Source organism: Alteromonas pelagimontana (assembly GCF_002499975.2).
Taxonomy (GTDB): Bacteria; Pseudomonadota; Gammaproteobacteria; order Enterobacterales; family Alteromonadaceae; genus Alteromonas; species Alteromonas pelagimontana.
This window is the reverse complement of sequence record NZ_CP052766.1, coordinates 3,114,259-3,171,929: the sequence shown is the minus strand read 5'-3', so window position 1 is coordinate 3,171,929 and position 57,671 is coordinate 3,114,259. Positions and strand designations below refer to the sequence as shown.

Genomic DNA, 57,671 nt, shown 5'->3' with positions numbered 1-57,671 from the left:
ATCATGGTGGCTGAATCTACTGTGATTTTTCGTCCCATGCTCCAGTTAGGATGCGCACAGGCTTCATCAACGGTAATATCAGGAAATGATACTAGCTCACGCGTTCGAAAAGGGCCACCAGAGCCTGTGAGCAGGATTTGCTGAATCCCAGAGCGTTCCAGTTCGCCATAGCAAAAATCTCTGGGCAGACACTGAAATATCGCATTATGTTCGCTATCGATAGGAAGAATTGTTGCCTTAGATTGTTTAACAGCGTCCATAAATAACGCACCGGACATTACCAGCGCCTCTTTATTAGCAAGCAATACCCTTTTACCAGCGCGCACTGCAGCAAGAGTGGGAAGCAAGCCCGCTGCGCCTACGATCGCCGCCATTACAATATCGACCTCAGGCGCGTTGGCAACGTCTTCTAAAGCTCTGGAACCACAAAGCAATTCTGCTTCTACAGCATATTCTTTGGCAAGCTTTTTTGCTTCGTTATACTGGGTGTCATCGGCTATAACTACGTAACGGGGCGCACAAGCTTTGGCTTGTTGCATTAACACTGCAATCTGAGTGTGACCGGTGATGGCAAACACTCGATAACGATCAGGATGACGATTAATTACATCCAGCGTATTGCAACCAATGGAGCCTGTGGCTCCTAGAATTGTGACAGTTTGCATCATGCCATCCACGTAACATAGCAAAAAGCGAATACGGGGAAGGCAGCCGTTAGGCTATCAATACGATCGAGTACGCCACCGTGCCCAGGCAATAATTTACCGCTATCTTTAATTCCTGCGCAGCGCTTAAGCATACTTTCGTTTAAGTCGCCTAATGCAGAAACGCCTACAGTAATTCCACCGATTACCAGATGTAACCAAATGCGTGATGGTGCAACCTGATAGTGAAGCGCAGCAAAGGCGATAATAGCTAAAGATGCAGCAACGCCGCCTAGTAACCCTTCTAAGGTTTTACCGGGAGAAACATTGGGGCGCAACTTATGGCGGCCAAATTTCACGCCCACGAAGAAAGCGCCGATGTCGGCGGCCCAGACTATTCCGAGTACATAGAAAATAAGGGACGAGCCGTAGAGAGGATCAATATCATGTAAGCTTGTGCGTAAGCTGATTACCGCTACCCATGTGGGAATTAGTGTTAGCACACCAAAGAGACCTCGGATGGATCTACTGTTTCGCCATTTGAGCGAGTACCGGGGATAAGCAATGATCATTGCAAGAGAGACTAACCACCATAACACGGCTATCCCAAGAATAGCATGGTACAACGGGTGAAGCTGGCCTTGATACCAGATCATCTCGACTTCAACAAGCATCGATAAGAGTATGCAGGCGACAAAAATTGCCACCATAAACGCAGCTTTGTTAGGTCTGCCGACAATACCCGACATATTCGCCCATTCGTAGGCACCTAATGCTACAACGCCAGCAATGGCAATTTCGAACCACCATATTGGCAAAAATAAAACTGCTATCAACGCCAGAGGCGCCAGCACTAATGCTGTTATTATCCGTTGTTTTAGCATAATCGGCTTCCGGCTCCTGTTTACAGGGTCCGCCCTGTGCCACGGCGCATGATCAGCTTCCTGAGATGCTGATTTGTTCGCCGGTTAAGCCAAACCGGCGTTGGCGCATATTGAAATCATCCACAGCCAGTTGAAAAACTTCTTCATCAAAATCTGGCCATAGTACTTCCGTGAAGTAGAGCTCAGCGTAAGCGCATTGCCATAACAGAAAATTACTGATTCTGCGTTCTCCACCGGTACGAATAAGTAAATCTAATTCAGGAAGTCCGGCTGTCGAAATCTGCGTATCAAGCTGCTCTTCGTTAATATCGCTCACAGCGATTTCGCCGTTTTGTACTTTCGCCGCTAAATGCCTAGCTGCATTTACAATATCCCAGCGGCCTCCATAGTTGGCAGCAATATTGAGTACAAGCTCAGAATTATCTTCAGTCATGGCTTCGGCTTTACGAATTTTTGCCTTCAGTTTATCGTCAAATGCTGACACATCACCAATTACCTTCAGCCGCACGCCGTTTTTATGAAGTCGCTTTGCTTCGCTATTTAGCACCAGGTTAAATAGCTCCATCAGTACACTGACTTCTTCCTCCGGCCGTTTCCAGTTTTCGCTGCTAAAGGCAAAAAGCGTAAGCGAACGTATACCTGTTTTTCGCGCAAATCTTACTACTGCCCGAACCGATTCGACTCCTGCCTTGTGCCCAAAGGTGCGAATTTTTCCCTTTTTCTGTGCCCAGCGTCCGTTGCCATCCATGATGATGGCAACATGCTGCGGGCCGGGTGATGAGACTTCGACCGCTGCCGTCGGGGTTTCTGCGCTAGACCGCTTTCCTAACATGACTGGTATTATACTTCCATTAACTCTTTTTCTTTATCCGCCAACATCACATCAATCTTTTTAATAAAATCATTGGTTAATGTCTGAATATTTTCTTCACCTGCGCGATTCTCATCTTCGCTGATTTCCTTCTCCTTCAGCAATTCTTTGAGATCGCTGTTTGCATCGCGACGAATATTGCGGATTGCCACTCGCCCTTGCTCTGCTTCATTGCGAACAACACGGATCAAATCTTTACGACGCTCTTCCGTAAGTGGTGGTAGAGGAATACGGATTGCCGCACCAGCACTCATCGGGTTTAAACCCAGATCGGACTGCATAATGGCTTTTTCTACCGCTTGGATAGCGCTTTTATCAAATACAGTCAAAGCAAGTGTACGGCTGTCTTCTGCCACCACATTAGCGACTTGTTTAAGCGGGGTATTAGTGCCGTAATACGAAACCATGATCCCATCAAGAAGACTGGGATGAGCACGACCTGTGCGAATTTTACTCAACTGACTTTTCAGTGCGCTGATGCTTTTTTCCATACGCTCACGCGCATCTATTTCAATCTCATCAATCACAATAATTATCCTTTTTTACTTTCTATAATTTTTCAGCGTGGTCAATCAGAGTGCCTTCAGGCTCCCCCAATACCACTCGCTTTAAACAACCCGGTTTGTTCATATTGAACACACGAATGGGTAAGCTATGATCACGAGCCAAAGTAAAAGCCGATAGATCCATAACTTTTAATTCTTTTTCAAGCACTTCATTATAAGTTAACTGCTTGTACAACGTCGCTTCCGGATTCTTCACCGGATCATCACTGTAAACACCATCAACTTTAGTGGCTTTTAAAACAGCGTCGGCTTCAATTTCAATGCCACGCAAACATGCTGCAGAATCGGTAGTGAAGAACGGATTTCCCGTCCCGGCTGAAAAGATGACTACGCGACCCGATTTTAGCAAACTGATAGCTTCTGCCCAGTTGTAAGCATCGCACACGCCGTTTAATGGAATGGCTGACATTAAGCGGGCGTTAACAAACGCCCGATGTAAGGCATCGCGCATTGCTAAGCCATTCATAACCGTGGCCAGCATGCCCATATGGTCGCCCACAACCCGATTCATGCCTGCCTTTGCCAGGCCCTCACCGCGAAAAAGGTTACCACCACCGATGACCAGGCCAACCTGCACACCTAATTCTACCAGCTCTTTAATTTCCTGGGCCATTCTGTCCAGAACTTTGGGGTCAATCCCAAACCCTTCGGCTCCCATTAGAGCCTCGCCACTGAGTTTTAACAAAATACGTCGGTAAGCTGATTTTGGTGTGATACTCATTATTCGATATGTCCTCATGAACTCGGCTTGCATCATCATTCGCGCCAGCAAGTGATGATGCAAACCGATTCAAAAACGCAACCCTGATTAGAATATGTGCTTCAGAATCCTGACTGCTTCTTAAACTTTATTGATAAACGCAAGAAGCATACCATACTTATAAAAAAGCACCTCCGAAGAGGTGCTCAGTAGTGTATCCGACATTCGCCTAATGCAAAAGTCAAACGGCCAATTATTTCTTGGCCGCTTCCATTTGCGCAGCAACTTCTGCCGCAAAGTCTTCTGTTTTTCTTTCGATTCCTTCACCTACTTCAAAACGGATGAAGTTAACCACATCTGCCCCTTTGCTCTTCAGCAAATCAGCCACAGAAATGGAAGGATCTTTAACAAACGGTTGACCTGTCAGGCTGACTTCGCCGGTGAATTTCTTCATACGGCCTGAAACCATTTTTTCTGCGATATCAGCAGGTTTGCCAGACTGCATAGCAATTTCTAGCTGAATTTCTTTTTCTTTCTCAACCACTTCAGCTGGAACATTTTCTGGCTTAACGAACTGAGGATTTGCTGCAGCTACGTGCATTGCGATATCTTTCGCCAGCTCTTCGTCACCACCGGTTAAAATGGCAATTACGCCAATACGGCCGCCGTGGACGTATGCACCTAAGTTATCACCTTCCACATTCACAACGCGACGGGGAGCGATATTTTCACCAATTTTGGTAACCAGGGTGTCACGAACATCACTGATTTTCTTGCCATCCAGTTCTGCGTCGTTAAGTGCGTCGATGTCATTGATGTTGTTATCATGCGCAACCGCAATAATGCTGTTACCAAAACTCAAAAACCCTTCATCACGAGCAACGAAGTCAGTTTCACAGTTAAGTTCAAGCATGGTAGCCCGATTTGCGGCTACTTGCGTCAGGATGACACCTTCAGCGGCAATACGACCTGCCTTTTTAGCTGCTTTAGCCTGCCCTGATTTACGCATATTCTCAATGGCCAGCTCGATATCACCGTCGGTTTCAACCAAAGCTTTTTTACAATCCATCATGCCTGCGCCAGTACGCTCGCGCAGTTCTTTAACTAGTGCTGCAGTCACTGCCATTTTTCAATTCCTCAGCATTTAACTATTAAGTAATGAGTAAAAGGGGCAGATGTGCCCCTATTAAAGATATTCGTTTGATTTTATGACAGCGCCATGTCAGAAGCAGTCACTGTCAGCTTCTAAAGTTATTATTCAGAAGCTTCTACGAAATCGTCCTGTTCGGCCTGAACTTCAAGGTTGCTGTCGCGACCTTTGTTCACGGCATCGGCTGCAGCGTCAAGATACAGTTGAATAGCACGAATCGCGTCATCGTTACCTGGGATGATATAATCAACGCCATCTGGATTGGAGTTAGTATCAACTACGCCAACTACTGGAATACCCAGATTACGGGCTTCAGTCACAGCGATGTGTTCGTGATCAGCATCAACAACAAAAATACAGTCAGGAAGACCGCCCATATTTTTGATACCACCCAAGCTGTTTTCCAGCTTGTCCATTTCGCGCTGAAGCATCAATGCTTCTTTTTTGGTCAACTTGTCAAACGTACCATCTTGGCTTTGTTGCTCTAGCTCTTTCAGACGCTTGATTGATTGACGCACAGTTTTCCAGTTAGTCAGCATGCCGCCTAACCAACGCTTATTTACATAAAACTGATCGCATTTTACTGCTGCATCTTTTATTGCATCACCAGCTGCGCGTTTAGTACCAACAAAAAGAATTTTTCCTTTTCTGTTAGCTACGCTGGAAAGATAGCTCAGCGCATCATTAAACAATGGCACTGTTTTTTCCAGGTTAATGATATGAACTTTATTACGCGCACCAAAGATAAAAGGCTTCATCTTTGGGTTCCAGTAACGGGTTTGGTGGCCGAAATGCACACCGGCTTTCAGCATGTCACGCATTGAAACATTAGCCATGTCTAGTCCTCTATTGGGGTTAGGCCTCCATACACCCCTTGTATCGATCCATATTCTGGACACCCCGATAACAAGTGACGGTATATGTGTGTTTTAAGTAATATTCGTACCTTTGTAGCGATACATTCCCAAAGAATAATCACCCTGTTATCAAAGGCGGGCGCTTTATACCATGACGATGCTAATTTCTCAAGTAATAGCGCTCGTTATTGACAACTATTCATAATCTCAATGTCCCGCTGGCTGTACAGCCACTCTCGCAAGCGTTACCATAAACACAAAGTGGCTGGGAGAATGCAGCTTTTACATAACGCATTTCCCTCCTAATGCATTCATTAACTTATTCGAGGATCCCAGTGGCAGCTAATATTAAAACCGCTGAAGAAATAGAAAAAATGCGCATTGCTGGCAAACTTGCAGCTGATGTTCTGACAATGATCACGCCCCATGTAAAGAAAGGGGTGACAACTGACGAGCTTAATACACTCTGTCACGACTATATTGTTAATGAACAGCAGGCAATACCCGCTCCGCTAAACTATGGGCACCCGCCATTTCCAAAGTCAATTTGTACTTCTGTCAATCATTGTATTTGTCATGGAATTCCTTCTGATAAAAAATTAAAAGACGGTGACATTCTTAATATTGATGTCACTGTTATTAAGGATGGTTACCATGGCGATTCGTCGAAAATGTTTATCGTCGGAAAGCCCAGTATTCTTGCTGAGCGGCTGGTAAGAGTAACGCAGGAATGCTTGTATAAGGCCATTCAACAAGTTAAGCCCGGAATGCGCTTAGGAGACATTGGGTATATTTGTCAATCCCACGCGGAATCGCATAATTATTCAATTGTCAGAGAGTTCTGCGGCCACGGCATCGGCGCTGATTTTCATGAGGAGCCGCAAGTGGTCCATTATGGGCGACCAGGTACCGGTGAAGAATTGGTTGCTGGCATGTGCTTTACTATCGAGCCTATGGTTAACGCCGGTAAACGTTATTCCAAAATTCTGCCCGATCAATGGACTGTGGTCACCAAAGATCGCAGTTTAAGTGCGCAGTGGGAACACACCCTGCTCGTAACTGAAACAGGCGTAGAAGTGCTTACTTTACGTGATGAAGAAGATTTGCCTCGCGTTATCAATCATTAGTAATTCCTCTTTACCATGGCTGCTATCGCCACTTAGCAGCCTTGCCTAAATAACCTTTTGATATAAATATGCACTTTTTGGCAGCCTTTATGCCTCTTTTTGCTACTGCGATTTTTCTCCTTTTCATGATAAGGTTCTTGAGGCTTACCCCGGTGTAACGAGAAGGCGTATTTTGAGCTTACAGAAACTGACTGAACAAATTGAATCCATTACCACAGTCGACGATATAGCAGCAATCAGGCAATGCGTAACAGACAGCTATTTGTGGTTGGATGAAGCCTTTGGAACCACCCCTGTCAATCGGCTGGTACTAGGTAGAGCCCATTTTGTTGATGCACTGCTTTTTCGTTTGTGGCACTTATTTCAGTTAGATCAGGACAAGGATATCGCTCTCTGCGCTGTCGGGGGGTATGGTCGTGGTCATTTACAACCGTACTCAGACATTGATTTGTTAATCGTAAGTCGCAAAACACTTGCATCGCGAACACAAGAAAAAGTCGGACAATTCATTACCCTGCTATGGGATATTCGCCTGGATGTCGGGCAATCTGTTCGCACTATTAAAGAAACGGTTAAACTGGCGAAAGATGATATCACTATTGCCACCAATCTCGTAGAAAGTCGGCTTCTAACCGGCTCAATAGAAATATTTGAAAAACTATGGGAAGAGGTTAACGGGCGGCACTCCTGGAGCAGTAAAGACTTTTTCGTGGCGAAGTACGAAGAGCAAAAAACGCGTCACGCTAAATTCAATGGCACCTCCTACAACCTGGAACCCAACGTTAAAGAAAACCCGGGCTGCCTGCGGGATATTCAATCAATTGGCTGGGTTGCAAAAAAACATTTCAAAGAATACGACGGCTTTTCCTTAGTCGGTCATGGCTATTTTACTGAGCAAGAGCACAGTGAACTCATCGATTGTCGTATAGATTTATGGAGGATGCGCTTCGCGCTGCACTTAACGGCGGGTCGGAGCGAAAACAGGCTACTTTTTGATTATCAACCCGATGTTGCTGCGCGTTTGGGATATGGTGAAGAAGGTAAAAATTCGGTAGAAGCGATGATGCGGGACTTTTTCCGCGTCGTTCGCAGAGTGACTGAACTTAACAAAATGTTACTGCAGCGCTTTCGTTACGACATGCTCAACCAAACGGTCAAGAACCACACGCCCATTAACCACAACTTTAGTTTGCTTGATGGCATGATTTCACCTCAGCACGATGATGTGTTTGCCACTCCCGAAGCCATATTAGATTTCCTTTACATTATCGCTGAAACCCGGGAGACTCAGGGCCTAGACACAGATTGCATACGCCAGTTACGCAATGCACGGCGGAAGTTTGAATCGCAATATTATGTGGAGCGTCCCGCCTGCCGTAAGCGGCTTATGCAGTTATTCCGGCATCCTCACTTTTTCGACTTTGCATGGGATGTTATGCACGAATACGGCATTTTGCAGTCATATCTGCCGGAGTGGGACAAAATTGTCGGCATGATGCAATTCGATTTATTTCACGCTTATACAGTCGATGAACACACCCACCGGCTGGTAAAACATGTAAACCATTACTTTTCTGCGCAAAATACCGAATTTCCTCGCTGCGGCCGCATTGTGCGGAATTTGGATAAACCTGAACTACTCTATATTGCTGCAATTTTTCACGACATTGCCAAAGGTCGAAACGGCGACCATTCCAAGCTGGGTGCCGCGGACGTTAAAACGTTTTGCGAGCAGCATGATCTAGAAAAAAGCGATGCGGAATTAATCAGCTGGCTGGTGGAAAATCATCTATTAATGTCGGTAGTGGCGCAGCGCCGGGACATTTACGATCCTGACGTCATTAGTGAATTCGCCACCGCTATGCGCAGTCATAATCACTTAAATTTGCTTTACGTGCTAACTTTAGCCGATATTCGGGCCACCAACGACAATCTCTGGAATGACTGGAAAGCCTCTTTGCTTCGAGAGCTTTATTTGATCTCTCAAAAAGCACTGGATAACGGACTTCAGTGTCAGGCCACCATTAACGAACGTGTGCAGTCGCATATGCAGCATGCGCGGCAACTTCTCATTCAAAGTGGCAGCGATCTGGAAAAAGTCGATGTATTGTGGAACCGATTAGATGATGATTATTTTGTACGTTTCAAACCTGCACAAATTGCGTGGCACAGCCGCGAGATTATAAAAGCTGAACGTGAACTCTTTCCCGCAAACGAACAAGCTCTGCTGGTTAAAGCCAATGATGAGTTTGCCAAAGGCGGCACCGAAATTTTAATTTATGGAAAAGACCGCAAAGCGTTATTTGCGCAAGTTGCGTCGGTGCTGGATAGCCGAAACTGCTCCATCCATGACGCCCATATCACCGTCACGCGGGATGGATACGTATTCGACAGTTTACTGGTGTTGGAAAATAACGGTTCCCGGCTATCTACCCCTGAAAGAATCCAAAGCCTGGAAAAGGCTATTATTGCACAACTGGAGAAACCCGGCCGCGCTCATGATAATAAGCGCAAGCTTCCTCGCCAGATGCGCCAGTTAGATGTACCTACCAAAGTACGTTTCTTTAACTTTGGTGAAGAAAATACATTGATAGAATTAGAAGCGTTGGATGCACCTGGCATTCTTGCCAAAATCGGCCACGCTTTTGTCGATACCAGTGTCACCTTAAAACTGGCAAAAATTGCGACAATCGGCGAGCGTGCAGAAGATATTTTTATTGTCAGCAATGACGCTGGTAAAGCTTTAACGCAGGAACAGCAGGTAGCGTTAAAAAAGCAAATCCTGTTCAAACTCGATCAACTTGAAGATATCAACATACCATGAATGAATTAAAAGCCATTATTGAAGACGCCTTTGACAACCGCGACACCATTTCTCCCACATCTGCCTCTGAACAGGTAAGACAGGCGGTGAATGACGTCATTGCTCTACTTAATTCGGGAAAAGCGAGAGTTGCCGAAAAAATAGCGGGTGAATGGGAGGTCCATCAGTGGTTAAAAAAGGCGGTACTTCTTTATTTTCGTTTACATAACAATACAGTTATAGCTGGTGCAGAAAGCCAGTATTATGACAAGGTTCCGCTTAAGTACGTGGGCTACACAGAAGAGCAGTTTGCCGCAGAAGGTGCCCGTATTGTTCCCCCCGCGGCGGTGAGAACAGGCTCTTTTATCGGAAAAAACGTTGTTGTTATGCCGTCTTATGTCAATATCGGTGCGTTTGTGGATGAAGGAACGATGGTGGATACCTGGGCGACCGTGGGTTCCTGCGCGCAGATTGGCAAGAATGTCCACTTGTCTGGTGGCGTAGGTATCGGAGGCGTGCTGGAACCGCTACAAGCTAATCCTACCATCATTGAGGATAACTGCTTTATCGGCGCGCGTTCAGAAATAGTGGAAGGCGTAATCGTTGAAGAAGGTTCAGTGATCTCGATGGGAGTGTACATTGGGCAAAGTACCCGCATCTATGATCGCGAAACCGGCGAGATTCACTACGGTCGTGTGCCTGCTGGATCTGTCGTCGTATCTGGCAACCTGCCAGGTAAAGACGGGAGCGGAGACTACAGCCTTTATGCGGCTGTCATTGTAAAAAAGGTAGATGCTAAAACGCGTGCCAAAGTAGGAATTAACGCATTGCTTCGCAACGTCGAATAAATTTATTGTTCTAGAGCGGTGACCGATGTCACCGCTCTTGTTCGGCTTTTACTCATTAAACAATTTGTCTTTGATGCCGTTGACCCATGCTATAACATCTTTTTCTGGTTCCAGCGTTTCAATAGCATCAACTTTAAGCAAATCTGCTATCGACCTAGCTTGCAGTTCCGTCAGTAACTCGTGGAATTGCCTTCCACCACCACAAAATGTCTCGCCATAACTGCTATCGCCTAACGCCACAACAGCAAAAGGTTTTTGATTTAGCAGTGGGAACTGCTCTTTGAGATCAGAATAGACAAACTCAATATTAGGAGGTACATCGCCTTGACCGGTCGTAGAAGTAATAACTAAAATGGCTTCAGCTTCAGTAAAATCGGAAACATCCGGGTCGCTAAACAACTCACAATCATGCCCCTGCTCTGCCAAATTCTCTTCTACTTGCTCTGCCACATGTTGCGCATTACCATAAACACTGCCAGAGAAAATACTTAACTTTGTCATTCAACGCCCTCTTCATTGCATTCATTTTTATTCATTAAACTCAAACTCCTTCCAGTTATGAAGAAGCTTCTCCAGCGCCGGGTTTATCCCACACGTTATCGACAACCACTTTTTAGTTACGGGATGCTGAATACCTAACTGAGTACAACTTAAGGCCAGATTTTCAAAACCAAACTGGTTGCGGGCAAATTTATTCTGTTTCCCGTCTCCGTGAGTGGTGTCACCAACAATAGGATGATGAATGTGCGCTAAATGTCTACGTAGCTGATGCTTTCTTCCACTGAATGGGTGCAAGCGTACATAGGAATAACGAGCGCTTTGATATCGGCCGACCGCATAAGGCAATTCATATCGGGCCAGCGCCTGATAATCCGTTGTTGCAGGTTGCGGCGCTATATTCTCACCGCGATGTTTGTCGGCAATTTTATCCCGTTTAAATGATAGTGCATAGTCAATGCATCCGCTGCCTACAATAAACCCTCTCACCACTGCATGATAGGTTTTAGCAACTTGCTTTTGCATCATCTGCTTTCCTATCATGCCTGCCAGATCTCCGCTGAAGGCGAAAAGCAGTATCCCTGAGGTGGGCCTGTCTAAGCGATGAACGGGATACACATGCTGCCCAACCTGATCCCGCAGAAGCTGTACAGCAAACCGGGTTTCACGTTTATCTATCGGACTTCGATGCACCAGCAAGCTGGCGGGTTTGTCTATCGCAACAAGATAGTCATCCTGATACAAGATGCTTAAGCTTTCAATATTTTCCATTTTGATCCTGCGTTAACTTCACCTGCGCATCTAAACACTTCAATTGTTCAATAACGTCTGGGTGATCAGGTAAAGACATTTCAGCCATTGGCGCCAGGGCCATGGCATTGGGAAGCGCTTCACCATTTGTAAGCAGCTGTTTGAACCGGGGAATGAATATAAATTGCAGCCATTGTTCGAAACGTAGCGTATCACAGGAAAAAGGTTGATTACTGGCAAGAGCTTGCGCTGTGGGTGCAGCATCCGACCATAGATCCCGGGACGTTAATAATTGTTCCAGAGCCTTAAGTTGACTCTGTAAAATAGGGTAATTCGCCACGACTACTTGCAACTTAGTTAGCAGTAAATGCGAATCAGTATACCATGACTTTACAGAAATAATGGTGGGTAGCAAGTACGGAGCAAGAGCATGAATGAATAAACATTCAGCAGTTACAGGAAATAAACGAAATTTCTCATCCGAAACGCTGTAAAAATCATTCGCTATCTCTCCCTGGTAGCAAATACGCAGAGGCATGGTTAGAATACCGTCTCTTTCCAAACGGGTCAGCAGAGACAATGAGCGCATCTTCTATTCATTCCATCAGCGAATTTCTTCTTCACGCTGGTACAAACTTCCGTATTTTCGATTTAGGCCGCGGAATTTTTCCTCTGGATTCCCAGACTTTTCTCGATATTGAAAATGCCCAGGTACCGGCTCCCCGGCCCCGCCAACAATACGGCTGGTTTGGTATCGTTTTCTGGAATGGGCAACAGGCTAACCAGCATTATATCTGGTTTATCAAGTTACCATTGGACGAGCAGGGCTTGATCATTGCAGCCTCCCGAAATCATTTTTTGCAAATCATTATCGAGGCAGTAGGGGAAAGCCTCACCAGTGACAATCAGCAAACTCTTCCGGATAATCCTTATTCCTTTGTGCCGGGACATTTAACCATGGCACAGTTTAATGCTCATACTCGCCTGCACCTTCGGTTACCCTCACACCCGGCGATAGAACAGGTTACACAGTACATTAGCGATCCGGCGGCGCACGACTGGAAGAATCTCCCTGTGCAGGGTATCGCTGACTTCGCAGTCAGGTTATCAGAGGATCACGAAGCACATCTCGTTGCTGGCAATCTCTCAGCCTGCGCCAGCGATTTTCAAATTGCGCTTATGCAAGCAGCTGAAAGCGTATTGATTAACGAGGCGGTAGAGGTGGAATTCTATGCTCACCTAGCAAAAGGATTAACTCCCGCCAATCCCAAACGACCAGATTTAGCTGCTTTGCGAGGGCTTTCATCTTTAACGCCGTCTCAAAAATTACGGGACGTCCTGTACAATTTGCTTTCAGAAACTACATTGAGCGATGTTGACACCTTAAGCGTTGTGGCAGCACGTCATTACAACCAGTTTGACGAGCAACTGCTCCAGTTATTCTTCGAGCGAGCTGCTGAGTTGGACGACAATCAAGGACATCAAGGATTGCTATTTAAAGGTTTTTTCTCAGATCTCGTACAGATTCCTCAATTGCGAGGCAAGGTACTGAGCCTGTTGCGTTCGCCCACGCGAAGCGACCTTCTTGCAAAAGCCATTGGTGGTCTATTCAGCCACACACAGCAAGAGCAAACATTATGACACTGGGCGAAGTTACGCTTTTGTTACTGATAGGATTAATCGGCATGCAGTTCTGGCGGATAAGAAGTATTTCGGAGCAGGCCTATCAACATGTTAACCGCTATTGCGAAACCCACGGTCTGCAAGTTTTATCCATTGCCAGAAAGAGTACCAAACCCACTTTCAAGTATGGCAAGATGGACTGGTTTTCCGTTTTTATATTTGAATTTTCAGGTAACGGCGAAGACAGATATGCTGGCGAAATGGAAATGATTGGAAAAAAAGTGATACGAACCCATCTTCCCCCCTATCGCGTGAATTAGCGATAGCATACAAGACTCCGGGGTATTACCGCTCCAGTCATAGAGAATCTTTTTTATGCATCAAAAAAAGCGGTAGCCTGAGGCTATCGCTTTTCTTGAATTTTGAGCGTCCTTCTCAGCGTTCCATTGCGACTAAAATCATCCCGATCCAAATCCTTATACGCCCCTTTCCTTCTTGACTCACGATATCCTCCGTGAGCTACTCATCCCTAAGCAGATCCCTTTCCTTTGTTCCCTGATTTAACGACACATCCTGCGTGGCGCATTCTTCATCCTGAAGTTGTCCTTTACAGTCATCCTGACTACCTTCCCTTTTCCATGAATCCTTTTATGACTACACATCCGCAATGTAGCATTCTCCATCAATGGACTTGTCCTGCCGATATCCCTGCTCGTATCCTTTTCGTCCTGACACTGCACATCCTGATACAGTATGCTTCATCCTGAAGTTGTCCTTCGCAGTCATCCTGACTGTTATCCGTTTCCTTGAGCTCCTTGACATCAACCGTCCTGCGTTGATATTCCCATTCCTTAGGTTGTCCTGGGTGTTTCCGTGTGTCTTCCTGACTCGTCGTGTTTCCCTGTGACAACGACTATATTACGCAGCTCTAGATTCTTTGCGATGTACATTTACAGGTGATTTAGGAAACTATTGTGGGGGAAGAAGTGAGGTTTAGGAAAAACCTTGTAAAATCAGCCATTTCATCTACGATTGCACATTCAGTTTCATGAAAAAGGCCAAAAACTCTTACAACAATGTAGGAAATGTCGTACAAACTTTTGGGTGAATGGGAAAAATGAGGGAAAAAACCTATACAAATGGGTTTTACCGGAAATCAGCCGGAACGCCTTTTAAACATAATTTCACCTGAAACCTGACCAACTTCCAACTTACAAATCAATTCATAATTCCCATGCTCAAAGAAGCTGCGGTACTTAGGAACAGTGACAAATACCCCCACCCCTTCACTGTCAACTTCATCTTCTAAAACGCTGTCGATTGCGCCCATTAACTGGTGCCCTAGACCGTGGTGCTGATGATCGGGATGAACAGCAATGAAGGACAGCATATGGTATTTAGTCGCAGGCATACAAGCGCGAACTTTTTCTTCCTTTTCTACCATTTGTCTGGTTCCAAAGAGTCCTGCCGTCAATAACATCTTCAACCGCCAGTGCCAAAACCGGCCAGAACTGAAGGCAACGCACGGCCGGGTTAAACAAGCGACAGAAAGTATTCGCGAATCATCAAACAGACCAATCATTGGCTGTTTAGCATCCCAAAACGCGGTGAGTTCCTCCCGAATTGCTGACCGCAGACGACTTTCATATCCTTCTCTTTCCGCCTGAAAAATATCCATGAAAAGAGGATCGTCAAAGTAAGCATTATATAAAATTGATGCAGCAACTTTTAAATCATCAGCGCTTAAATAAACCGCTTTAACATTTTCAATGTTTTCTTCAGTGGTTACAACGCCAGACATGGTGTCTCCCTATCCTAATCAATTTGTGTTTTAAGCATAGATTAAAATAAATTTTATGTTCAACTTCATCATGAGGATCTCATGGGAGAGATCGTGAACGTTTACGCGCAATAAGTGAAGGTTGCTTAGCCGAGTTGGGGTTAAGTATACGTTTAAACGCAAAGACTTCTGCAATATCAGTCATCAACAAAGCTGGCACGACAACAACAGTATATTAAGAACCCAATAGCGTTAACAAGAAGTAAAAGACGAGGGAGCTAGGAAAAGCATAGGCAGACGTAAGTACAGAACGTCTGCCGAACAGAGTAACTTAAATTCGAGCGTAGGCGCTGTCGCCCCAACCGACTAAGCTACCGTTTTTGAAAACAAGTGGAGTGCACTCATCTTTAGTAGTGACACCGTCATCCATCGTGCGCTGCGTGCGGTAGAAAAGAATTCGATAGACGCCGTCCTCCTTTTGATGCAATTCATTGAAGTCCGCAACGCCCATTTTCTGAACTACCGATTCATAGCTCATATCTTCTTGCAGCTTCGAGATATGCTGGCGGTTATTGAACTCTCTATCTTCCCAGTCAGAGCTATAATTCCCTTCGTCACCTCCAACTGAAATAACACAACCTGAAAGAGCTATAGGTGCCAGTAAAGCCAGTATCAACACGCAGTGTTTCATCATTTCATCCTTAATTTTTTTTCGGTTTGTTTATCGTGATTATTAACGCCATACAATCAATTTAGAGGCCAACTCTATATCCCCTTGATATTATTACACTTGTGCCTTAGCCTCTGCTATTTTTTGAATAATCGACAGGTCAAACAAGCTAAGAAATAGCTAAAATGGCGAGAAACTCAAAAGTTACGCAACTGTAACTTACACTCATTCTAATGAAGATAACGTAAAACTTTAACCAGTGATAAATCTCCTTCGGAGGACCAGGAGAGATCGCGAATGGTTTTTAAGCCATAAGTGAAGAATTCTTAGCCGAACTTATGGAGCATGGATGCTCCAGCAGAGCCATCAGCGATGATTTTACGGCGTTTCTGATGAGAAGTTTTGCTTATTCCTTGAGACTGCTGGATTTTTAATCACTCATGCTCTTACCCTTTCCCTCGAAAAATTTAAACGGTCATCACTCGGTGTTTTACCATCCGCAAGTTTGCTCTTTCGGCCCTACCAAGTAGTCAACAGTTTCTGCGGACTGAGATTATGCGTTTGTTTTAGCAATAGGTTCCGCTATGCTTGCTATTTTATTCTGTTTGGGAATTACTATCGTGGATCAGGATTCCATTCAAAAATTGTTGATGATTTGCCATCAGTTGCAACAAGATGGCCAGCAACCGAGCGTTGCGTTGCTGCGGGGCAAAGCCCCGATGAAGATATCGGTCACCACAGCAATTGAAGCAATTCGACGGTTTAATGCCGGTGGCAGTAAACAATCCGATGACAGCAAGGTAAAAATATCGAAAGATGCCAACAGGATCGCTGCGCTCGAAAAGCAGGTTGAACGTCTTGAATCCGCAGTGGCAGCGCTAGAAGAGCGTCTCGATAATATTGCCTCCAGCTAGAAACTCTGATTTTAGCCTTGAACTTTGTCCAGCCACAACCCGGTTCGCAACGCGAACGAGCGAGCCTTAACGGAATATGGTCCGTTGAATAAAGCAAATTTTAACGGACTCCAAGTCTGGGCGAGAGTTCTGCCAGGAAGGTAGCCAAATCAGGGGCAAGAGATCGCTCTGGCACCTTACCCACCCTTTCCAGCACGACTTCGCCTGATGCGTTATCCACGCTCAAAATATAATCTTCGTCATCGGTTAAACCGAAGAAAAGTGTAGGCGGCTGCTTTAGCCGTTTTTTCATCAGCAGATGACCAATTAAGTTCTCCTGCAGGCGTGAAAAATCTGTTTCATTCCATACCTGCAGTAATTCGCAGTCTCCCTGAGGCGCTCTAGCTAACAAGTTATTGCTAAAATAGTGCGTAAAATAAAGGCAATACTGTTCATTTAGCACCATCTCGAGCGCCTTTTCCACATTGTCGAATGAACAGCTTTTCTGTTGTAGCGCTGGCAACCAAGGGACCATGGCATCCTGTTCGCCAGTTTTTTGATAACAGGGAGAAAGCCATTCCCTGTCGTACGGGATTAACAAAGGCATTTGCGAAGCCTCCGCCAGCTTCAAGGTTGCATCTACAAAAGCATCTATTTGAGTGAGTACGTGGTTAGTCATATTCGCAACATCATGTTTTCGGTTAAAATAGGTTATCATTGTATGTAACAAAATTCCGTAGCAACCTGCTAAGCGTAAACCGACGAGACTGAGGTTGCTATTTTTTAAATGGTGATTATGAACAGCTCAACTACCTTTACACTTCCAACGCATTTAACGCTGGGAAAGACCGTGGAATATGAGACGGTTTACAACCCCGCCTTGCTTCAATCTGTCCCGCGTTCCTTGGGCAGAGATGCTATTGGTCTAGATGAGGATGCCATTCCTTTTTCCGGCAGTGATGTTTGGACAGGCTATGAACTGTCCTGGCTAAATGCAAAAGGAAAGCCGCAGGTGGCGATGCTGGAGTGCAGCGTCCCGGTTACGTCACCAAACCTTATTGAGTCTAAGTCGTTTAAGTTGTATTTAAACAGTTTTAACCAAACCCGGTTTTCCTCTGTAGAATCGGTACAACAAACCTTGACGAAAGATTTATCTGGTTGTGCCGGGGAGCAGGTCTATGCGGCGGTAGTGCTGCCGGAGAAATTTACCGGTCTTAAAATACAGGAGTTTTCTGGCAAGGTTATTGATGATCTCGATATTGAAGTAACCAACTACACGCCAGAGAATCAGTCATTGTGGTGTGAGGATGACTCAGCCGCCGAGACGTTGATAAGCCATCTGCTAAAGTCAAACTGCCTTATTACCAGCCAGCCGGATTGGGCAAGCATTCTTATTAAATATGAGGGGCAGAAGATTAACGAAGAATCGCTACTGCGCTATTTAATCGGATTCCGTCAACACAATGAGTTTCATGAACAATGCGTAGAACGTATTTTTTGCGATATTCTGGCGCGCTGTCAGCCGAAAAAGCTGACGGTGTACGCTCGTTATACCCGTCGCGGTGGCTTGGATATTAATCCATTTCGCTCGAATTTCGAGCTCCCCTATCCTAATCATCGTCTTGCCAGGCAGTAAGCGCATTTAACGCTCTGCGTCACAAATGGAGCAGAGACCCTCAGGCAGTTAGTAATCAGAAAGGAAAGTGATGGAGTCCAATCAACTACAATCCATAAAACAACATGGAGAAATTCTTGCGCAGTCCATTACTCGCCTGTCCAAGTTTTACGAAGGTTTTTCGACTCCACTGGACACTGAATTACAGATTTTGCGAGGGCACTTGGCGGGCCAGCCTAATTTTACGTTGGCCGCTTTGAGTATCAATAAGCTAAATAGAGAAATTCAATCTGCGCAGGCCAATATTAAAAAATATACTGGCGATACGGTTTCACAGCTAGAGCAAGCTGTAAAAGCGTATCAAACAGTATTCAAGCAAGACATTCAAGTTAAACAAAAAAGCGCGCAAGTGCTGGTGGCGCTACACCAGCCAATCGCTAATCTGTTTGCGCTACAGGCGCTGTGTGTTGAGGTTGCAAACCTGTTTTCTCATATTAAGAGACTTCCAGATAATATTGATGATTCAGTTAAGCGACCTGAAGACAAGCCGCCTTCTGATCATTTATACAAAGCAATTCTTGCCGAATTAAACCAGCTTATCGATACCTATGCCAGTAAACTTCCAGATGATGAACAACTGGCGAATTTGCGCAGCAAGCTGGCTGAGGGGATGACTGAAGAGGAATTGCTAAAGTCTTGCCTCATGATTATCCGACTGGTAGTGAATGACTCGCTATCAGAAGCCAGTTTAACAGGTAAAGTGATACAGAGCCTTCATAGTGCGCTGGGTTCTTTGAATAAAAACGTTAACACCAGCATTGAGCAGTCACAGCTAAGTTTTGCCGCACGCCAACGTACCGATCATCAAATTAGAACCCAGCTTGATTCTATTGAAGATGCATTAAAACAGAGTCCATCGCTAGAGACTTTAAAGCAGCAGGCTCAGGCTCACGTTTCGACTATTGCTTCGTCGCTGGATCATCGGGAAGAAGCAGAAAAAAGAGAGCAGGAAGCGCTGATGTCGTTATTAACCGCCATGCAGGGCCAGCTTGTTCATTTGCAAAAGCAGACGCAATTTTATCGGCGTAAGTTAGCTGAACAACTGATTTCCAGTCACACCGATACGCTCACCCGATTACCTAATCGTCAGGCCTACAATGATCGCCTGCAACAGGAAGCCGAATTAGCGCAACAAAGCGGTCTACCCTTGGCTTTAGCCATAGCCGATCTCGATCATTTTAAGTCAATTAATGATAAATTCGGCCATGCCGCAGGCGATAAAACTCTGCAGGTGGTGGGCAAACATTTTCGCAGCGTCCTTGATGAGCAGGATTTTATCGCGCGTTGGGGTGGCGAGGAATTTGTCTTGTTATTTCCCGGCACAGATGCGTCAGCATTGGTAGAAAAACTGGAATTATTGAGAACTACCCTGGAAAAAATTCCGTTTAAGTTCAAAGAGGAAAAGATTTCCATTTCAGCATCTTTCGGCGGCGCCAGCTTTAAGAACAATGAATCGCCGGAAGATGTGTTTGAACGCGCTGATAAACATCTTTATCAGGCAAAACATTCCGGTCGCAATTGTGTGGTCACAGATCAGGACAAAAGTTAATGAATAAAGTGCAGTTAAATCCAGTGGGATGGATGAGTCAGTTATCTCAGTTAGAGGTGGCACAACTTCAGGATACTACCAACAGCAAATTATACGAACTGTTTCGCAATTGTTGTCTTGCCGTGCTTAACAGCGGTGTAGACGAAGATAATTACGAAGCGCTGTTTGCTCCCTATGACGATTTTGATGTGAAATTAATTCGTCGCGAACGTGGCGTGAAAATTGAATTAATTAATCCTCCTGAAGTCGGTTTTGTTGATAAAAGGCTGGTGCGCGGGGTACATGAACATTTGTTTGCGGTACTGCGCGATATGCTATTCATGGGGAATAAATACGCTTTCATTAAGCAGAATACTCCCGCCGATGGCCCCAGCATTACCGATATGGTTTTTGATATGCTGCGCCATGCTCAGGCATTAGAAGGCAACGATGAACTGAACACGGTGGTGTGCTGGGGTGGCCATTCCATCAATCAAACCGAGTATAAATATACCAAAGAAGTTGGCTATCAATTAGGGTTGCGAGAGCTGAATATATGCACTGGCTGTGGTCCTGGTGCAATGAAAGGCCCCATGAAAGGCGCCACCATTGGTCATGCGAAACAACGGTATAAAAATGGGCGATACATTGGTATTTCTGAACCGAGCATTATTGCGGCTGAGCCTCCCAACGCGATTGTAAATGAACTTGTCATTATGCCCGATATTGAAAAGCGCCTTGAAGCTTTTGTGCGGTTTGCGCACGGAATTATTATCTTCCCCGGGGGCGTGGGGACTGCTGAGGAGCTACTTTACCTGCTGGGTATTTTGATGAACGAGCGTAATGCTCAACAACCTTTTCCCGTGATACTAACCGGCCCTGCTGGCACTGAAGCTTATTTTGCCGCTATTGATGAATTTATTGGTCAGACACTAGGCAAAGAGGCCCAGAGTAAATACACGGTTATTGTCGATAATCCAGTAGAAGTTGCCAGAACCATGGTGGCTGGATTAAAGAAAGTGGAGCAATATCGGTTAGAAATGGGCGATGCTTTTAGTTTTAACTGGTCGTTAAAGATTGACGAACCATTCCAGCACCCGTTCATCCCCACCCATAAAACCATGAGCGAACTGCCGCTTCATCATGATCAGAGCGTTGCAGACTTAGCAGTGGTATTGCGTCAGGCATTTTCGGGAATAGTGGCAGGTAATGTGAAAGCTGAAGGGGTGAAGCAAATTAAGGAACACGGTCCTTTCCATCTTACCGGCGAGCCGGAAATGATGGCAAGAATCGATAACTTGCTTAAATCTTTTGTGGCGCAGCAACGTATGAAGCTTCCAGGCAGTGAATATCGCCCCTGTTATACGATCAGCCGGGCAAATTGACGTAAGTGGTTACGATTTAGCATTCCTTATTTTGTTCCTTTTGGGGTACACTGGTTGTACTCCGATGTGAATAGTGAAGAAGGATGAATAGTAAGGTTTTCCGGCTGATAGTGCTGGGTGCTGCGGCGTATGCCCTGTTTGTTTTTTTGGTTATCTCTTTTTATCCTGACAAACCTGAAAATATGGATTGGCAGGACCGAGAACAATATAACAAGGTTCAGATCACCAAACTAAGACTCGGCAGTACGCGAGAAGAGGTGCTCGCTTTACTTGGGTCTCCTGATATCACAGAAGCAAAATTGGAAAACAGCACGACTATTCAGGTGATGTTCTACCGTACCCAACATGTACGCGCGGATGGCTTGACAACGCAGGATGAGTGCACGCCGCTACTGTTCGAAAATGAGCAACTTATTGCCTGGGGTGAAGGAGCTTATCAAAGCTATTTAAACAGTTAGAGGTTGTCATTGATTACAGACGAATACCGCCAGCTAGTATTACTGACTAATCGAGCAACGCAAGCCGCTACATCGGGTGTAGATAAAGTTAATCCGGTTGAAAGCGGCCTTAAAGCCGCTAAAGCCACTCTACATTTTGCTCGCCACCATCCAGACGCTGCATTATCTGCATTTGCAGCCGCAGCGCACGACAAATCAATAATCCATATTCCCGCTTTCAAAACGGCATTGATAATAGCGATCCTCAGCTATCGCAGTCAGCTTAACGAGCATTATGCGCAACATCTGATAGGCGCATCGTTTTGCTTAACAGCCTGTCTTCCTCCAGATGGTCATGCTGATATTATAGACGGAAAGAAAAGTAGGCTTGTTAATCTGTTAGCGCAAAAGTGCGCTCGTTTAAAGCTTAGCTTATGGCGGGATATTATTAAAACCCATCGCTTAGTCAATCATGAGCGCAGCATCAGCTTTATAACCAGTGGTGCGCTTAATGACAGTCAGCGATGGTTTTTACTTGCAGCTTACATTGCGAAGGAAAGTCCTAAACAGCCGCTTAGCCAGATTATTCGGCAAATTGTTTCTTATATACCGGCGCGGTTTCATACGCTTATGGCGCAATGGTTATCATTTCCCGGCGAGTACTTACCTGGCTCTCAGTGTGTATATCATGGCGACCGGATAATTTTGTTAACGGTGAGCAAAAAATGTCTTGGCGCAGTGAGGTTTCACGCCCACGCACCGCCAGAGTTTATTACACTCTCAAGCGAAGAATTGTGCTACGAAGCGACCTCTACAGTCACATTGGCAAACTGGTCAAAGTACGCAGAAAAGTACACTCATGAATGTAAAGCGCTCCAGTCACCGGACTGGCCTTATGCGCTAACGTTTCCAGTGAGTTATCCACCGGCACGGCTTTTACGCATCATCGATATGCTTCATAAAAGCGATACTGATATTCCCACTTTAGTGACAGAGGTAACACAGGAACCTTTATTTTCAAAAGCACTGACTCAGGCCGCAACTCAGGACAACCGGATGCAGCTACCGGTTAACGATGTGAAGCAGGCAGTTCTGACCTACGGATTTGAGCGGGTTGGCGATATGCTGGTACAGCAGGCGTTAACGCAACGTCTTACACAGCGGTTTTATCCTTTAGAACATACGTGCTATCAGTTTAGTGCGTTAGCAGCAGGAGTTGCGTCCTGTCTCGCCACCATGACAAAATCACGGTTAACGTCTGAGTCGGCCGGACTAATAAGTACTTTTCTCACTGGCCCACTCTTTTCCATACCCGCGCTGAAAATCTTATGTCGTTTCCCCCATAGTGAACTGCGGCACTTCGATATTAATTGCCTGATAAAATTGGCGCCTGGAATGAGATTGAGTGATTTAGCCAAAGACTTAGCCAAGAGTTGGCACCAACCACAGTTACATATTGCCATTATTTCTCAGATGGGAAAGCTGCCTGCTGAATGTCCCGAGTCGATAAAAAGAGAATATGGAATAATTATGCTGAGTCTATACTGGTCGAGAAAATGGCTATTTGCTTCATCACCGCCCTGTAGCGACACTCAAGAGGCGTTAAATCAGGCCTCAACTCTCCTTAATTTAGATGAAGATACCGAAGCCATATTGCAGGAGCAGTTCAGTCACCAGATATTTACGCATTTATCGCTCTGATATTTCTATGGTGAGTATTCAGCAAATTCATGTTTCTCACGAGGTTTCAGGCTATGCCTAAAGCGATGCATCAGATAGAATACTTGTGTTTTGGCTGTGCCTTTATTTCTCTTAAAATTGAATCACGCACTAACGGGCTGGCACGCCACATAAAATTAAAACAAACGCTATTCTTAATAGCAACCTGACGACTTAGAAAACAAAATCACGAGAGGATCCCTCCACATGACTCAGCAACGCATTACAGTCATTCGCGGTGACGGCATTGGTCCAGATATCATCGATGCTACTATCAAAATTTTAGACAAGGTGGAGTGCAATTTCGCGTACGATTACGCCGACGCAGGTCTTGTCGCGTTGGAAAATCATGGCGAATTACTTCCTCAGGCCACGCTGGATTTAATAGCGAAGAATAAGGTCGCCCTGAAGGGACCGCTTACTACACCGGTCGGTGAGGGTTTTACCTCAATTAACGTAAGTTTGCGTAAGAAATTTGAATTGTATGCGAATGTACGTCCGGTGCTGTCGTTTAAAGGTACCAAAGCGCGTTACGAAGATATTGATATTATTACTGTCCGCGAGAACACCCAGGGAATGTATTCTGGTCTGGGTCAGGTTGTCTCAGAAGATGGCAATGAAGCAGAAGCGTTAAGCAAAATTACTCGTGATGGCGCTGAAAAAATTGTCACTTTTGCTTATGAACTTGCTCGCCGGGAAGGTCGGAAAAAAGTCACAGCCGTTCATAAAGCGAATATTTTGAAATCCACTTCAGGATTGTTTTTAAAAGTGGCTCGTGAGGTCGGTGAGCGTTACCCAGATATTGAATCTACGGAGATGATTGTAGATAACACCTGCATGCAATTAGTCATGAACCCGCATCAATTTGACGTTATTGTTACCACTAACCTGTTTGGCGATATTTTGTCTGATTTGTGTGCAGGGTTAGTGGGTGGTCTGGGTATGGCTCCTGGTGCGAACATCGGCAAAGATTGTGCTATTTTTGAAGCGGTACATGGCTCCGCCCCTGATATTGCCGGTAAGAATCTTGCCAATCCTACCTCTGTTATTCTTGCCGCAATTCAAATGCTTGAATACTTGAAAATGGCAGACAAAGCAGAGAAAATCCGGGCCGCATTAAAAGATGTTATTGAAAGTGGCGACCGTACTACGCGCGATCTTGGCGGACAGCACGGCACTACCGAATTTACTCAGGCGTTGCTGGATCGTCTGTAGTTTTATCCTAAGGCAAGCCCTCAGGCTTGCCTTTTCTACACCCGCCCTACCTACAATACTGTCCTAATTCTGATCCTCATTTAGTCAGCCTGTTGCCTTACACTGACCTTGTACAATGTTGTACAGGCAAAAGGAACAAGGACGAAACAATGAAACAAATAAAATTAATTTTTCTGGCATTATTTTTTAGCTCGTTTGCGGGTTTGAATGCTGTTGCTGCTGAAACAGCAATAACAGCAGAAAATAGCGCTACAAGTACAAGTGTATCGTCAGAACAAAGCATTAATCTCAATACGGCCTCAGTGGAGGAGCTTATGACTCTGCCAGGTATTGGTAAAAGTAAAGCAAATGCCATTATCGCCTATCGTGACGAAGTGGGGGAATTTTTAGAAGTAGAACAACTTACCCAAGTTAAAGGTATCGGCGAAAAGATGCTGGCAAAAGTTCGCGACAAAATTGCCGTAAAATAATCGGTTCAGAATGTCGCTCATATTCAGGAAGCGACATTCGTATTTACCTACTATCTGAAAAAACCTTTTAACCCACTCTATGGCGTGTTGACCTTTGCTGTCCGAATTTCATTCAAAATAAGCCTATTTTGATTGTGCCGTGAGCTATGAAGCCCCTTCGTGGTAAAAAAGGTCACCTAAGTAAATGGTGTGCAACAAGCAGCAAGACAGGTTTATGACGAGCCTTGCAGGCAGTGATTGCCGGTACTTTCTGAAAATAAGTAAGCTTTCGTAACGGTAGCCAGCAAACACATTAGTTGATTACGCTACTGACGCATTCCTGCTCCAGAGGTTTGGAAGCCTTCACACATTAGAATTTAGGCGGGACTTCACCATGCCTTAACTAAGCGCTTAAATACAAAATGTTTAACTGAAGAGATAGTTGTAATTTCCGAACTGCAATGCAAGGACCTTGGTCTCAAGAAAACGAGCCAGCCGTTGAAATGGGAAGTCATTACCATTATGGAACGGGCATAGAAAGATGATGCTATGATTTGACTTCTTACGATACGTCAACAGCGAGTGCGCTATGTTGTGCGCTACAACAGGAATCACTTCAGTTGTAAAACTTCTGCTTCAACAACCAAAAAATCCGAGTGTAATACATACACTCGGATCGATATGGAAATTGGTGCCTAACAGAAGCCTGTTTTGCCTAAAGGTACTACTCCTGCTATTGTTTTTAAAGATACCTAGCCGTTCAATTTCGCCAGATACTCTTTAAACTCTGCGCCTAAAGAAGGATGACGTAGCGCGTACTCGACATTTGCTTTCATATAGCCGAGCTTACTACCACAGTCGTGGCTTTTTCCCTTCATGTAATAAGCGTCTACCTGCTCCATTTTCATCAGTGAATCGATGGCGTCAGTTAGTTGCACTTCACCGCCGGCACCTGGAGGAGTGACTTCCAGAATGTCCCAGATTCTTTCTGAAAGCACGTAACGACCCACGATTGCCAAGTCCGAAGGCGCTTCTTCAAGTGCAGGCTTTTCAACCATTTGATGGATTTTCGCTGACTCACCCGGTTTTACCGTCGCGCCTTCTAAATCTACAATGCCAAACTTGGTAATATCTTCTTGTGGCACTTGCTCAACCATTACCTGACTGACGCGGCTGGTATTAAATTTAGCAACCATGTCTGCCAGGTTATCCTTCTTCGGATTGCTTGCCACATCGTCAATGATTACATCCGGCAGTACGACCGCAAACGGGGCATCGCCCACTAACGGCTGAGCACAAAGAATTGCATGTCCCAGACCATTAGCATGACCTTGACGTACATGCATAATAGTCACATCTTTGGGACAAATCGATTGAACCTCTTCAAGCAGTTGACGCTTAACACGTTTCTCAAGCGTCGCTTCTAACTCAAATGAAGTATCGAAGTGATTCTCTATACTGTTTTTACTGGCGTGAGTAACAAGAATAATTTCTTTTAATCCGGCAGCCACGCATTCGTTCACCACATATTGGATCATTGGGCGGTCAACCAGCGGAAGCATCTCTTTAGGGATGGCCTTTGTTGCTGGCAACATTCTGGTTCCCAATCCTGCTACCGGTATAACTGCTTTCGTTACTTGACTCATATTGATGAATTTCCTTGTACTGATAGTCCTCTACCGATGGCATAATACTTTAATCCATATTCTGCCATGCGTTCTGGTTCAAACAGGTTACGTCCGTCAAACACTAACGGTTCAGACAATTTCTCTTTCATTAGCGCAAAGTCAGGCGCTCTGAACGCCTGCCACTCGGTTACAATAACCAGGAAGTCAGCACCGTCAAGGGCAGATTCCTTAGTTCCCATAAGTTTTAAGTCGCTGCGGCTACCATAAATCCTTTGGGTTTCTTCCATCGCTTCGGGATCGTAAGCCTGAACGCAAGCGCCGGCTTCCCAAAGCGCTTCCATTAATACACGACTCGACGCTTCGCGCATGTCGTCGGTGTTAGGTTTAAACGATAGTCCCCACAGCGCAACAGTCTTCCCTTTAATATCGCCTTTGAAATGGCGTTGAATGTAGGAAAAAAGCTTTTCTTTCTGTTCGTAATTTACCGCTTCTACTGATTCCAAAATCCGGGCTTTATACCCGACCCCATTCGCACTGCGAACGAGCGCTTGCACGTCCTTGGGGAAACAAGACCCGCCATAGCCGCATCCGGGATAAATAAACTGGTAGCCAATGCGACGATCTGAACCTATACCGCGGCGCACGTTTTCAATATCTGCCCCAAAAAGCTCAGCCAAATTCGCAATTTCGTTCATAAAGCTAATTTTGGTTGCGAGCATACAGTTAGCCGCATATTTCGTGAGCTCGGCGCTGCGAATATCCATGATAATCACTTTATCGTGATTACGGTTAAAAGGCGCATATAACTCACGAAGCTTATCTTTTGCTTTTTCACTATCTGTACCCAGCACTATTCTATCAGGACGCATGCAGTCACTTACCGCAGCTCCCTCTTTAAGGAATTCAGGGTTAGATACCACATCGAAGCTGACGTTTTTATCCAGCGCGGTCAGTGTTTCGTTAACTTTGGCTTTCACCTTATCTGCAGTGCCAACTGGCACCGTAGACTTGTTAATAATAATTTTATGGGAAGTCATATGCTCAGCAATGGTTTTTGCCACTGCTAACACATACTTGAGATCAGCTGATCCATCTTCGTCTGGCGGCGTGCCTACTGCAATAAATATAAGTTCGCCGTGCTCAACGCCTTTCTGCGCGTCGGTAGTAAAGCTTAATCTGCCACCTTCGTAGTTGCTGGTCACTAACGGTGTTAAGCCGGGTTCATATATCGGAATAACACCATTTTTAAGGTTATCCACTTTGTTCTGGTCTACATCAATACAAACAACTTCATGACCCACTTCAGCAAGCACAGCTGCTTGTACTAAACCTACATATCCAATACCGAAAACTGTGACTTTCACAACCCTTCCTTAAAAACATTCCGTTTTGTCGTAGTTAATAAATCTTTCCTGTCGGGAACATCCAAAGTAAAAATGTCTCGAAAGTGCGACATTTTTACAGGAGACTCATGACACGCTCGTGACATCACATAGAGTCAATTTTTCCCGTCCTGCCTTTAATGCCATCAATCAGACCTCGCAGAACATAGTGTCCACGTAGCTTCCCTTCCGGAAACCACCATCTATTTACCGCCCAACGTAAAGGTAAAACCGGTAAGTGACGGCACTTCCAATATAGGGGAACGTACTGGCGTCGAGAAAGTATAAGCACATTGCGTACCTGATAGTACAATCTTACTGGCGCACCGCGCTTAAAGTTCAATCCTAGTATGCGATGACGCGCGTCTCCTTGACGATGACGCATCTTTATATTATGAGATTGGACAATGGAAAAGCCTTTATAACGAGCTCTCCAGCACCATTCGTGGTCAACACCATCAATAAAAAGGGCTTCGTCCTTTTTACCAATTGCATTAAACATCGATAAATTTATTAGCATACCCGATGCAATAATTTGACGTACTTCCGCCAATCCGTCTTTAAGTTGTAAGGCCTTTTGCAGTCGCGGTTGCACAGGCGCATTATTAAACTCACAGACAATCATGGGTCCAATGGCTGCTACTTGAGTAAAGTGATGTGTCGCAGATTGATATTCGGAGAGTAAACCAAAAAGTAACTCTTCCGTTAGTTGACTGTCTTGATCCAGCACCAATCCGTATTCTGCGCCCATATCCTGTAACGCCTGAATTCCCTCGTTTTGTGCTGCGGCTATGCCAACATTCGCGGGGCAGTGGATGTACTTAACATTGAAATTTTGATGGGAAAGAGGAACAGGAGAATTATCGACCAGCACCACTGGCCAATTTATCTCATTTAGTTTGTTTATCATCTTCTCCAGATGCGCGATCTGAGGATGATAAAGAATGATAACGGCACCGACTTTCAATGTTTTATAATTTTTTCCAAAAGTAAGCGGTCAAACTTGTAAGCGAGCTTGACTACTTTTGCAGGCATTAAACGTAAACAAAGCACGCCACACGCGTAGGTCACATTCCAAAGGGTAAAACGACGAAGCGCTTTCATAGCATATATACGCGCCTTAAACTCATTAACAGACTTAGCAAACCCTCTGCGTTTATAAAAGTCGTTCACTCTTCTAAATTCAAGCAACCTTTCTTTAAGGTTCCTAAAAACAAAACCGTGCGAAGCTAATGTTATCCACAAAAAATAATCTTGTGTATTTAGTAGATCAGCATCATACCGGAAGCCTTGAGCAAAAACATCATACCGAATGGTCACCGTAGGATGATTTAGTGTACACCTTCTAGGTAGCATTCTGACAATCTTTTTGTGGGAAGCAGGCATTACCCGCGCCCCCACTTTATTGCCTTCTTCATCAATTTCAGTTAAACCCGAACCTAAAACAGCTACATGCTCATGATGCTGTAAATAACTGATTTGCCTTTCCAGTCTTTCTGGCTTAGAAACATCATCTGCGTCCATTCTAACGAAATATTTAGGCGAAATACAAAAACCCCATTCGATCGCCTTATTCATACTTGCTGCTAGGCCTATATTGGTTTCGTTCTGCAGCAACACGATTCGGGAGTCTCGCTCGGAAAACGCAAGAAGCAGCTCCATAAGCTCTGCGAGAATGGTTCCATCAATAACAATAACGAAAACGAAAGCATCCAGAGTTTGCTGAAGAATGCTGTTGACGGCCTGTTCAACCCAGTTAACTCTGTCTCCGTTATATACAGCCATTGCGATTAGTGTATCGCACGACGGTAAAGTAGCTGCATCAGACAAGATTTTAAAAGAAGTAGACAAAAGACCCGCCAATAGCTAAAGAAGTAGTTAAAATTAGAGGGGGGGAAACATAGCAAAAAACGGGGAAAGAGTCCTGCACTATTTAGGAGCGTGCCACCAGTAGTGGCCGCTTTCAAAAAAGAATTCCCTGGACACGCTTAAGCGTGTCGCCAGTTTTTAACGGTTCGTATCAATTGCCAGATATTCTGGATGACGAGGCTGTAAATCATCAACAATCCAATAAAACCCCAGAACATGACAGCTTCTGGAACACGATAAAACTCACCAAGTACGCCGATCAGGCAATAGCAAGAGCCGAGTAGAAGGATAGCCACGAGAGCTTGTTTGGAGCTCAGTCCCGCTCGCATAAAAATGTTATGGAGGTGCTTTCGATCAGGACGCAGCATAGATTGTCCTTTTCGCGCACGTCGATACATGATCGCAGCCATATCCATTAATGGCAAACCTATTAGCCACACCCCCGTAATTGGCCTGAACGCTGCAGAACTGCCTTGGGTATGATCCACTAAAAGCCACACTATCGTAAGCCCTACAAACATGCTGCCAGCGTCACCCATGAAAATTTTGTTGCCCTTGAAACCCTTCCAGCTCAAATTGAAGGCAAGAAATGGAACTATCGCGGCCACAATAATCAGAGGTTCCATAATCGCGCCGCCATTGCCTGTCGCGAGAAGAAAACCCACGACAGTTAAAAGCACAATGAGGCTCATTCCCCCTGCAAGTCCATCAATACCATCAATCATGTTGAAGGCATTGATAACACCCACCACGCAAACAATGGTGAAAAAATAACCGCCCAAACCAAGCGTGACATTTCCGATACCAATAATATCGCCTAGAGAAGTGATGTAATTCTGCGCGCTCCACGCCATAATCGAGGCGACGCCAAATTGGCACACCAAGCGTCCTTTCGCGCTGAGTTCGAAACGGTCGTCCATCATTCCCAATAAAACAATAAACGCCGAGGCAGTAAAAAATAAGGGGTTGTTTTTCATCCACACATCAGTAGCCACACTGGCTACTAACACAGCCATAAAAATGGCTACTCCCCCGGTAAGGGGAACAATACCAGCATGTCGTTTGCGAAAGCTGGGTTGATCCACCAATCCGAATTGGTGGGCTAGAGGCGTCATTACGACCAGGAGTATCAGCGCAACAAAAAAAGCCGTAAATAACGGTACAAATTGCAAATAGTCAAACATTCTTATCTAAGGTCCCTTGTAGCCAGGCACTTCTTTTTGCCAATGCAATTTTGCCGCTTCGTTCTATGAATTCTGGGGCAATCCATTTTACAACCACTTCCATTTTATTTCTGCCAGACAAGACGTAATCCAGTAATGAGAGTCTGGATCTGAAATCTCGCCATATGATAGTAAACATTCAAAAAGCTGACCAGCCCTAAATGATAAAATACCTGACTACGCCCGCACTTTTTATTGTTGTAAGCCATTTTTTAACCAACTCCTCTTTCAAACGCACTAAAAGTCTCTGTAGGAACTGTAATTTTTAAACTTTATGGTATGCTATGCGCCAATTTGCTCTAAGGACGTCATATTAGAATGGTAAGCAAACGGCGAATCTTTTTAAGCGTGATTGGCCTCTCCGTTTTCTTGTCGGGGTGCGCTTCACAACCGACAAGTGTAGAGGCAGACATTCCCTTGGTTCATGCCAACCTCACGCAGGCCGCTGTTTTTGATGATGCAATCTTCATTCCAGCGGGAATCTACCCGACCGATCAACTTATCGAAGTAGATAACCACAGTTATCAAGTGGGCAAAAAATACTGGTCCGCTCGTGGACAGGAATGCCGGAAACTGTTGTTGGTCGACTCATCTGCATCAGTTGCAAATGTAAAGCGGTCAATGTGTAAAATGGATGGGCGCTGGTTGTTACTCAGCCCTTTAGTGCAATCCGCGAAGATCCTAACAGAAGCAGGATAACAGGTAATGAAAGGTTTTTCTTTAGCACGCATGCTATTGGTAGCAGGTACTTTATTATCTGCCGTGATAATGCGTGATGTTTATGCACAATCCGCCGAACAAATCGAGCAACTTCGCCAGCAAGTGCAGCAACAAGGCGGAACAAGTTCTGCTGCTGCGGCCAATGTGTCACCAATGTCGCTAGGCTCTTCTGCATCTCGTACTATTCAAAGCGCAAACGCCAGTCAACCGTCAGTTGGACAATATTCTTCGCAGCCTCGCGCTGGCCTTCCATTACCTGGCGAACCTACCATAGATACGGTTTATCCTGCCCAGGAGCCTATAGTTAACCCTCCTTTTGCTGCCAACCTTTTCATTGGAGGGTTCGAATCAGAACGTACAAACGGATTAAATGATAACTATCTTATCGCTCCTGGAGATAAAATTTCTATTTGGATGTGGGGCGCAGTTAACTATTCAGATGTTGTTACTGTTGATAATCAAGGAAACATTTTTATTCCGAATATCGGTCCGGTTCATCTTGCTAACTCCCCGGCCGGATCGGTAAACCAGACTGTTACGTCAACCATTAAACAGGTCTATACCAACGATACAAACGTCTACGTTAACTTACTAACCTCTACGCCAGTTTCTGTGTTTATTTCCGGACCCGTATTGCGTCCAGGTCAGTATGCGGGACAAGCGTCTGATAGCGTACTTTATTATTTGAAAAGAGCTGGCGGTATTGATTTTCTTCGCGGCAGTTTCAGACAGATTGATATACGCCGGAACGGGAAAATTATAGCATCTGCAGATTTATACCGTTTTATTAAAGATGGCTATTTACCCGAAGTCGCGTTTAAAGATGGCGATACTATTTTGGTAAGACCCATTGGCCAAACCGTGGTAGTAGAAAATGGCGCCAGAAACAGCTTTACATTCGAATTTAAAAGCGACGAGTTATTAGGTGAGACACTAACAGAATACGCGCGACCTAATGATTTTATCAGTCACGTTTCAGTAGCTGGCGTAAGAGAAAACGGGCAATTTGCTCGCTATTTCGCATTAAACGATTTCACTAATTTTCCTCTTCAAGGTGGAGATCTCGTTGAATTTGTTGACGATCATGAAGAGCAAATCTATCGAATAAATGTCGCTGGCAGCCATACCAGTGCGTCACAAATTATGGTAGATAAAGGCACGCGTTTACAAGATGTGCTTAACTTCGTTGAAATTGATCCTTCCTTATCTGACGCCCAGAATGTTTATTTGCTTAGAAAAAGTGTAGCAGTTAAGCAAAAGGAGATTATTGAAGAAGGATTGCAGCGTCTTGAGCGAAGTGTGCTGACTGCACCGATAGGTTCGACGGGAGAAGGCGCTATACGCGTACAAGAAGCGCAACTGGTTTCAGACTTTATTGCGCGCGCTCGTGAAATTGAACCTCTGGGAAAAGTCATTGTGTCTGAGAATGGAGACATTGCTAATATTCTATTAGAGTCTGGCGACACCATCGTTATTCCAGAAGTGACGGATCTTATTCATATCGGTGGTGAAGTGTTGTTACCCCAGTCTGTCGTTTTTAACCCTGATGCAACCACTGAAGATTACATCGCTTGGGCAGGTGGATTCACGCAGAGAGCGGACGATGAACGCATATTAATCATCCGCAAAAATGGAAATGTAGCGTTCGACAGCGTTGATGGAAGCTTTTGGTCTGCGGGCAAAAAAGATTTAACACTTGAAGCCGGCGATCAAATCGTCGTTCTTCCTGCAATCGACGTTAAGTCCTTACAGGCAATAAAAGATATCACGCAAATTATCTATCAAATCGCTGTTGCGGCCAACGTTGCGCTGGAGTAAGTGTGATTTCTTTCAGAGAGCATCTTTCTGCGTGGAAAAAGGTGATTTTCGCCCTCTATCTACGGGAATTACAAAGCAAATTTAATGATAAGCTTGGCCTGAGCTGGGCTTTTTTTGAACCCTTTCTCTTTATTTTTGTAATGTCATTTGTTCGAGGGTTTATTAGCGGCAAGATAGTGCACAGCATTCCGCTGTTTGCCTTTATGATGATAGGTTTGGTTGGCATTCAATCTTTTATGAGTTCACTAAGTAATGTCTCTGGTTCAATAAAAAAGAATAAGCCTCTTTACGCATTTAGGCAGGTACAGCCACTATCATCGGTGATAACTTCTGGTTTCTTAGAGTTTATTATCAAATGCGGCGTTATTCTCTTACTGTCCCTTGCACTATACTTAACGGACAGCACTTTTGTAATTGACGATCCTTTACTTCTGATATACCTTTTTTTAAGCCTGTGGGCATTCTCAATTTCCTTAAGCTTACTTTTTGGCATAGCGGCATCGTTTGTTCCGGAAGTGAACAAGCTACGTTCTATGTTAACACGGCCTCTCTTTTTTATTTCGTGTACCTTTTTCAGTCTTCAAGATATTCCCGAAGAATACTGGCCTTGGCTGACGTGGAACCCGTTGGTACATTTTATTGAACTGGCAAGATATGCCTGTTTCCCTTCTTATGGTGATAAAGGGGTGAGTCTGCAGTTTGCTACGGAATGTACATTAATCACAGTGTTTTTTAGTTTAGCCGTATATCATATTTCTTGGAAAAAGTTACTGGCGCGATGATTAAAATATCCAATTTAACCAAAAGCTATCCAAGCCGCCTCGGCCCTCAATATGTATTCAAGAACTTGAATTTTACGTTTCCCACGGAAAATAACGTTGCCATTTTAGGTAAGAACGGAACGGGTAAATCAACTTTATTCCGCATGCTCGCTAAAAGCGAATATCCTGATCGCGGTTCTATTATTTCTAATAAAACGATGTCGTGGCCGGTAGCCTTGCAAACTGGGATTCATCCACATATGTCAGGCAGAGAAAATGCAAGATTTATCGGTCGCATTAATAATGTGCGATCTTTAACTCAATATGAAAATGCTGTACAGGAATTTGCCGAAATCGGAAAACAATTTGACTTACCGGTTAGGAACTACTCTTCGGGTATGAGAGCGAAGCTCGTATTTGCTTGCTGTATGAATATAGATTTTGATATTTATTTAATTGATGAAGCTACATCAGTAGGTGACCCAGGGTTTCGTAAAAAGGCGAAAGTCACATTGAAAGAGAAAGCAAAAACTTCTGGGGTGGTAATGGTGAGCCATGAACTGGATCAAATACGCGAGTATTGTACCTCTGCGGTCTTAATTCAAAAAGGCAAGCTAAAGTTTTATGAAGATTTAGAAGAAGGCATTTCGGCTTATACCGAAGAAGGTAAAAAATAAAGCCGATTAACTCGTATTAGGTATAAAAATAGTGCAAGAACAGTTTCAGAAATACATAAAGACAGTAAAAAAGAATTCTCTTATTCTGGTAATTTTTCCATGGGTAGTTTATGCACTTTATTTGGTATTTATTGCTTCACCGCAATATGAAAGTCAGAGCAAGTTGATAATTAAATCTACCGATGGGGGAAGTTCTTTTGATCCGTCAATGCTGTTATCGACAGTATCTGTTGCCACAAGTGCCACTGACAGTCAACTTGTAGAAGCGTTCATACTCTCTTCTGACATGCTCCACTATTTAGATCGTGAACTGAACTTAAGTGAACACTATCGTTCTGAAAAAGCGGATATTTTTAGCCGCTTAACCCACGCATTTAGTGAAGAAGAGCTAATGGATTATTATCTTAACCATATTGAAGTAAGTGTAGATTCTGCATCTTCTATTATTACTTTAACCACTAGAGGTTTTACGCCTGAAATAGCTAATAATATTAATAAAGCTATTGTTCGTCACGCAGAGTCGTTCATCAATGAAATTAGCAATAATCTGGCAAAATCTAAACTACGTTTTGCTCAAGGTGAGCATGATATTGTAGAAAATAAACTTCAAAAATCCAAAACGCAAATTCTTGAATTTCAATCTAAGCATAATGTTTTAGATCCCACCGCTGAAGGCGCTGCATTTCAACAAATAGGTTTTTCTCTACAAGCCACACTAGCGCAGAAACAAGCAGAACTAAATACGCTTACTACTATGATGTCGGATATTGCTCCAGAGGTACAAAATGCTAAGCGCCAGATAAAAGCTCTTCAAAAGCAAATAAATGAACAAAAAAAGAAGATCAGTGGTCCTGATGACTTAGATTCGCAAATTTCTGTCAGCGAGCTCATGGCTCAGTACAGTAATTTACAAGTGCAACTTCAACTGGCCATCCAGGCATATTCTTCTTCACTTATTACTTTGGAAAGCGCAAGGGTTGAAGCATATCAGCAACTACAACATCTTGTAACGATAGAAAAGCCCACCTTTCCAGAAGAAAATAAATATCCCAGAATTGTTTATAATTTAACGCTCTTCGCTGTTATTTTATTTGTTTTATACGGCACAATAAGAATTATTGTAGCTACAATAAAAGAGTTATAAGTACGAATGATGGATGACCGTGTTGGCATTGTCCTCGCTGGAGGTTCAGGAACCCGTTTACACCCTTTAACCAAAGTAGTAAGCAAACAGTTGATGCCGGTTTACGACAAACCGATGATCTATTACCCGCTGTCTACGCTTATGTTAGCTGGGATCCGTGACATTCTCATTATTACTACGCCTGAAGAGCAAGGGCGGTTTCAAGAACTGCTTAATGACGGTAGTCATTTAGGGATAAATTTACAGTATATCGTTCAACCTTCTCCTGATGGATTGGCCCAGGCTTTTATTCTGGGCGAAGAATTTATTGCCGGACGCCCCAGCACACTTATTCTTGGCGACAATATTTACTATGGCCATGATATGGTTAAGTCTTTAAAAGCTGCAGCTGACAAACCAGACCGAGCGACAATTTTTGGCTATCATGTTCAGGATCCCGAACGTTACGGTGTCGTCGACTTCGATGAAAACGGTAAAGCTACCAGTATTGAAGAAAAGCCTGCTCAACCCAAATCCCATTATGCGGTTACCGGCTTGTACTTTTATCCTCCTGAAGTCGTAAGTATTGCAAAAAGCATAAAGCCCTCCTCTCGCGGGGAGTTAGAAATTACAGACGTAAATAACGTATTTCTAAAACGAGGCCTGCTTGATGTCGAGGTAATGGGCCGTGGTTCCGCCTGGTTGGATACCGGTACTATAGATAGTCTTCTTGATGCGGCAAACTTCATTGCTGCTATAGAAAAAAGACAAGGACTCAAAGTGTGCTGTCCAGAAGAAATAGCTTATCGCTCTGGGTACATCAATAAAGAGCAACTTAAAGCCCTGGCTAAACCGCTGGTAAAAAGCGGTTATGGTAAATATTTAATACAAATTCTGAACGAAAATATTTTTTAATTATGCAAATAATTAAAACTGCAATAAATGATGTAAAAATTGTAGAGCCAAAAGTTTTCGGTGATGAACGCGGCTACTTTATGGAAAGCTTCCGCGACAACTGGTTTCGTAAACACTGTGCTGACGTACAATTTGTTCAGGATAATCGTAGCCGTTCGAAACAGGGAATCCTGCGAGGACTGCATTATCAGCTTGAACAGACTCAGGGAAAATTAGTATCGGTTACCGAAGGTGAAGTTTTTGACGTTGCTGTGGACATGCGCAAGTCTTCTCAGACTTATGGAAAGTGGGTAGGCGTACATTTAACGGCTGAGAATAAGCACATGTTGTGGGTACCTGAAGGGTTCGCACACGGGTTCTATGTTATTTCTGAATTTGCTGAGTTCAGCTATAAATGTACAGACTACTATCATCCCGCATCCGAAGTCTCTCTAGCATGGAATGATCCCTCGGTAAATATCGCATGGCCTCTAGTAAATGGAATTGCTCCTTCACTTTCAGCAAAAGATCAGGAAGGTTATGCCTTTGCAGACGCTCCTTTCTTTTTGTAACGCTCTTTCGAGAAAAATATGATAACTATTATAGGAAAAAGTGGTCAACTTGCGAGCGAACTACAAGAGAGCCTATCTTCATTTGAGAAGCGAGCGCTCGGTCGCCACGATATCGACTTAATGTCTCACGGCGCTATTGCAACGGCACTTGATAGCCACAAACCTGCCGCTATCATTAATGCATCTGCCTATACAGCAGTTGATAAAGCCGAGTATGAAAAAGAGGCAGCGTACGCTCTAAACAGCACGGCGGTTAAAAATCTCGGTGAATACTGCGCATCCAGAAACATACACTTAGTACAGGTTTCTACAGATTATGTTTTTAACGGCACGCACTCCTCTCCAATATCAACAGAAGCCCCACGTCAGCCCTTAGGGGTATACGGCGCGAGTAAAGCGGCGGGCGAAGAAGCGCTTGAGCACATCGAAGCACTTTCATATTGCATTATTCGCACTGCCTGGGTGTACTCTGTTTTCGGAAATAATTTTGTACACACCATGTTGCGTTTAATGGCTGAAAAACCGCAGTTACGTGTGGTCGCTGATCAAATTGGTTCACCAACCTGGGCGAAAGGCTTGGCTGCAGCATGTATTTTTGCAGCGGAACGTAAAGTTTCAGGAATTCATCATTGGACAGACCTTGGTGTAGCGAGCTGGTATGATTTTGCCGTAGCTATTCAACGTATTGGCGTCAAACAAGGGCTTTTAAATACAGCTATCCCTATACAACCCATAACTACTGCCGATTTCCCCACTCCGGCTGCCCGGCCTGCATATAGCGTATTGGATAAACAGAGCCTTACAAAGGTATTTGCTGAGTTGCCACAAGATCATTGGGAAAACCAGTTGGAAAAAATGATGACGGATTTAGTTAAATGACAAACGCCTACAATAATATGAAAAAATCATTACTCGTTACCGGCGGCGCCGGATTTATTGGAGCAAACTTCGTCCACTATTGGTTAGCCAATCATCCCGATGATAAGGTGGTTGTGCTGGATGCACTTACTTACGCAGGCAATCGCGAAAGCCTGGCGATGGTAGAAGACAATGCTAATTTTACTTTTGTCCACGGCGACATTTGCAATAGTGAATTAATAGTTAATCTATTCAAAGAACACGAAATTGATACTCTGGTTCACTTTGCCGCGGAATCCCATGTAGATCGTTCGATTACAGGGCCCGATGCTTTCATCGAAACGAATATTTTGGGTACCTATTCGTTGTTAAAAGCTGCCAAGCAGGTGTGGCTAGACGATGCTATTGCTGAAAAAGGCACGCCAAAGCCCCATCGCTTTCACCACGTATCGACTGATGAAGTTTATGGGACGCTGGAGAAGGACGATCCCGCCTTTTCCGAAACTACGGCCTATGCACCAAACTCGCCGTATTCGGCTAGTAAAGCGGCATCCGACCATCTCGTTAGAGCGTATCACCACACTTATGGCTTGGAAGTGACCACGAGTAACTGCTCAAATAACTATGGTCCTTTTCACTTCCCTGAAAAGCTTATTCCGCTAGTTATTACCAATATTCTTTATAATAAGGCATTACCGGTATACGGTGATGGTCAACAAATTCGCGACTGGTTATATGTAGAAGACCATGCACGAGGAATAGAAAAAGTCCTGCTGCAAGGTGCTATCGGTGAAAACTATAATATCGGTGGGCACAACGAATGGGCTAATATTGATATCGTCAAGCTGGTATGCAAACTTATGGATGAGCAGTTCGCGCAAAATCCTGAGCTGGCCTCGCGCTTTGCTCAAGCCACGCATGCTGCAAATGGCTGTAGTGCAGACCTTATCACCTACGTTACTGATCGTCCTGGCCACGACAGACGTTATGCTATCGATGCAACGAAAAGCCAGAGTGAACTCGGTTACACTCCTTTCGAATCGTTTAACTCAGGCATCAGTAAGACATTAAACTGGTATCTCGATAATGAAAGCTGGTGGGCACCTTTGTTAAAAAATCAGCTATAAAAAGCATAACACACCGGGAGTACACCCTCGGTGTGTTGGCGTAAACCACCGTTATTGCCAGGCCTCTCATCACTTCTCCACTTTCCTCCGCCGCTTTGCTTGTATATATTCGGATCCTTTAGTATAACGTTCTAGCTTTTGCGGATCTTATAAACAGAAGAGGCTAATAACGACATAGCTACCCGCTTCGCAAAAGACATATAATAAAACCTATACGGAACTCTATTGTGACAACAAAAATCTCTAACGATACAAGTTTTTTCGGCCATCCAGGCGGCTTACAAACCCTATTTTTTACTGAAATGTGGGAGCGCATGAGCTACTACGGTATGCGGGCGCTTCTCGTCATTTTTATGATGATAAGCATTGAGGAACAAGGCCTTGGTTTCTCAAAAGACAATGCTTACGCTATTTATGGTCTTTATACCGGTGCTGTCTATTTTATGGGACTATCCGGCGGCTGGATTGCTGACCGACTCCTAGGTGGTCAAAGAGCTGTTTGGTATGGCGGTATCATCATCATGCTGGGGCACATCGTTCTAGCTATTCCTTCTAACAACACTTTTTTTATCGGCTTAATTCTGGTTGTACTTGGCACCGGGCTGTTGAAGCCAAACATCAGCGCAATGGTTGGGCAGTTGTATGGTGAAAAAGACGCGCGCAGAGATAGTGGCTACACCATCTATTATATGGGGATAAACCTTGGATCGATAATTGGTAATATCGGTTGTGGCTATCTTGCTGCCAACTACGATTACCATCTCGCATTCGGATTAGCAGCTATCGGAATGGCAATCGGTTTAATCCAATACAAAATAACACAACCTAAGCTTCACGGAATCTCCAGTGCTCCTACCGTTGAAATGTCAAAAGCCGGAGTGCAGCGCAGTTGGTTAGCCGTTATTGCTTTTCTGATCGCGCTTGTCATTGTTACTGCACTAACTTCTCTAGGCATTCTGGTTATTGATGTTGTGGCTGTTGCCACCTATGTTGCATATATTTTTACCGCTATTTTCTGTCTTTACTACGCCAGTATCTATTTTATGGGGAATCTGACGGGTGATGAGAAGAAGCGTTTAATTGCCCTACTGCTGATATGTATTGTATCCGCCTGTTTCTGGGCGGGATTTGAGCAAGCAGGTTCTTCTTTAAACGTGTTTGCCTTTGAAAATACCCAAAGAATGATCGGCGATTTCGAAATTCCCACCGCCTGGTTTCAGTCTCTCAATTCCATCTTTATTATCACGCTATCACCATTTTTCGCTGTATTGTGGATAAAGCTTGGGCAGCGCATGATGGACCCTTCCTACGGACTAAAATGCGCGTTAGGAATTCTCATTATGGCCAGCGGCTTTATTGTCATGTTTTTTGCTGCTCAGTTGGCGGCCAGTGGACTAAAAGTCGCGCCTTACTGGCTAGTCGCGACGTACTTCCTGCATACAGTGGGCGAACTTTGCTTAAGTCCCGTTGCACTTAGCGCAGTCAGTAAACTTTCTCCGAAGCGCTTCGCCGGACAAATGATGGGGCTTTTTGTTCTCACCTATTCTATCGGCAACGTGATTGCTGGCGTGTTGGCCGGTGCGTTTGGAGGCGAAGAATCCGAAGTGAGCGAGCTGTTTTTGAATATCGTGGTATTTGCAGGCGGTGTTGGTATCGTGGTGCTTGTGCTTTCCCGTCTAACTAAGAAGTGGGAAGAACTGGCGGACAAAGAGCACAAGGATGAAGATCTTCCTGTCTCCCGTTAGGAAAAAACGCTAAATGCAAAGCGGCTTTATTCCCGCCCCACATTAGCCTACAATAAGCCGCTGTAAACGTTTTCCCGTGCAGCGGCTTGCTTTTATCAGAGACTTTATGGCGCTATTTTTTACTACCCGACATATTCCACAACTGCAGGGGCTGCCGCTTTCAGAACGAATGCAGCGCTTGGAAGCTGCAGCAAGAAAAATGACTGCACCTGAGAAGACCTTTCTTAACGTTCTTAAGCTTTTAATTATAGTCCCCGTCTTTGCGCTGATATTAAGAACAGCAACAGACTGGTCATCCTTAATTTGGGCTGGCGCCGTATTTTTACTTTATCCCAGCGTTGTTAAGCCAATTCAATATTCTATAAGTGCAAAATATTTGCCTCAACAAGCATCCAAGGAGTGAGAATGAAAACGATTCTGGTAACAGGCGGAGCCGGCTATATCGGCAGCCACACTACCCTGCAATTACTGGAGCAAGGTTACAAGGTAGTTGTGCTGGATAATCTGGTTAACTCCAGCGCAGAATCTTTACGTCGTGTAGAGGCTCTTACTGATAAAACCGTCACTTTTGTACAAGGAGACATTCGAGACGATGCTGTTCTTACTGAGATTTTCAGCGAGAACAACATTGATGCTGTTATTCATTTCGCAGGATTAAAAGCCGTTGGTGAATCAGTGGCGAAGCCTCTCGAATATTACGAAAATAACGTGTATGGCACGCTTTCGCTCTGTAAAGCGATGAGCCGTCATAATGTTAAGAATATCGTATTCAGTTCCTCAGCTACCGTATACGGCGATCCTGTCTCTTTGCCCCTGCATGAGAAAATGGCCACTGGACATCCTACCAATCCTTATGGAATGTCTAAGCTTATGGTCGAGCACGTACTTACCGATCTATACCAATCAGATAACAATTGGAATATCGTTGTGCTGCGCTACTTCAACCCGGTGGGCGCTCACGAATCGGGGCAAATTGGTGAAGATCCAAACGGTATTCCTAACAACTTGATGCCTTATATTTCCCAGGTCGCTACGGGCAAGCTTGAACAATTGAGCGTGTTCGGAGACGACTATAATACCAAAGATGGTACCGGCGTAAGAGACTATATTCATGTGGTGGATCTTGCTAGCGGTCATTTAAAGGCGTTGGATCGTCTTGCTCTAAATAGCGGCTTAGATATTTATAATCTGGGAACCGGCCAAGGGTACTCAGTTCTTGAAATGATTCATGCCTTTGAAGCCGCCTCGGGCAAATCCATTAACTACCGCATTGCCCCCAGACGCAGTGGCGACATTGCCGCCTGTTACGCTGATCCAACATTAGCGGCAACGGAATTAAACTGGCACGCCGAGAAAAGTCTTGAGGATATGTGTCAGGATGTATGGCACTGGCAATCAAAAAATCCTTCTGGATACTCAAAATAATTGATCAGGAAGGGACGTCACGCAGGGCGAGTCAATATTTATTAAACGAAAAGTGAAGTTTCTTAGCCGAACTTCTGGAGCATGGATGCTCCAGCAGAGCCATCAGGGATGATTTTATTGCGTTTCGGATAACAAACTTTTATATATTTTCACAGCTGATGGTTTTTCGCTCACTCATGCGGTTGCCCTGGGTCATCACGCCCTTTGAACCATGAAAGACTGCCGCGTTAAATTTCAACATGGCGTTATGAAGCATGAATTGCTAACCACGCTTTGTAGAAGCGGCTTTTGGCTACTGCTAGCTGTTTTCCCGCTATCCAGCCATTCATTCTGGTGGTTATCCACCACGGAACCAATAGCCAGAATTACATGACCAGGAGTTGGGCGTAACACTAATAGTAAATTTTACGCCCGCCCCAAGAAATTTTAATTTTCCTTTTCCGCTTCTTCTAACTGCTCTTCTTCTACTGGTTCTGGAGCATCCATTTCGCCAAGCATTGATTCAAATTCAGCAAAATCATCTAGCTGATCTTCCTCTATCGCTTTATCACCGCTTTTGCCATCAGTGACTTTGTATTCAAGATTCTGAAAATAAGCGTTTTTAACAAAGGCATAGTCATCTACAGATTGCTCAAGTTGCTTCTCCTGATCAATAAGCGCTGCCCGCCCTTCTAATGCAGACACAACCCAACGTGCCAGCGTAAAGTTGCTGTTAAGAATAGTAAGCGGATAATACATATTGTCTACGACTCGTCCGGTAAAACTGCGAGGATCACTTGGCCCAGCTGCCGGCACCATAAGATAGGGCCCGGTGCCAATCCCCCAAACGCCGAGAACTTCGCCGAAATCCTCTTCTTTAACCGTTATTCCCATTTTGTCAGCAACATCAATGGTCCCCAACAACCCTACTGTAGAGTTGATAAGAAAGCGCGCAAGGCTGTCCATCCCCTGATCAAACTTTCCCTGCAACAAATTATTAAAAAAGTTACCTGGCTCTTCCAGATTCTCTGCAGCATTGAGTAATCCGGTACGGGCAAACTGGGGCACCACTGTTACATAACCCACTGTAACCGGGCGTAATACATAGGCATCTAACACTTCCCAGTTAAAATCCCATACTACCCGGTTGACTGGCTCTAAGGGATCCCGCGGATCTCCAGCATCCTGCTGTTGAACAGCTTGTGCTTGTTCTTCAGAAGAGGTGCTGGCGCATCCTGTTATGGCGCCAGAGGCCAGAATCAGGCCGACGAGCATGGCTTTTTTGATTGCTATCACTTCCGTTCCTTGCTGATGATTATGGTATGGCTTGAAGTTTGTCCCGCGACCACCTTTGCGTTGAGCTCCCCTTCCAGATCACCGGGAGAAGGAGCAACGTCTGCATCAGTAGAAATGCGAGCAACCAGCCGAGCTTGTTCAAGTTGAGCTAAAGAATAGCTGGGTAACATGGCATTATCCGTGGTTAGCGTTACTTTTACAGGAAAATTTTGTAACGGCATTTTTACCACTGCTGCCGGCATGCGGTTATCGCTGTTCGCATCCTGTGCAAACACGATTAAGAAGCCTTGTTCAGGTAACTTACTTTTTAACTCTTCGGCTATCGACACCTCGATAGTAAATCCCGGGGTAGCTGTTGTATCAAGTTCGCTTCCCTGTGGTACATCCTGAATCTGATTCTCTAACTCCGCCAGACGACCGGCTAATTGCGTCAGCATGTCGTTATTTTCAGGCAGTTTATTTTTTATTTGTTCATAGTATTGGCGAGTGGTATCTGCATCACCAAGTTGAGCTGACACCACTGCCATCATCAATGCTAAATTGTCATTTTCAGGATTTTCAGATAGTAACCCTTGCAACACTTCTTGAGCACGTTGAAATTTGGCTGCTTCCCCTGTCACCATCAGTGCCTGTGCATAACTTATCCTCGTAGCCGTACTTTGAGGATCAATGGCAAGCGCGCGCTCAATGGCCTCGATAGCCTGCACATCCTGACCAAGCGACATCCACAACCGCCCCAAAAACATCCACCCACGAGCATCTTCCGGTGAACCGCGGAGGCGCTGGCGGATGGCCAAAGCCAAGTCTCTCACATCCTCGGTGTTGAACTGCTCACTCTTACCCGCTGCAAGCTGTTCTGATAATCGGGGCAAAGCATCAATAGCATGTTGAACCCGCGCAACTTTATCCAACTGATTCACATTAAAATAGACTATTATTCCGACTAAAAGCGCAGCTATCGCCCCAACAGATAAAGGTAAGACGCCAGTACGTGAGCCTTCTTTTTGCAATGATGTCTCATCAACCAGTGCGAGCTTTAGTTCGTCGCTTGCCTGGCGCCGATCGTGTTCAGATATAACGCCCTCTGAAGCTTCCCGCTCCAGCTCTTCCAGCCGCTGCTTAACGATTTGCACATTCGTCAATGAATCCTGAACCATACTATTGCGACGGCGCAACCATGGCCAACATACAAGCAACATTGTAAATGCAAGTAACCCTGCCACAATCAGGTAAAATGATGTCCACGACATTACTTATCTTGCTCCAGCATCTTGTTGGCCTTTTCAAGTTTCACAGCCATATCTTCAGGTAGCGCTGGTTTTCTGCGGCGAATAATAACGAGTCCCGCTCCCACTGCAAACAGCACGGGTAGTAACCAAAGCCACACCGTTGCAAAAGTAACAGGCGGGTTATAATAGACGAAATCGCCATATCTGGCTTTCATGTAATCGATGACTTCTTGCTCTGATTTTCCTTGCTTAAGCAGGGAATACACCTTACGTCGCATGTCATGCGCAATCATCGCATCGGAATCAGCAATATTCTGGTTTTGACACATTGGGCAACGCAATTCGTTAGTAAGACGCAAAAAAAGCGCTCGTTCGGCGGGATCATCAAAGGAAAAATTGTCTTGGGACGCCAGCGAAGAAAATGCCAGACTTCCAAACATTAAGCAGAAAACAACAATCTTATTCATTATTCTCCTCCGCTTTGAGATATCTGAGATTCTTGAAATGTTTGGGAATTAGCAAGTTCCTGCTTCAGTTTCCGGTACAAAGGTCCTACTTTGTTTTCCCACACCCGCTCATTGATATCGCCGATATGGTGCATGCGAACAATACCATCTTTATCAATCACAAAATGCTCTGGTGCACCGGTTACACCCAGATCTAACGATGTATCACGGTACACATCAAAGATATTAAAAGCGTAAGGATTACCATAACGGCTCAACATCTCCGTCACTTCCTGCTGCACTCGTGAAAGCGTCTTAGTGCCAAAGTCCGGGTCCAAATCCTGGTCGAAGTACAGGCCTACAATTCGGACTCCCTCTTGCTCGCTTAAATGGGTCAGGTAAGGCAGTTCTACTGCGCAAGTTACACACCATACCCCCCATACATTCACGATAGTGACATCACCTTTCAATGATTCTGGAGAGTAAATTTGCTCTGGATGCATTAAGTCGGGTAAAGAGAAACTGGGTAGAGGCTTCCCTTTCACTTGCGAATCCAATGCCCTAGGATCATTGAACAACCCTTGGAATAAGAAAATAACTAACAGTAAGAACAACAACAGTGGCAAGATCATGGGAAGTGGCTTTTTCATACGTTTTGCTCCGCTTCAACATTGAGCTTTCTTTTTTGCAGAACCGCTTTCGCCTTAGCGACTTTTGCCATGCGGTAACGTTTGTCGCAAATAGAACAAATTCCGCCCAACGCCATTATTACTGCGCCCCCCCAGATCCAGGTTACAAAGGGTTTTATATAAATCCTAATTGCCCACGCACCATTTTCCAGCGGTTCGCCCATAGCAATAAAAAGGTCGCGCATAAGCGTAGAATATATTCCGGCCTCTGTCATCGGCATCCTCTGCACGGTATAGATCCGCTTTTCCGGTTCAAGATGCACCAGTTTTTCGCCGTTATGGTATACATCAAAAATACCCACCGATGAGGTGAAATTCGGCCCTTGTTTTTGCTCAACTCTCATAAACTTAAAGTCATACTGGCCAAGCGACACGGTTTCACCTTGCGCCACCCGCACATCACGCTCCAGCTCGTAATTTGCTACCAACGTGATACCAATCAATGTCACAGCAAAGCCGAGATGACCCAACACCATCCCCCAGTGACTCAATGTTAACTGCCTTAGTCGGTTCATTAATGGTGTTGTAGAAGGAAGCGCATTAACCCGTTGTAACACTTCTTGAATTGACGTGATGAGGATCCAGAACGCCAGGACCAAGCCTAACACTGCCATAAAAGTAGGCGTGTCATACGTAAAATTGACCAATACCGCCGCACTAACACTTAACCCCAAAGCAATTAAAACCTGCTTCATCAACGCCGCGGGCGGTTGGTGTTTCCATCGTGTGAGCGGCCCTAAACCCAGACACAGTACAAATGGCACTATAAGTATGGTAAACATCTGGTTGAAAAACGGTGCGCCAATTGAAATCGACCCCAGCCCCAATTCTTTATGAACAAGAGGCAAAAGCGTACCGAGAATAACCACTATCGCCGCTGCGCATAAGAAGATATTGTTCCCCATGAGCAGCACTTCGCGAGAGAAAAGCTGGTAGCGGCCAGGGCTTTTAAGTTGCGAAGCCCGCAGCGCATATAATAATAAACCAGAACCCGACAAGACCACTAAAATACCTAGTATAAATAACCCCCGCGTGGGATCACTGGCAAACGAATGCACAGAAACTATTACTCCTGAGCGCACTAAAAAGGTGCCGAGCAAACTCAACGAAAACGCAGTAATAGCTAGTAGCACTGTCCAGGACTTAAACACCTTGCGTTTTTCTGTCACCGCCAAAGAATGCATTAGTGCGGTGCCGACCAGCCACGGCATAAATGAGGCATTTTCCACCGGATCCCAGAACCACCATCCGCCCCAGCCCAATTCGTAATAGGCCCACCAGCTCCCCAAAGCGATTCCCACCGTTAGAAAACACCAGGCCGCAATAACCCAAGGCCGCGACCATCGAGCCCAGGTGGAATCTAGTTGGCCAGAGATTAATGCGGAAATAGCGAAAGCAAAAGAAACGGAAAAACCCACATATCCCATGTATAGCATCGGCGGATGAATAATCATGCCGAAGTCCTGCAACAAGGGGTTGAGATCCTGCCCATCGACAGGAAAGAACGGCAACATGCTGTTGAAAGGGTTGGAGGTTAACAGCATAAACAGATAAAAACCGATACCTATCACACCCAAGACAGATAGCACTCTTGCCACCATCGCTTGCGGAATACCGCCGCTAAAAATTGCTACGGCTAACGTCCAGACAGAGAGCATCAATACCCACAGCAGAAACGATCCTTCATGGCCGCCCCACACGGCAGTCACTTTATAATAAACGGGTAGCTGACTGTTGGAATGCTGGGCGACATACGCGACGCTAAAGTCGTCGGTGACAAAAGCATATACCAGACACAGAAACGCAAGCAGAGTAAAAACAAACAGGCCAAAAGCCAGCGGCTTTGCTGTGGACATTAAAGCATTGTTGTTTTTAAATGTGCCCCACAACGGATAAATTGCTAACAAAATGGCTGTTACTAAAGCCAATGTAAGGGAAACATTACCTAATTCTGGTATCACGGCCTAATAACTCGCATCTTCAGGTTTAACGTGCTTAATCCCTTTCATTTTTTCCGCTAATTCTGGGGGCATATATTCTTCATCGTGTTTAGCCAACACTTCCTGCGCTTCAATAGTGGTGTCATTAATTAACACACCTGTGGCTACAATACCCTGCCCTTCACGAAACAAATCGGGCAGAATCCCGCTATAACGAACGGTCACTTTAGGGCCGACATCCACCAGATCAAAACTGACAGCGAGAGACTCGCTATTGCGACTGACTGTCCCCGGCACAACCATGCCGCCTATGCGCAAGCGCTGGCCGACTTCTGGACGTTGCCCCTGTTTCCCTTCAATAATTTCTGAGGGCGTGTAAAATAAATCTATGCTGTCAGTCAATGCGTAAAGCATCAGACTGATGGCGCCAATAACCAGAATACCGATGGAAGCCACTACTGCCAATCGCTGCTTTCTTCTAGGGTTCATGTGTTTACCACTCTAATCAAACTGTCGCTTTTCACTCGGCGGTGAGGAATGGGTTATTTCGCGGGCTTTGCGAATCCTGGCCCTTCTTGCTTGTTCCTTGAGTACTTTATGCAATAACTGCCGGTGCTCCCGTGCACTGGCAATAGTGATGCTCGCCATGACTATTATGGTCACGCCGAAAGATAGCCATACATACAATGCGTAGCCGCCCATTTGCCAAAAGGCTTGCCAGCTGTCAAAGTGCATGGCGTTTCCCCGCGTGTTGTTGCGCCATCTTCTGAACCCAGGGACGCTGCATTTCCCGACGTATAATTTCATTTTTCATACGCATTAGTGTCACCGCGGCAATAAACATGGCAAACCCCGCCAGATTGATTAAAAGCGGCCAAAGCATTTCCGGAGCAATAGAGGGCTTATCCAGTTTCGTTATCGTCGCGCCCTGATGCAGCGTGTTCCACCACTCGACGGAATAATGAATGATTGGGATATTAACCACTCCAACTAACGCCATCACGCCTGCCGCTTTACCAGCCTGTTGCTTATCTTCAAACGCGCTGTAAAGAGCGATAATTCCAAAATAAAGAAACAATAAAATAAGCTCAGAAGTTAATCGCGCATCCCACACCCACCAGGCACCCCACATTGGCTTTCCCCAAGCTGCGCCGGTGAGCAGAGCAATAAATGTCATAGCGGCGCCCACTGGCGCCATGGCAATCATTGCCATAAAAGCGGTACGCCATTGCCAGACCATTCCGACTAACGCTGCAATTGCCATAGCGACATAGGTGCTCATAGACAGCATGGCGCTAGGCACATGAATATAGATAATGCGAAAAGAATCTCCTTGCTGATAATCTCTGGGCACAAATGCCAGCCCCCAAACAGTTCCGACCAGCAGACAGACCAGTGAAATTCCCCAAAACCACGGTTGTAAGGTATGGCACAACTGATAAGCACGTTCTGTTTTTGCGTAAGGATGTAACCACTTCCACATCAGTTTTGACTCACTTTAAGAGAATAAGCTATCGCAAATGGTGCCACAGCCATGGCGAGCATCAGCATTGCGCCTATAATAGCAACTTGTGCTCCATAAGGTAATTGCAGAGCCGCAGAATCTACTGCTGAGGTGGCAAAAATCAGTAACGGAATAAATATCGGAATTAACAATAGCGCCAATAGTAAACCACCCCGTTGTAAACCCACCGTTAACCCAACGGCAATTGCACCCACAAGCGATAGTAATGGAGTTCCCAATATCAGCGTCACTAATAACGCCACGTACATATCTACCGTGAGATTTAAAAACAACGCTAACAGCGGTGACAACACCAGCAACGGCAGAAAACTCACCAGCCAGTGACACAGTACCTTTACGCCGGCTACCAGATATAGCGGCTGACCGGATAAGATAATCTGCTCAAGAGAGCCATCTTGAAAATCATCGCGAAACAAACGTTCCATTCCCAACAAAGAGGATAAAATAGCAGCTATCCAGATAACGCCAGGCCCTATCCGTTGGAGCGTTTCTGGCCCCGGCCCCACCCCTAAGGGAAACAGAGAAACCACCATTAACAAAAACATAAGCGGCTGTACCAGCTCCGATTTTTGCCGGAACGCCAGCGCTAAATCACGGCTGAATACCCCTTTAACGACGCCGCTCAAAGTTGGTACTCCAAATCAAAAAGCGTCACCTCTCCCGCGCGTGGCGATAAGGCCTGATGAGAGGTGGTTAAAATAGCTCCCCCACTGTTTATATGCTTGGCAAAGACTTCTTCAATCAAGGCAACGCCCTTTGTATCTAACGCTGTAAAAGGTTCATCCATTATCCAGAATTTGGCAGGCTTTAACCACAGTCGCGCCAGCGCTACCCGTCGCTGCTGCCCTGCTGAAAGATATTTGACCGGCACATCTTCAAGACCAACGAGGCCAAGTTCATTTAGCACATCGTAAAGCACCGGGGCTTGAACAGGAGTTTGATGCTGCGCACACCAAAAAGAGAGATTTTCCAGCGCATTAAAGGCCATACTGAGGCCAAGCTTATGGCCAAGATAGATGAGGTTGTGAAAAAACTTGTAGCTGAGCGGCCTGCCACAATAGGAAATGTCTCCGGCATCTGGCTGGCTTAACCCCGTCAGAATACGAAGTAAACTGGTTTTCCCCGCGCCATTCGGTCCGCGCAGATATATCAGTTGGCCAGGTTGCAATGAAAAAGATAAGGAGTCAAACAACACCCGGTCACGCTTGATACAGGTTAAGCCCGTGGCGGCCAATCCTGACAAATCTAATTCCCCATATATGAATAACAAAAAATTCAGCGCATTCTAACACAGCGGGCATTTTTCGCATCCAGACTATTCGCCTATTTGGCTAAATTATGATTTACTTCAATACGAATAAGAAATTGACAGCACATTTTTCTGCTTTTTGCTTAAATTGTACTGTTAGCAGCCGATAACTCAGGTATGACACTGCAAATTCCCACTTTTGCACCACCCACTGCCTCTGCCACGGGGGTAAGTAGCGGCGCGGGCGACAAACTTGCAAATGCGACCTCACTGGCTACGCTTGCTAAGGTAACTGTGGCGAGGCTTCCTGAACATATTTTGCAGCTTTCCAGTTTATCAGCAGGAACCGCCCTGTCACCAATTGAACTAAAAGTCCCGCAGAACCTGGCTATTGACGGCAGCGCAAGTTATTACTTAGCCAAAGCGGGATCCGGTAATCCTGGTCAAGCTGTACTGCTTGCCTCTACCACGCAAAATCTTCAGGCAACATTGTCGGCGCCACAACAACAACAGCTAACCTCGGAACTACGCCAGGCGATAGCAACAGCGCAGCCGCCTCAAACTTTAACAGTTAACGCGCGGATCACAGAAGTTTCGCAGCATGCGCTGACGTTTCGTCTTGAGGGCGGTAAAAATGCCACTGTAACTTTACCACTGACAGCTAGCCAGCACGCAATATCAGCAGGTGACAGAGTTACTATTCAAGTCAATGCCAACCCGAACGGCAGCTGGCAGATCAACGTGAGAAAAGCGGGTGCGCATGCAGAGCCTCAAGGGTCGCTGCAACAACAATTGGCCGCAAAATCAGCGTTTGTCGATACTATCATCCAAAATCAGTTAAAAAACCATGGACTGATAACGCAAGGCAGTCAGGGCACAAGCTTGCCTGGTCTGAACTTGCCCGGTGCGACGAATAACTTACTGACTCAACAGTTCACCCGACTGATTAATGATACCGTGCATATCCAACGTTTAACGGTGGGTGGGGTAGGAAAACTTCAGTTGTCTGAGACTATGTCTTCTCAACTACCGGCTACGCCATCAACCTTGACCAGCGCTTTGGGTAGTAAAGCCGATGTACTGGCAAAGCTACCGTCCTTTACTCCTACTGACAAAACTGCGTTATCAGCAAGCGGCTCCAATCCGCCAACCGCTGCGAGCGCCAAGGAGCCGCCGGTAAATAACCTGCTTTCAGAAGCAGATAAAAAGCTTGTGCACGACAGCATTATTCGGCTTTCCCGTCAACTACTAGCAGAGACTGGCTCAACGAAAGCGGCGCTAACACAGTTGTTGCAGGCGCTAAATAATCCTGGCCAAACTGTATCAACTGATAGTAAAAACTTAGCTCAACAGCTTTATAATAAATTATCGTCTGGGGTAACTGATATCGCGCCAGAGGCGGGAGGAAAGTCGGCCTCGTCCGCTGATGGCAAACCCCAAACTCAGCCAGAACCACCAAAAATACAGGGTTTACAAAGTCTATTTGCGAGCCCTGCTTTGCCCGTCACGGGTTTAAGTTTAATGGCGCCGCCTTCCTCATCGCAATTTTTAAGTGGGCTCATAACCTTATTGCAAGTTACGTTGGCTGGCCGTGCGGTGCGCCAGCAGCCTGGTCTTGCCAAAGCAGCGGACAATCCAGATTCAGTGGTTGCGCGTGCCGCGGGTCTGCCTCAGGGCGGGGGAGCAGCTCGCGTAGCACAAGATTTTGCGCAACTTGACAGTCGCTCCCAAACATTAACGCAAATTAAAACGTTACTGGCCAATCACCAGCAGCAAAAGCTGAATAACGCAGAAGCTCGTATTCAAGGACAGGATAATTTTCACTTCATCCTTCCAGTAACCGGTGAAAAACAAGCGCCGCCTGAGGTGCTGATACGACGCGAAGATAACCCTCAGGAGGATAGTAAATCTGGCACCGGCAAAAAAACCTGGCTCCTCACTATGAAGTTGGAAATAGAAGATTTAGGTCAACTACTGGTGAAATCTCGTGTTACCGCCGACACATTAGATTTGAACCTATACACCTCTTCAGAGTCGTTACTTGTCAAAGTTGGAGATACTTTTCCCTATCTCATCCGTCGTCTGCAAGCGCTAGGGTTATACATAGAAAGTTCCAGTTTCCAACGAGGAAAGATTCCCGCCTCTCTTGACGAAAAACCCTATCATTTATTTGAGGCTACGGTGTGAAATCAAAGATAAGACGTGCCATTGGATTAAAATACAATTCTGAACAGGGAGACAAAGTTCCTACCGTTGTTGCAAAAGGATACGGAGAATTCGCCGAAGCTATTATTGAAGCGGCCGAAGAAGCTGGCGTTCTGGTGCACGAAGACCCTTATCTTAGCGAAATACTTGCCACCTTAGATGTAGGTCAGGAAATCCCGGAGTCTCTTTACTATGTAATTGCTGAACTCATCGCCTACTCCTATGTGCTGCAAGGTCGGGTGCCTAAAGGATGGGAGCATTCGCTGCCGGGATTTGATCAGCTCGTTTAACACCTGTTTTCAAAATGAAGCTAAACGCGTTCGCCGCTTCTCAAATTTGCGGTCTATTCCGAATTCGTAAGGGGTCTTCTCCCGTTTGATTGTAAATTTCATTATGACACTTGGATGCCGAACCTGGGAGGAGACCATCACATTAAATTAGTACCTGCTCAAGCGGAAGATACCGGCGGAAAGTCGCTGGCTTTGAGGAACTAGACAATGAATAACTATTTTTTGATAGCGTAGCTCAGAGTAAGTACATGACTGAAGAAACATTCATCAGCTATAAAAAGTAAGTACAATTTCCTATCCGAAAAATCGTAAAACCTTTTCTACTTAACCAGTTGGAAGTCAGGGCTCCAGAAATTCTGGCTAACAAACCTTCACTTGTTGTTTACTCACCCCTTTCGTTAATCCCTTATCGCTTAAATATTCGCTTATGTTCTAAATATCCGCGATCTCACCTTGGCGCCAGGTTCATTTTTCTTTACCGGTCGGCAAGTTGCTAAGCCTATTAGTTGCGATTAATGCAGTTAATCCAACGAATCGCAATAGAGATTCCAGTTAAGAGTAAAAAGCTCGAAAGCAATTTCATCGCTCTCGAGCTCGCCCTTCACCCAGAAATTTCTTAACTAAGCTTCTATATCTGAAGGTGCTTCATCCTTTTTTTCAGGTTCAGCTTTCGCCATCAATAATTCGGCTCTGAGCTTTGATTCAATTTCTTTAGCTAACTCTTTATTTTCCTGTAAATATTTAACTACGTTAGCTTTACCCTGACCAATTCTGTCGCCGTTGCAGCTATACCAGGCACCAGCTTTATCTATTAGCTTGTGCTTAACCCCTAGGTCAACCAGCTCCGCTTCTTTGCTAATCCCCTGACCATACATAATTTGGAATTCAGCTTGCTTAAAGGGAGGTGCTATCTTGTTTTTAACGACCTTGACTCTCGTTTCGTTGCCAACAACCTCATCACCTTCTTTTATTGCCCCAATCCGACGAATGTCTAAACGAACTGACGCGTAGAATTTCAGGGCATTACCCCCTGTCGTTGTTTCCGGGTTGCCGAACATAACACCAATTTTCATCCTAATTTGGTTGATGAAAATAAGCATGGTATTGCTTCGTTTAAGATTACCGGTGATTTTCCGCATGCTTTGGCTCATCATTCTTGCAGCCAACCCCATATGGGAATCTCCAATATCACCTTCAATCTCTGCTTTTGGCGTCAATGCTGCAACAGAGTCGACAACAATTACGTCAACGGCACCGGAGCGGGTGAGCATGTCACAGATTTCCAATGCTTGTTCACCGGTATCTGGCTGAGAAACTAGTAATTCGTTAATATCAACCCCGAGTTTCTGAGCATAAATAGGATCCAAGGCATGCTCAGCATCTACGAATGCACAGGTCTTACCCTCACGTTGTGCTTGAGCAATAACCTCTAAGGTAAGCGTCGTTTTGCCTGAAGATTCTGGGCCATATATCTCTACAATTCGCCCCATTGGTAAGCCGCCAGCACCTAGCGCGATATCTAAACCTAATGAACCTGTAGATATTGTAGCAACGTCCATAGTCCGGTTTTCACCGAGCTTCATTATTGAACCTTTACCGAACTGCTTTTCAATTTGTGATAACGCAGCGTTTAAAGCGTCGCCTCTGTTATTGTCTTGTTTCATAATAGATTCCTGAATTAATTCTGTATTTATACGTTTTCGTATAAAAGTAACAAATGGCTTCGTTGAACGTTTAATTAAATTCTCTTATAAAAAGCACTGAATTAAACCCTCAACATTGCCCTTTCACCGGTATAAAGGGAGTCAGAGCTTGATCAACTTATCCTATATTCTAATGGGATAAGCTAAAGCGTACGGTGCGCATCTATCGGCTCGCACAACTGTTTACCTCTGCATGATACACTGTATGTACATACAGCTTCAAGCATCTTTTATCTGCGCTTACAGTTTGACAATACTATTAGTGGTATTCAACTAGCCATTTGTTCAGAAATTCAATCGCAAATACCACAGATTGACTACGCACCTGCTGCCTGTCGCCCTTAAAGAACTGCTTAACCGCCTGTACTCTGCCATGCATAGCAAAGCCGAACCAAACGGTTCCCACCGGTTTATCTGCTGAGCCTCCTCCTGGTCCCGCAACACCACTGACGGCAATTCCAAGCTGTGCACCACTGCGTTGCACCACTCCCGCAGCCATTTCTGTCACAACCTGCTCAGAAACCGCGCCGTATTTCTCCAGTGTACCAGATGCCACGCCGATCAGTTGTTGCTTAGCGTCATTGGAATACGTTACCCAAGACTGCTGAAACCAGTCTGAACTTCCCACCACTGACGTAAGCGTAAATGCAACGCCCCCACCGGTACAGGATTCAGCGCATGATAGTGTCCAGCCACGTTGCCGAAGCTGTTCGCCTAACTCTAAAATTTTCTGCTGAAAACACTCTTCAACAGAAACGGTTGAAAATCCTTGTTTCATATTAATAATACGTAGCTGTTATCATGTCTGTGAAATTGTAGCACTGTCGTCGTAAATAACGATCCTGTAATCAATATTAAGTTACCTTACTTGTAATCATAATCGAGGCATTTTTTGGAATCACACACCCCCATGATGCGCCAGTATCTCGCAATCAAGGCGCAGCACCCGAATATCCTGCTATTTTATCGAATGGGCGATTTTTATGAGCTGTTTTTTGAAGATGCCAAGCGGGCAGCGCATTTACTGGATATTTCTTTAACCGCCAGAGGAAAATCTGGTGGAGAGCCGATTCCCATGGCCGGGGTACCATATCACGCTGTCGAAAGCTATCTGGCGCGACTAGTGAAGATGGGCGAATCTATTGCTATTTGTGAACAAGTGGGCGACCCGGCGACGAGCAAAGGTCCTGTGGAACGCCAGGTGCAGCGCATTGTTACGCCAGGCACGGTTACAGATGAAGCGTTGCTGGAAGAAAGGCGGGATAATGTTTTGGCTGCCGTCTGCGGGCATGCCATGCAATATGGCCTGGCGACATTAGATGTCAGCAGCGGGCGCTTTATTGTCAGCGAATGTCACTCAGATGAGCAATTGCTGGCGGAACTGCAACGCATTAATCCAGCGGAACTGCTTTATCCTGAGGGATTCGCCAACCTGCCTTTGATTCAGCAGCGCAAAGGTTTGCGTCGCCGTCCGGAGTGGGAGTTCGATATCGATACCGCTGTACAACAACTCAATGCTCAATTTCAGACTAAAGAACTTACCGGCTTTGGTGTTTCTGAATTAACCTACGGTCTGCAGGCTGCCGGCTGCGTATTGCAATACGTTAAAGATACCCAGCGCACGGCTCTGCCCCATATTCGAGCCATTTATCAGGAACAGCCGGATTCCCGCGTACAACTGGACGCTGCTACCCGACGAAATCTGGAACTGACCCAAAGCCTCAATGGCGGTATCGATAATACGTTGTTCAGTGTTTTAGACACAACGGCGACGGCCATGGGTAGCCGTTTGCTCCAGCGCTTTTTACATTCTCCTATTACCGATTTATACGAACTGAATAATCGGCAAAATGCCATTGCCACACTGATGGATGGCCCTGGCGGAGAGCTCACTGACACGCTCAAACGCATTGGCGATATTGAACGCGTTATGGCGCGTCTGGCGCTTCGTTCTGCACGACCACGAGATTTTGCACGTTTGCGCAATGCCTGTAACGAGCTTCCTGATTTACAACTCCTTCTCAAGCCAATGAACGATGTGCTACTGAATGAACTGGCCGCACAAATTAACACCTATCCTGAAATTCAGGCTCTGCTAAACGCGGCTATTGTGGATAATCCTCCTGTTGTACTGCGCGATGGCGGAGTCATAGCCGAAGGCTACAATGCTGAACTGGATGAACTGCGTAATTTGTCCAAAGGGGCTACTGACTTTCTCGATCAAAT

The 57,671-nt window shown here is 45.2% G+C and carries 58 protein-coding genes (2 of these 58 only partly in view); 28 read left to right on the top strand and 30 right to left on the bottom strand.

The window, feature by feature from the left end; translation table 11 throughout:
- The 7 genes from ispC to rpsB form a co-directional block, all read right to left on the bottom strand.
- Positions 1-665, bottom strand: partial view of a 1-deoxy-D-xylulose-5-phosphate reductoisomerase gene (ispC, locus tag CA267_RS13915; protein ID WP_075610654.1) — the 5' portion only. The gene continues 517 nt to the left of window position 1, outside the view; only the first 665 of its 1,182 coding nucleotides appear in the window; it begins with the start codon at positions 663-665; its stop codon lies off the left edge, out of view.
- Positions 665-1,528 (bottom strand): phosphatidate cytidylyltransferase, encoded by an 864-nt coding sequence (locus CA267_RS13910; protein WP_075610655.1) that lies wholly within the window; start codon positions 1,526-1,528, stop codon positions 665-667. Before CA267_RS13910 ends, ispC begins: the two co-directional genes overlap by 1 nt.
- Positions 1,529-1,580: 52 nt before the next feature.
- Positions 1,581-2,360 (bottom strand): polyprenyl diphosphate synthase, encoded by a 780-nt coding sequence (uppS, locus tag CA267_RS13905; protein WP_075610656.1) that lies wholly within the window; start codon positions 2,358-2,360, stop codon positions 1,581-1,583.
- Positions 2,361-2,368: 8 nt separating this feature from the next.
- Positions 2,369-2,926, bottom strand: a complete 558-nt coding sequence (gene frr, locus CA267_RS13900) for a ribosome recycling factor (RefSeq protein WP_075610657.1) — start codon at positions 2,924-2,926, stop codon at positions 2,369-2,371.
- 22 nt (positions 2,927-2,948) lie between these two features.
- Positions 2,949-3,686 (bottom strand): UMP kinase, encoded by a 738-nt coding sequence (gene pyrH, locus CA267_RS13895; RefSeq protein WP_075610658.1) that lies wholly within the window; start codon positions 3,684-3,686, stop codon positions 2,949-2,951.
- Between the two features lie 232 nt (positions 3,687-3,918).
- Positions 3,919-4,791 carry a translation elongation factor Ts gene (gene tsf, locus CA267_RS13890; protein WP_075610659.1) on the bottom strand — a complete coding sequence of 291 codons (873 nt, stop codon included), beginning with the start codon at positions 4,789-4,791 and terminating at the stop codon, positions 3,919-3,921.
- Positions 4,792-4,919: 128 nt separating this feature from the next.
- Complete coding sequence (gene rpsB, locus CA267_RS13885; protein WP_075610660.1) at positions 4,920-5,651, bottom strand: 30S ribosomal protein S2; 732 nt, start codon at positions 5,649-5,651, stop codon at positions 4,920-4,922.
- 356 nt (positions 5,652-6,007) lie between these two features.
- Between rpsB and map the strand changes: the two genes are divergently transcribed.
- From map to dapD, 3 genes are all read left to right on the top strand, one after another.
- Positions 6,008-6,799, top strand: a complete 792-nt coding sequence (map, locus tag CA267_RS13880; RefSeq protein WP_075610661.1) for a type I methionyl aminopeptidase — start codon at positions 6,008-6,010, stop codon at positions 6,797-6,799.
- A gap of 172 nt (positions 6,800-6,971) precedes the next feature.
- A complete protein-coding gene (glnD, locus tag CA267_RS13875) occupies positions 6,972-9,623 on the top strand; it encodes a [protein-PII] uridylyltransferase (RefSeq protein WP_075610662.1) in 2,652 nt (883 codons plus the stop codon).
- Positions 9,620-10,450, top strand: a complete 831-nt coding sequence (dapD, locus tag CA267_RS13870; protein ID WP_075610663.1) for a 2,3,4,5-tetrahydropyridine-2,6-dicarboxylate N-succinyltransferase — start codon at positions 9,620-9,622, stop codon at positions 10,448-10,450. The genes glnD and dapD overlap by 4 nt, the downstream gene beginning before the upstream one ends.
- A gap of 48 nt (positions 10,451-10,498) precedes the next feature.
- Here dapD and CA267_RS13865 read toward each other — a convergent pair whose 3' ends face one another.
- The 3 genes from CA267_RS13865 to CA267_RS13855 are packed head-to-tail and all read right to left on the bottom strand — an operon-like array spanning position 10,499 to position 12,287.
- Complete coding sequence (locus tag CA267_RS13865) at positions 10,499-10,951, bottom strand: flavodoxin (protein ID WP_075610664.1); 453 nt, start codon at positions 10,949-10,951, stop codon at positions 10,499-10,501.
- Positions 10,952-10,978: 27 nt separating this feature from the next.
- The gene (locus CA267_RS13860) at positions 10,979-11,719 is read right to left on the bottom strand and encodes a pseudouridine synthase (RefSeq protein ID WP_075610665.1); all 741 of its coding nucleotides are present in this window, start codon (positions 11,717-11,719) and stop codon (positions 10,979-10,981) included.
- The gene (locus tag CA267_RS13855; RefSeq protein ID WP_232367551.1) at positions 11,706-12,287 is read right to left on the bottom strand and encodes a YqcC family protein; all 582 of its coding nucleotides are present in this window, start codon (positions 12,285-12,287) and stop codon (positions 11,706-11,708) included. The genes CA267_RS13860 and CA267_RS13855 overlap by 14 nt, the downstream gene beginning before the upstream one ends.
- Between CA267_RS13855 and CA267_RS13850 the strand changes: the two genes are divergently transcribed.
- The gene (locus tag CA267_RS13850) at positions 12,278-13,339 is read left to right on the top strand and encodes a DUF3549 family protein (protein WP_075610666.1); all 1,062 of its coding nucleotides are present in this window, start codon (positions 12,278-12,280) and stop codon (positions 13,337-13,339) included. The two genes, CA267_RS13855 and CA267_RS13850, sit on opposite strands and share 10 nt — an antisense overlap.
- Complete coding sequence (locus CA267_RS13845; RefSeq protein ID WP_075610667.1) at positions 13,336-13,641, top strand: DUF3301 domain-containing protein; 306 nt, start codon at positions 13,336-13,338, stop codon at positions 13,639-13,641. Before CA267_RS13850 ends, CA267_RS13845 begins: the two co-directional genes overlap by 4 nt.
- An 836-nt stretch (positions 13,642-14,477) precedes the next feature.
- On the opposite strand, the gene CA267_RS13840 is transcribed toward CA267_RS13845, so the two are convergent.
- Complete coding sequence (locus tag CA267_RS13840; protein ID WP_075610668.1) at positions 14,478-15,122, bottom strand: GNAT family N-acetyltransferase; 645 nt, start codon at positions 15,120-15,122, stop codon at positions 14,478-14,480.
- A 310-nt stretch (positions 15,123-15,432) separates the two neighbouring features.
- Entirely contained in the window at positions 15,433-15,792 is a 360-nt protein-coding gene (locus CA267_RS13835; protein ID WP_075610669.1) for a DUF3192 domain-containing protein, read from the bottom strand.
- Between the two features lie 563 nt (positions 15,793-16,355).
- Between CA267_RS13835 and CA267_RS13830 the strand changes: the two genes are divergently transcribed.
- Positions 16,356-16,685, top strand: a complete 330-nt coding sequence (locus tag CA267_RS13830; RefSeq protein ID WP_083638600.1) for a hypothetical protein — start codon at positions 16,356-16,358, stop codon at positions 16,683-16,685.
- Positions 16,686-16,785: 100 nt separating this feature from the next.
- Here the strand turns inward: CA267_RS13830 and syd are convergent, their stop codons facing one another.
- Complete coding sequence (gene syd, locus CA267_RS13825) at positions 16,786-17,343, bottom strand: SecY-interacting protein (protein ID WP_075610822.1); 558 nt, start codon at positions 17,341-17,343, stop codon at positions 16,786-16,788.
- Positions 17,344-17,460: 117 nt separating this feature from the next.
- Between syd and queF the strand changes: the two genes are divergently transcribed.
- The 7 genes from queF (at position 17,461) to CA267_RS13790 (ending at position 25,093) form a co-directional block, all read left to right on the top strand.
- Positions 17,461-18,300, top strand: a complete 840-nt coding sequence (gene queF, locus CA267_RS13820; protein ID WP_075610823.1) for an NADPH-dependent 7-cyano-7-deazaguanine reductase QueF — start codon at positions 17,461-17,463, stop codon at positions 18,298-18,300.
- Between the two features lie 70 nt (positions 18,301-18,370).
- Positions 18,371-19,888 (top strand): GGDEF domain-containing protein, encoded by a 1,518-nt coding sequence (locus CA267_RS13815; RefSeq protein ID WP_075610670.1) that lies wholly within the window; start codon positions 18,371-18,373, stop codon positions 19,886-19,888.
- On the top strand, positions 19,888-21,252 hold the full coding sequence (ppnN, locus tag CA267_RS13810) for a nucleotide 5'-monophosphate nucleosidase PpnN (protein ID WP_075610671.1): 1,365 nt from the start codon (positions 19,888-19,890) through the stop codon (positions 21,250-21,252). Before CA267_RS13815 ends, ppnN begins: the two co-directional genes overlap by 1 nt.
- An 83-nt stretch (positions 21,253-21,335) precedes the next feature.
- Positions 21,336-21,710 carry a DUF3192 domain-containing protein gene (locus CA267_RS13805; RefSeq protein WP_075610672.1) on the top strand — a complete coding sequence of 125 codons (375 nt, stop codon included), beginning with the start codon at positions 21,336-21,338 and terminating at the stop codon, positions 21,708-21,710.
- Positions 21,711-21,713: 3 nt separating this feature from the next.
- Complete coding sequence (locus CA267_RS13800) at positions 21,714-23,390, top strand: hypothetical protein (RefSeq protein WP_097349197.1); 1,677 nt, start codon at positions 21,714-21,716, stop codon at positions 23,388-23,390.
- Between the two features lie 225 nt (positions 23,391-23,615).
- Positions 23,616-24,623: an isocitrate dehydrogenase gene (locus CA267_RS13795; RefSeq protein WP_075610674.1), complete on the top strand. Its 1,008-nt coding sequence runs from the start codon at positions 23,616-23,618 to the stop codon at positions 24,621-24,623.
- Positions 24,624-24,772: 149 nt separating this feature from the next.
- Positions 24,773-25,093, top strand: a complete 321-nt coding sequence (locus CA267_RS13790) for a ComEA family DNA-binding protein (RefSeq protein WP_075610675.1) — start codon at positions 24,773-24,775, stop codon at positions 25,091-25,093.
- Between the two features lie 731 nt (positions 25,094-25,824).
- Here CA267_RS13790 and galU read toward each other — a convergent pair.
- The 5 genes from galU to wecA all read right to left on the bottom strand — a co-directional run bounded on the left by galU (position 25,825) and on the right by wecA (position 31,135).
- A complete protein-coding gene (galU, locus tag CA267_RS13785) occupies positions 25,825-26,718 on the bottom strand; it encodes a UTP--glucose-1-phosphate uridylyltransferase GalU (RefSeq protein ID WP_075610676.1) in 894 nt (297 codons plus the stop codon).
- Positions 26,715-28,064, bottom strand: a complete 1,350-nt coding sequence (locus CA267_RS13780) for a UDP-glucose dehydrogenase family protein (RefSeq protein ID WP_075610677.1) — start codon at positions 28,062-28,064, stop codon at positions 26,715-26,717. Before CA267_RS13780 ends, galU begins: the two co-directional genes overlap by 4 nt.
- A gap of 124 nt (positions 28,065-28,188) precedes the next feature.
- Entirely contained in the window at positions 28,189-29,049 is an 861-nt protein-coding gene (locus tag CA267_RS13775; RefSeq protein ID WP_075610678.1) for a glycosyltransferase family 2 protein, read from the bottom strand.
- Positions 29,046-29,933, bottom strand: a complete 888-nt coding sequence (locus CA267_RS13770; RefSeq protein ID WP_075610679.1) for a glycosyltransferase — start codon at positions 29,931-29,933, stop codon at positions 29,046-29,048. The genes CA267_RS13775 and CA267_RS13770 overlap by 4 nt, the downstream gene beginning before the upstream one ends.
- 137 nt (positions 29,934-30,070) lie before the next feature.
- Positions 30,071-31,135, bottom strand: coding sequence for a UDP-N-acetylglucosamine--undecaprenyl-phosphate N-acetylglucosaminephosphotransferase (gene wecA, locus CA267_RS13765; protein ID WP_075610680.1), 1,065 nt, complete (start codon positions 31,133-31,135; stop codon positions 30,071-30,073).
- A gap of 357 nt (positions 31,136-31,492) precedes the next feature.
- Between wecA and CA267_RS13760 the strand changes: the two genes are divergently transcribed.
- From CA267_RS13760 to galE, 12 genes are all read left to right on the top strand, one after another.
- Positions 31,493-31,873, top strand: coding sequence for a hypothetical protein (locus CA267_RS13760; RefSeq protein ID WP_075610681.1), 381 nt, complete (start codon positions 31,493-31,495; stop codon positions 31,871-31,873).
- Positions 31,874-31,879: 6 nt separating this feature from the next.
- Complete coding sequence (locus CA267_RS13755; protein WP_075610682.1) at positions 31,880-33,712, top strand: polysaccharide biosynthesis/export family protein; 1,833 nt, start codon at positions 31,880-31,882, stop codon at positions 33,710-33,712.
- A gap of 2 nt (positions 33,713-33,714) precedes the next feature.
- Complete coding sequence (locus CA267_RS13750) at positions 33,715-34,494, top strand: ABC transporter permease (protein WP_075610683.1); 780 nt, start codon at positions 33,715-33,717, stop codon at positions 34,492-34,494.
- A complete protein-coding gene (locus tag CA267_RS13745; RefSeq protein ID WP_075610684.1) occupies positions 34,491-35,150 on the top strand; it encodes an ABC transporter ATP-binding protein in 660 nt (219 codons plus the stop codon). Before CA267_RS13750 ends, CA267_RS13745 begins: the two co-directional genes overlap by 4 nt.
- Before the next feature lie 31 nt (positions 35,151-35,181).
- Complete coding sequence (locus CA267_RS13740; protein WP_075610685.1) at positions 35,182-36,294, top strand: capsule biosynthesis protein; 1,113 nt, start codon at positions 35,182-35,184, stop codon at positions 36,292-36,294.
- Between the two features lie 9 nt (positions 36,295-36,303).
- Positions 36,304-37,188: a glucose-1-phosphate thymidylyltransferase RfbA gene (gene rfbA, locus CA267_RS13735; RefSeq protein WP_075610686.1), complete on the top strand. Its 885-nt coding sequence runs from the start codon at positions 36,304-36,306 to the stop codon at positions 37,186-37,188.
- A 2-nt stretch (positions 37,189-37,190) separates the two neighbouring features.
- Positions 37,191-37,739 (top strand): dTDP-4-dehydrorhamnose 3,5-epimerase, encoded by a 549-nt coding sequence (gene rfbC / locus CA267_RS13730; RefSeq protein ID WP_075610687.1) that lies wholly within the window; start codon positions 37,191-37,193, stop codon positions 37,737-37,739.
- Between the two features lie 18 nt (positions 37,740-37,757).
- Positions 37,758-38,618, top strand: a complete 861-nt coding sequence (rfbD, locus tag CA267_RS13725) for a dTDP-4-dehydrorhamnose reductase (RefSeq protein ID WP_075610688.1) — start codon at positions 37,758-37,760, stop codon at positions 38,616-38,618.
- A complete protein-coding gene (gene rfbB / locus CA267_RS13720) occupies positions 38,615-39,724 on the top strand; it encodes a dTDP-glucose 4,6-dehydratase (RefSeq protein WP_408609396.1) in 1,110 nt (369 codons plus the stop codon). The genes rfbD and rfbB overlap by 4 nt, the downstream gene beginning before the upstream one ends.
- A gap of 227 nt (positions 39,725-39,951) precedes the next feature.
- On the top strand, positions 39,952-41,469 hold the full coding sequence (locus CA267_RS13715; protein ID WP_075610689.1) for a peptide MFS transporter: 1,518 nt from the start codon (positions 39,952-39,954) through the stop codon (positions 41,467-41,469).
- A gap of 106 nt (positions 41,470-41,575) precedes the next feature.
- Positions 41,576-41,872: a DUF6170 family protein gene (locus tag CA267_RS13710; protein ID WP_075610825.1), complete on the top strand. Its 297-nt coding sequence runs from the start codon at positions 41,576-41,578 to the stop codon at positions 41,870-41,872.
- A gap of 2 nt (positions 41,873-41,874) precedes the next feature.
- The gene (gene galE, locus CA267_RS13705; RefSeq protein ID WP_075610690.1) at positions 41,875-42,894 is read left to right on the top strand and encodes a UDP-glucose 4-epimerase GalE; all 1,020 of its coding nucleotides are present in this window, start codon (positions 41,875-41,877) and stop codon (positions 42,892-42,894) included.
- Positions 42,895-43,320: 426 nt separating this feature from the next.
- On the opposite strand, the gene CA267_RS13700 is transcribed toward galE, so the two are convergent.
- Genes CA267_RS13700 through ccmA form a run of 10 tightly spaced genes read right to left on the bottom strand, consistent with a single transcriptional unit; the run spans position 43,321 to position 51,241 of the window.
- The gene (locus CA267_RS13700) at positions 43,321-44,169 is read right to left on the bottom strand and encodes an MlaA family lipoprotein (protein WP_408609395.1); all 849 of its coding nucleotides are present in this window, start codon (positions 44,167-44,169) and stop codon (positions 43,321-43,323) included.
- A complete protein-coding gene (ccmI, locus tag CA267_RS13695) occupies positions 44,166-45,419 on the bottom strand; it encodes a c-type cytochrome biogenesis protein CcmI (protein WP_075610691.1) in 1,254 nt (417 codons plus the stop codon). The genes CA267_RS13700 and ccmI overlap by 4 nt, the downstream gene beginning before the upstream one ends.
- Positions 45,419-45,865, bottom strand: coding sequence for a cytochrome c-type biogenesis protein (locus CA267_RS13690; protein WP_075610692.1), 447 nt, complete (start codon positions 45,863-45,865; stop codon positions 45,419-45,421). The genes ccmI and CA267_RS13690 overlap by 1 nt, the downstream gene beginning before the upstream one ends.
- The gene (locus tag CA267_RS13685) at positions 45,865-46,494 is read right to left on the bottom strand and encodes a redoxin family protein (RefSeq protein ID WP_075610693.1); all 630 of its coding nucleotides are present in this window, start codon (positions 46,492-46,494) and stop codon (positions 45,865-45,867) included. Before CA267_RS13685 ends, CA267_RS13690 begins: the two co-directional genes overlap by 1 nt.
- On the bottom strand, positions 46,491-48,494 hold the full coding sequence (locus CA267_RS13680; protein WP_075610694.1) for a heme lyase CcmF/NrfE family subunit: 2,004 nt from the start codon (positions 48,492-48,494) through the stop codon (positions 46,491-46,493). Before CA267_RS13680 ends, CA267_RS13685 begins: the two co-directional genes overlap by 4 nt.
- A 3-nt stretch (positions 48,495-48,497) precedes the next feature.
- Positions 48,498-48,962, bottom strand: coding sequence for a cytochrome c maturation protein CcmE (gene ccmE / locus CA267_RS13675; RefSeq protein ID WP_075610695.1), 465 nt, complete (start codon positions 48,960-48,962; stop codon positions 48,498-48,500).
- A gap of 12 nt (positions 48,963-48,974) precedes the next feature.
- Positions 48,975-49,208, bottom strand: coding sequence for a heme exporter protein CcmD (gene ccmD / locus CA267_RS13670; protein ID WP_075610696.1), 234 nt, complete (start codon positions 49,206-49,208; stop codon positions 48,975-48,977).
- Entirely contained in the window at positions 49,198-49,956 is a 759-nt protein-coding gene (locus CA267_RS13665; RefSeq protein WP_075610697.1) for a heme ABC transporter permease, read from the bottom strand. Before CA267_RS13665 ends, ccmD begins: the two co-directional genes overlap by 11 nt.
- Positions 49,956-50,624, bottom strand: a complete 669-nt coding sequence (ccmB, locus tag CA267_RS13660; protein WP_075610698.1) for a heme exporter protein CcmB — start codon at positions 50,622-50,624, stop codon at positions 49,956-49,958. The genes CA267_RS13665 and ccmB overlap by 1 nt, the downstream gene beginning before the upstream one ends.
- The gene (gene ccmA, locus CA267_RS13655; RefSeq protein WP_075610699.1) at positions 50,621-51,241 is read right to left on the bottom strand and encodes a cytochrome c biogenesis heme-transporting ATPase CcmA; all 621 of its coding nucleotides are present in this window, start codon (positions 51,239-51,241) and stop codon (positions 50,621-50,623) included. Before ccmA ends, ccmB begins: the two co-directional genes overlap by 4 nt.
- Positions 51,242-51,424: 183 nt before the next feature.
- Between ccmA and CA267_RS13650 the strand changes: the two genes are divergently transcribed.
- Positions 51,425-53,434, top strand: a complete 2,010-nt coding sequence (locus CA267_RS13650) for a flagellar hook-length control protein FliK (protein ID WP_075610700.1) — start codon at positions 51,425-51,427, stop codon at positions 53,432-53,434.
- On the top strand, positions 53,431-53,742 hold the full coding sequence (locus CA267_RS13645) for an EscU/YscU/HrcU family type III secretion system export apparatus switch protein (protein ID WP_075610701.1): 312 nt from the start codon (positions 53,431-53,433) through the stop codon (positions 53,740-53,742). The genes CA267_RS13650 and CA267_RS13645 overlap by 4 nt, the downstream gene beginning before the upstream one ends.
- A 620-nt stretch (positions 53,743-54,362) precedes the next feature.
- Here CA267_RS13645 and recA read toward each other — a convergent pair.
- Positions 54,363-55,406 carry a recombinase RecA gene (recA, locus tag CA267_RS13640; RefSeq protein ID WP_075610702.1) on the bottom strand — a complete coding sequence of 348 codons (1,044 nt, stop codon included), beginning with the start codon at positions 55,404-55,406 and terminating at the stop codon, positions 54,363-54,365.
- Between the two features lie 298 nt (positions 55,407-55,704).
- Positions 55,705-56,223 carry a CinA family protein gene (locus CA267_RS13635; protein ID WP_075610703.1) on the bottom strand — a complete coding sequence of 173 codons (519 nt, stop codon included), beginning with the start codon at positions 56,221-56,223 and terminating at the stop codon, positions 55,705-55,707.
- A 132-nt stretch (positions 56,224-56,355) separates the two neighbouring features.
- Between CA267_RS13635 and mutS the strand changes: the two genes are divergently transcribed.
- A protein-coding gene (mutS, locus tag CA267_RS13630; RefSeq protein ID WP_075610704.1) for a DNA mismatch repair protein MutS crosses the window boundary here: on the top strand, positions 56,356-57,671 show its 5' portion. 1,249 nt of this gene lie beyond the right edge of the window; the window shows 1,316 of its 2,565 coding nt (coding positions 1-1,316); the start codon lies at positions 56,356-56,358; the stop codon falls past the right edge of the window.

Bases quoted from the DNA above. Each gene is read 5' to 3' on its own strand.
- CA267_RS13690 (WP_075610692.1), bottom strand. From the start codon at position 45,865: ATGAATAAGATTGTTGTTTTCTGCTTAATGTTTGGAAGTCTGGCATTT.
- CA267_RS13665 (WP_075610697.1), bottom strand. From the start codon at position 49,956: ATGTGGAAGTGGTTACATCCTTACGCAAAAACAGAACGTGCTTATCAG.
- CA267_RS13865 (WP_075610664.1), bottom strand. From the start codon at position 10,951: ATGACAAAGTTAAGTATTTTCTCTGGCAGTGTTTATGGTAATGCGCAA.
- ccmI (WP_075610691.1), bottom strand. From the start codon at position 45,419: ATGTCGTGGACATCATTTTACCTGATTGTGGCAGGGTTACTTGCATTT.
- galE (WP_075610690.1), top strand. From the start codon at position 41,875: ATGAAAACGATTCTGGTAACAGGCGGAGCCGGCTATATCGGCAGCCAC.
- CA267_RS13635 (WP_075610703.1), bottom strand. From the start codon at position 56,223: ATGAAACAAGGATTTTCAACCGTTTCTGTTGAAGAGTGTTTTCAGCAG.
- CA267_RS13685 (WP_075610693.1), bottom strand. From the start codon at position 46,494: ATGAAAAAGCCACTTCCCATGATCTTGCCACTGTTGTTGTTCTTACTG.
- pyrH (WP_075610658.1), bottom strand. From the start codon at position 3,686: ATGAGTATCACACCAAAATCAGCTTACCGACGTATTTTGTTAAAACTC.
- CA267_RS13805 (WP_075610672.1), top strand. From the start codon at position 21,336: ATGAATAGTAAGGTTTTCCGGCTGATAGTGCTGGGTGCTGCGGCGTAT.
- ccmD (WP_075610696.1), bottom strand. From the start codon at position 49,208: ATGCACTTTGACAGCTGGCAAGCCTTTTGGCAAATGGGCGGCTACGCA.
- dapD (WP_075610663.1), top strand. From the start codon at position 9,620: ATGAATGAATTAAAAGCCATTATTGAAGACGCCTTTGACAACCGCGAC.
- uppS (WP_075610656.1), bottom strand. From the start codon at position 2,360: ATGTTAGGAAAGCGGTCTAGCGCAGAAACCCCGACGGCAGCGGTCGAA.
- recA (WP_075610702.1), bottom strand. From the start codon at position 55,406: ATGAAACAAGACAATAACAGAGGCGACGCTTTAAACGCTGCGTTATCA.
- rfbC (WP_075610687.1), top strand. From the start codon at position 37,191: ATGCAAATAATTAAAACTGCAATAAATGATGTAAAAATTGTAGAGCCA.
- CA267_RS13855 (WP_232367551.1), bottom strand. From the start codon at position 12,287: ATGCGCTCATTGTCTCTGCTGACCCGTTTGGAAAGAGACGGTATTCTA.
- rfbB (WP_408609396.1), top strand. From the start codon at position 38,615: ATGACAAACGCCTACAATAATATGAAAAAATCATTACTCGTTACCGGC.
- CA267_RS13815 (WP_075610670.1), top strand. From the start codon at position 18,371: ATGGAGTCCAATCAACTACAATCCATAAAACAACATGGAGAAATTCTT.
- tsf (WP_075610659.1), bottom strand. From the start codon at position 4,791: ATGGCAGTGACTGCAGCACTAGTTAAAGAACTGCGCGAGCGTACTGGC.
- ppnN (WP_075610671.1), top strand. From the start codon at position 19,888: ATGAATAAAGTGCAGTTAAATCCAGTGGGATGGATGAGTCAGTTATCT.
- CA267_RS13860 (WP_075610665.1), bottom strand. From the start codon at position 11,719: ATGGAAAATATTGAAAGCTTAAGCATCTTGTATCAGGATGACTATCTT.
- syd (WP_075610822.1), bottom strand. From the start codon at position 17,343: ATGACTAACCACGTACTCACTCAAATAGATGCTTTTGTAGATGCAACC.
- CA267_RS13830 (WP_083638600.1), top strand. From the start codon at position 16,356: ATGCTTGCTATTTTATTCTGTTTGGGAATTACTATCGTGGATCAGGAT.
- queF (WP_075610823.1), top strand. From the start codon at position 17,461: ATGAACAGCTCAACTACCTTTACACTTCCAACGCATTTAACGCTGGGA.
- rfbD (WP_075610688.1), top strand. From the start codon at position 37,758: ATGATAACTATTATAGGAAAAAGTGGTCAACTTGCGAGCGAACTACAA.
- CA267_RS13795 (WP_075610674.1), top strand. From the start codon at position 23,616: ATGACTCAGCAACGCATTACAGTCATTCGCGGTGACGGCATTGGTCCA.
- CA267_RS13840 (WP_075610668.1), bottom strand. From the start codon at position 15,122: ATGTCTGGCGTTGTAACCACTGAAGAAAACATTGAAAATGTTAAAGCG.
- CA267_RS13755 (WP_075610682.1), top strand. From the start codon at position 31,880: ATGAAAGGTTTTTCTTTAGCACGCATGCTATTGGTAGCAGGTACTTTA.
- CA267_RS13760 (WP_075610681.1), top strand. From the start codon at position 31,493: ATGGTAAGCAAACGGCGAATCTTTTTAAGCGTGATTGGCCTCTCCGTT.
- CA267_RS13745 (WP_075610684.1), top strand. From the start codon at position 34,491: ATGATTAAAATATCCAATTTAACCAAAAGCTATCCAAGCCGCCTCGGC.
- rfbA (WP_075610686.1), top strand. From the start codon at position 36,304: ATGGATGACCGTGTTGGCATTGTCCTCGCTGGAGGTTCAGGAACCCGT.
- CA267_RS13790 (WP_075610675.1), top strand. From the start codon at position 24,773: ATGAAACAAATAAAATTAATTTTTCTGGCATTATTTTTTAGCTCGTTT.
- CA267_RS13910 (WP_075610655.1), bottom strand. From the start codon at position 1,528: ATGCTAAAACAACGGATAATAACAGCATTAGTGCTGGCGCCTCTGGCG.
- CA267_RS13850 (WP_075610666.1), top strand. From the start codon at position 12,278: ATGAGCGCATCTTCTATTCATTCCATCAGCGAATTTCTTCTTCACGCT.
- wecA (WP_075610680.1), bottom strand. From the start codon at position 31,135: ATGTTTGACTATTTGCAATTTGTACCGTTATTTACGGCTTTTTTTGTT.
- rpsB (WP_075610660.1), bottom strand. From the start codon at position 5,651: ATGGCTAATGTTTCAATGCGTGACATGCTGAAAGCCGGTGTGCATTTC.
- CA267_RS13650 (WP_075610700.1), top strand. From the start codon at position 51,425: ATGACACTGCAAATTCCCACTTTTGCACCACCCACTGCCTCTGCCACG.
- CA267_RS13845 (WP_075610667.1), top strand. From the start codon at position 13,336: ATGACACTGGGCGAAGTTACGCTTTTGTTACTGATAGGATTAATCGGC.
- CA267_RS13835 (WP_075610669.1), bottom strand. From the start codon at position 15,792: ATGAAACACTGCGTGTTGATACTGGCTTTACTGGCACCTATAGCTCTT.
- ccmE (WP_075610695.1), bottom strand. From the start codon at position 48,962: ATGAACCCTAGAAGAAAGCAGCGATTGGCAGTAGTGGCTTCCATCGGT.
- galU (WP_075610676.1), bottom strand. From the start codon at position 26,718: ATGAGTCAAGTAACGAAAGCAGTTATACCGGTAGCAGGATTGGGAACC.
- CA267_RS13710 (WP_075610825.1), top strand. From the start codon at position 41,576: ATGGCGCTATTTTTTACTACCCGACATATTCCACAACTGCAGGGGCTG.